Source organism: Nonomuraea sp. NPDC051941 (assembly GCF_044593615.1).
In genome coordinates, this window is the sequence record NZ_JBIUCF010000029.1 from 55,255 (window position 1) to 111,636 (window position 56,382).

The 56,382-nt window shown below is 70.8% G+C and carries 51 protein-coding genes (2 of these 51 cut by a window edge); 31 read left to right on the plus strand and 20 right to left on the minus strand.

Annotated elements, in window-relative coordinates; all coding sequences use genetic code 11:
* From ACIHFD_RS39210 to coaA, 3 genes are all read right to left on the minus strand, one after another.
* Positions 1-846 carry the 5' portion of an ABC transporter ATP-binding protein gene (locus ACIHFD_RS39210; protein WP_350731025.1) on the minus strand. 63 nt of this gene lie to the left of the window's left edge, so only the first 846 of its 909 coding nucleotides appear in the window; the start codon lies at positions 844-846; its stop codon lies beyond the left edge, outside the window.
* A gap of 40 nt (positions 847-886) precedes the next feature.
* Complete coding sequence (locus tag ACIHFD_RS39215) at positions 887-1,813, minus strand: DUF389 domain-containing protein (protein ID WP_397371264.1); 927 nt, start codon at positions 1,811-1,813, stop codon at positions 887-889.
* 170 nt (positions 1,814-1,983) lie between these two features.
* A complete protein-coding gene (gene coaA / locus ACIHFD_RS39220) occupies positions 1,984-2,886 on the minus strand; it encodes a type I pantothenate kinase (RefSeq protein ID WP_364243812.1) in 903 nt (300 codons plus the stop codon).
* Positions 2,887-3,080: 194 nt separating this feature from the next.
* On the opposite strand from coaA, the gene ACIHFD_RS39225 reads away from it, so the two are divergent.
* The 12 genes from ACIHFD_RS39225 to tsaD all read left to right on the plus strand — a co-directional run bounded on the left by ACIHFD_RS39225 (position 3,081) and on the right by tsaD (position 13,602).
* Complete coding sequence (locus ACIHFD_RS39225) at positions 3,081-4,487, plus strand: alkaline phosphatase PhoX (protein ID WP_363962212.1); 1,407 nt, start codon at positions 3,081-3,083, stop codon at positions 4,485-4,487.
* 13 nt (positions 4,488-4,500) lie between these two features.
* Positions 4,501-4,851 (plus strand): holo-ACP synthase, encoded by a 351-nt coding sequence (locus ACIHFD_RS39230; protein WP_350731030.1) that lies wholly within the window; start codon positions 4,501-4,503, stop codon positions 4,849-4,851.
* 9 nt (positions 4,852-4,860) lie between these two features.
* A complete protein-coding gene (locus tag ACIHFD_RS39235; RefSeq protein ID WP_397371265.1) occupies positions 4,861-6,318 on the plus strand; it encodes an NAD(P)H-hydrate dehydratase in 1,458 nt (485 codons plus the stop codon).
* A gap of 82 nt (positions 6,319-6,400) precedes the next feature.
* Positions 6,401-7,534, plus strand: coding sequence for an alanine racemase (gene alr / locus ACIHFD_RS39240; protein WP_397371266.1), 1,134 nt, complete (start codon positions 6,401-6,403; stop codon positions 7,532-7,534).
* A gap of 45 nt (positions 7,535-7,579) precedes the next feature.
* Positions 7,580-8,632: an alpha/beta fold hydrolase gene (locus ACIHFD_RS39245; RefSeq protein WP_397371267.1), complete on the plus strand. Its 1,053-nt coding sequence runs from the start codon at positions 7,580-7,582 to the stop codon at positions 8,630-8,632.
* Positions 8,629-9,087, plus strand: coding sequence for a tRNA (adenosine(37)-N6)-threonylcarbamoyltransferase complex ATPase subunit type 1 TsaE (gene tsaE, locus ACIHFD_RS39250; protein ID WP_355190272.1), 459 nt, complete (start codon positions 8,629-8,631; stop codon positions 9,085-9,087). The genes ACIHFD_RS39245 and tsaE overlap by 4 nt, the downstream gene beginning before the upstream one ends.
* Positions 9,088-9,255: 168 nt before the next feature.
* Positions 9,256-9,933, plus strand: a complete 678-nt coding sequence (locus ACIHFD_RS39255; protein WP_350731035.1) for a hypothetical protein — start codon at positions 9,256-9,258, stop codon at positions 9,931-9,933.
* 2 nt (positions 9,934-9,935) lie between these two features.
* Positions 9,936-10,472, plus strand: a complete 537-nt coding sequence (locus ACIHFD_RS39260; RefSeq protein WP_397371268.1) for a class F sortase — start codon at positions 9,936-9,938, stop codon at positions 10,470-10,472.
* Positions 10,473-10,517: 45 nt separating this feature from the next.
* Entirely contained in the window at positions 10,518-11,447 is a 930-nt protein-coding gene (locus ACIHFD_RS39265; protein ID WP_397371269.1) for an aminoglycoside phosphotransferase family protein, read from the plus strand.
* A 43-nt stretch (positions 11,448-11,490) separates the two neighbouring features.
* Entirely contained in the window at positions 11,491-12,135 is a 645-nt protein-coding gene (gene tsaB / locus ACIHFD_RS39270; protein WP_397371270.1) for a tRNA (adenosine(37)-N6)-threonylcarbamoyltransferase complex dimerization subunit type 1 TsaB, read from the plus strand.
* A gap of 11 nt (positions 12,136-12,146) precedes the next feature.
* Positions 12,147-12,578 (plus strand): ribosomal protein S18-alanine N-acetyltransferase, encoded by a 432-nt coding sequence (gene rimI, locus ACIHFD_RS39275; protein WP_363962217.1) that lies wholly within the window; start codon positions 12,147-12,149, stop codon positions 12,576-12,578.
* Entirely contained in the window at positions 12,571-13,602 is a 1,032-nt protein-coding gene (gene tsaD, locus ACIHFD_RS39280; protein ID WP_350731043.1) for a tRNA (adenosine(37)-N6)-threonylcarbamoyltransferase complex transferase subunit TsaD, read from the plus strand. Before rimI ends, tsaD begins: the two co-directional genes overlap by 8 nt.
* Positions 13,603-13,644: 42 nt before the next feature.
* On the opposite strand, the gene ACIHFD_RS39285 is transcribed toward tsaD, so the two are convergent.
* On the minus strand, positions 13,645-15,633 hold the full coding sequence (locus ACIHFD_RS39285; protein WP_397371271.1) for a hypothetical protein: 1,989 nt from the start codon (positions 15,631-15,633) through the stop codon (positions 13,645-13,647).
* A gap of 186 nt (positions 15,634-15,819) precedes the next feature.
* Positions 15,820-17,025, minus strand: coding sequence for a methyltransferase domain-containing protein (locus tag ACIHFD_RS39290; protein WP_397371272.1), 1,206 nt, complete (start codon positions 17,023-17,025; stop codon positions 15,820-15,822).
* Between the two features lie 249 nt (positions 17,026-17,274).
* On the opposite strand from ACIHFD_RS39290, the gene groES reads away from it, so the two are divergent.
* Both groES and groL read left to right on the plus strand, forming a co-directional pair.
* Positions 17,275-17,589, plus strand: a complete 315-nt coding sequence (gene groES / locus ACIHFD_RS39295; RefSeq protein ID WP_197093639.1) for a co-chaperone GroES — start codon at positions 17,275-17,277, stop codon at positions 17,587-17,589.
* A 73-nt stretch (positions 17,590-17,662) separates the two neighbouring features.
* Complete coding sequence (gene groL, locus ACIHFD_RS39300) at positions 17,663-19,285, plus strand: chaperonin GroEL (protein WP_363962220.1); 1,623 nt, start codon at positions 17,663-17,665, stop codon at positions 19,283-19,285.
* Between the two features lie 70 nt (positions 19,286-19,355).
* Here groL and ACIHFD_RS39305 read toward each other — a convergent pair whose 3' ends face one another.
* Positions 19,356-20,564 carry an exo-alpha-sialidase gene (locus ACIHFD_RS39305; protein ID WP_397371273.1) on the minus strand — a complete coding sequence of 403 codons (1,209 nt, stop codon included), beginning with the start codon at positions 20,562-20,564 and terminating at the stop codon, positions 19,356-19,358.
* Positions 20,565-21,656: 1,092 nt separating this feature from the next.
* Between ACIHFD_RS39305 and ACIHFD_RS39310 the strand changes: the two genes are divergently transcribed.
* Positions 21,657-22,292 carry a sigma-70 family RNA polymerase sigma factor gene (locus ACIHFD_RS39310; RefSeq protein ID WP_132334441.1) on the plus strand — a complete coding sequence of 212 codons (636 nt, stop codon included), beginning with the start codon at positions 21,657-21,659 and terminating at the stop codon, positions 22,290-22,292.
* A gap of 109 nt (positions 22,293-22,401) precedes the next feature.
* Here the strand turns inward: ACIHFD_RS39310 and ACIHFD_RS39315 are convergent, their stop codons facing one another.
* Together ACIHFD_RS39315 and ACIHFD_RS39320 are read right to left on the minus strand one after the other, a co-directional pair.
* Positions 22,402-22,779, minus strand: a complete 378-nt coding sequence (locus ACIHFD_RS39315) for a DUF5319 domain-containing protein (protein ID WP_090930411.1) — start codon at positions 22,777-22,779, stop codon at positions 22,402-22,404.
* A 39-nt stretch (positions 22,780-22,818) separates the two neighbouring features.
* Entirely contained in the window at positions 22,819-23,808 is a 990-nt protein-coding gene (locus ACIHFD_RS39320) for a LuxR C-terminal-related transcriptional regulator (RefSeq protein ID WP_350731053.1), read from the minus strand.
* A 623-nt stretch (positions 23,809-24,431) separates the two neighbouring features.
* Between ACIHFD_RS39320 and guaB the strand changes: the two genes are divergently transcribed.
* From guaB to ACIHFD_RS39335, 3 genes are read left to right on the plus strand one after another with little or no spacing between them, the layout of a single operon-like run.
* Positions 24,432-25,913 (plus strand): IMP dehydrogenase, encoded by a 1,482-nt coding sequence (gene guaB / locus ACIHFD_RS39325; protein WP_397371274.1) that lies wholly within the window; start codon positions 24,432-24,434, stop codon positions 25,911-25,913.
* 4 nt (positions 25,914-25,917) lie between these two features.
* Positions 25,918-27,039 carry a GuaB3 family IMP dehydrogenase-related protein gene (locus ACIHFD_RS39330; RefSeq protein WP_355190294.1) on the plus strand — a complete coding sequence of 374 codons (1,122 nt, stop codon included), beginning with the start codon at positions 25,918-25,920 and terminating at the stop codon, positions 27,037-27,039.
* A gap of 5 nt (positions 27,040-27,044) precedes the next feature.
* A complete protein-coding gene (locus ACIHFD_RS39335; protein WP_397371275.1) occupies positions 27,045-28,238 on the plus strand; it encodes an RNA polymerase sigma factor in 1,194 nt (397 codons plus the stop codon).
* Here ACIHFD_RS39335 and ACIHFD_RS39340 read toward each other — a convergent pair.
* A complete protein-coding gene (locus tag ACIHFD_RS39340; RefSeq protein ID WP_364243695.1) occupies positions 28,216-28,776 on the minus strand; it encodes a dihydrofolate reductase family protein in 561 nt (186 codons plus the stop codon). The two genes, ACIHFD_RS39335 and ACIHFD_RS39340, sit on opposite strands and share 23 nt — an antisense overlap.
* 69 nt (positions 28,777-28,845) lie before the next feature.
* On the opposite strand from ACIHFD_RS39340, the gene ACIHFD_RS39345 reads away from it, so the two are divergent.
* From ACIHFD_RS39345 to ACIHFD_RS39355, 3 genes are read left to right on the plus strand one after another with little or no spacing between them, the layout of a single operon-like run.
* Positions 28,846-29,418: a TetR family transcriptional regulator gene (locus tag ACIHFD_RS39345; protein ID WP_364243692.1), complete on the plus strand. Its 573-nt coding sequence runs from the start codon at positions 28,846-28,848 to the stop codon at positions 29,416-29,418.
* Between the two features lie 9 nt (positions 29,419-29,427).
* A complete protein-coding gene (locus ACIHFD_RS39350) occupies positions 29,428-30,204 on the plus strand; it encodes a phosphotransferase family protein (protein ID WP_397371276.1) in 777 nt (258 codons plus the stop codon).
* Positions 30,201-30,647 carry a GNAT family N-acetyltransferase gene (locus tag ACIHFD_RS39355; RefSeq protein WP_350731064.1) on the plus strand — a complete coding sequence of 149 codons (447 nt, stop codon included), beginning with the start codon at positions 30,201-30,203 and terminating at the stop codon, positions 30,645-30,647. Before ACIHFD_RS39350 ends, ACIHFD_RS39355 begins: the two co-directional genes overlap by 4 nt.
* On the opposite strand, the gene ACIHFD_RS39360 is transcribed toward ACIHFD_RS39355, so the two are convergent.
* From ACIHFD_RS39360 to ACIHFD_RS39375, 4 genes are read right to left on the minus strand one after another with little or no spacing between them, the layout of a single operon-like run.
* Positions 30,637-31,461: a ketose-bisphosphate aldolase gene (locus ACIHFD_RS39360; protein WP_397371277.1), complete on the minus strand. Its 825-nt coding sequence runs from the start codon at positions 31,459-31,461 to the stop codon at positions 30,637-30,639. The genes ACIHFD_RS39355 and ACIHFD_RS39360 overlap by 11 nt on opposite strands.
* A gap of 10 nt (positions 31,462-31,471) precedes the next feature.
* Positions 31,472-32,380 (minus strand): 1-phosphofructokinase family hexose kinase, encoded by a 909-nt coding sequence (locus ACIHFD_RS39365; protein ID WP_350731067.1) that lies wholly within the window; start codon positions 32,378-32,380, stop codon positions 31,472-31,474.
* Entirely contained in the window at positions 32,380-33,513 is a 1,134-nt protein-coding gene (gene nagA, locus ACIHFD_RS39370; RefSeq protein ID WP_363962228.1) for an N-acetylglucosamine-6-phosphate deacetylase, read from the minus strand. The genes ACIHFD_RS39365 and nagA overlap by 1 nt, the downstream gene beginning before the upstream one ends.
* A complete protein-coding gene (locus ACIHFD_RS39375; protein WP_397371278.1) occupies positions 33,510-34,382 on the minus strand; it encodes an SIS domain-containing protein in 873 nt (290 codons plus the stop codon). The genes nagA and ACIHFD_RS39375 overlap by 4 nt, the downstream gene beginning before the upstream one ends.
* Positions 34,383-34,511: 129 nt before the next feature.
* On the opposite strand from ACIHFD_RS39375, the gene ACIHFD_RS39380 reads away from it, so the two are divergent.
* From ACIHFD_RS39380 to ACIHFD_RS39390, 3 genes are all read left to right on the plus strand, one after another.
* Entirely contained in the window at positions 34,512-35,282 is a 771-nt protein-coding gene (locus ACIHFD_RS39380) for a DeoR/GlpR family DNA-binding transcription regulator (RefSeq protein ID WP_350731073.1), read from the plus strand.
* 154 nt (positions 35,283-35,436) lie between these two features.
* Positions 35,437-37,110, plus strand: a complete 1,674-nt coding sequence (locus ACIHFD_RS39385) for a glycerol-3-phosphate dehydrogenase/oxidase (protein WP_397371329.1) — start codon at positions 35,437-35,439, stop codon at positions 37,108-37,110.
* 67 nt (positions 37,111-37,177) lie between these two features.
* Positions 37,178-37,657 carry a DinB family protein gene (locus tag ACIHFD_RS39390; RefSeq protein ID WP_397371279.1) on the plus strand — a complete coding sequence of 160 codons (480 nt, stop codon included), beginning with the start codon at positions 37,178-37,180 and terminating at the stop codon, positions 37,655-37,657.
* A gap of 68 nt (positions 37,658-37,725) precedes the next feature.
* Here the strand turns inward: ACIHFD_RS39390 and ACIHFD_RS39395 are convergent, their stop codons facing one another.
* The 3 genes from ACIHFD_RS39395 to ACIHFD_RS39405 form a co-directional block, all read right to left on the minus strand.
* Positions 37,726-38,979: a S8 family serine peptidase gene (locus ACIHFD_RS39395; RefSeq protein WP_397371280.1), complete on the minus strand. Its 1,254-nt coding sequence runs from the start codon at positions 38,977-38,979 to the stop codon at positions 37,726-37,728.
* A 171-nt stretch (positions 38,980-39,150) separates the two neighbouring features.
* Positions 39,151-41,127, minus strand: coding sequence for a beta-propeller domain-containing protein (locus ACIHFD_RS39400; protein ID WP_397371281.1), 1,977 nt, complete (start codon positions 41,125-41,127; stop codon positions 39,151-39,153).
* Positions 41,128-41,158: 31 nt separating this feature from the next.
* The gene (locus tag ACIHFD_RS39405; protein ID WP_397371282.1) at positions 41,159-43,450 is read right to left on the minus strand and encodes a protein kinase; all 2,292 of its coding nucleotides are present in this window, start codon (positions 43,448-43,450) and stop codon (positions 41,159-41,161) included.
* Between the two features lie 73 nt (positions 43,451-43,523).
* Between ACIHFD_RS39405 and ACIHFD_RS39410 the strand changes: the two genes are divergently transcribed.
* From ACIHFD_RS39410 to ACIHFD_RS39425, 4 genes are all read left to right on the plus strand, one after another.
* The gene (locus ACIHFD_RS39410; RefSeq protein ID WP_397371283.1) at positions 43,524-45,029 is read left to right on the plus strand and encodes a succinic semialdehyde dehydrogenase; all 1,506 of its coding nucleotides are present in this window, start codon (positions 43,524-43,526) and stop codon (positions 45,027-45,029) included.
* A gap of 16 nt (positions 45,030-45,045) precedes the next feature.
* The gene (locus ACIHFD_RS39415) at positions 45,046-45,630 is read left to right on the plus strand and encodes a TetR/AcrR family transcriptional regulator (RefSeq protein WP_355190318.1); all 585 of its coding nucleotides are present in this window, start codon (positions 45,046-45,048) and stop codon (positions 45,628-45,630) included.
* A gap of 29 nt (positions 45,631-45,659) precedes the next feature.
* On the plus strand, positions 45,660-46,403 hold the full coding sequence (locus ACIHFD_RS39420; RefSeq protein WP_397371284.1) for an MBL fold metallo-hydrolase: 744 nt from the start codon (positions 45,660-45,662) through the stop codon (positions 46,401-46,403).
* A gap of 93 nt (positions 46,404-46,496) precedes the next feature.
* Entirely contained in the window at positions 46,497-47,489 is a 993-nt protein-coding gene (locus ACIHFD_RS39425) for a PLP-dependent cysteine synthase family protein (protein ID WP_397371285.1), read from the plus strand.
* Here the strand turns inward: ACIHFD_RS39425 and ACIHFD_RS39430 are convergent.
* A complete protein-coding gene (locus ACIHFD_RS39430) occupies positions 47,470-48,213 on the minus strand; it encodes an N-acetyltransferase (protein WP_397371286.1) in 744 nt (247 codons plus the stop codon). The two genes, ACIHFD_RS39425 and ACIHFD_RS39430, sit on opposite strands and share 20 nt — an antisense overlap.
* Positions 48,214-48,292: 79 nt before the next feature.
* Here ACIHFD_RS39430 and ACIHFD_RS39435 point away from each other — a divergent pair, with 79 nt between their 5' ends.
* Positions 48,293-49,786 (plus strand): DUF885 family protein, encoded by a 1,494-nt coding sequence (locus tag ACIHFD_RS39435; RefSeq protein ID WP_397371287.1) that lies wholly within the window; start codon positions 48,293-48,295, stop codon positions 49,784-49,786.
* A gap of 66 nt (positions 49,787-49,852) precedes the next feature.
* A complete protein-coding gene (locus ACIHFD_RS39440; RefSeq protein WP_397371288.1) occupies positions 49,853-50,674 on the plus strand; it encodes an SDR family NAD(P)-dependent oxidoreductase in 822 nt (273 codons plus the stop codon).
* Here the strand turns inward: ACIHFD_RS39440 and ACIHFD_RS39445 are convergent.
* Positions 50,665-51,615 carry a hypothetical protein gene (locus ACIHFD_RS39445; protein WP_397371289.1) on the minus strand — a complete coding sequence of 317 codons (951 nt, stop codon included), beginning with the start codon at positions 51,613-51,615 and terminating at the stop codon, positions 50,665-50,667. The genes ACIHFD_RS39440 and ACIHFD_RS39445 overlap by 10 nt on opposite strands.
* A gap of 97 nt (positions 51,616-51,712) precedes the next feature.
* Here ACIHFD_RS39445 and guaA point away from each other — a divergent pair, with 97 nt between their 5' ends.
* Positions 51,713-53,260 carry a glutamine-hydrolyzing GMP synthase gene (guaA, locus tag ACIHFD_RS39450; RefSeq protein WP_397371290.1) on the plus strand — a complete coding sequence of 516 codons (1,548 nt, stop codon included), beginning with the start codon at positions 51,713-51,715 and terminating at the stop codon, positions 53,258-53,260.
* Positions 53,261-53,348: 88 nt separating this feature from the next.
* Here guaA and ACIHFD_RS39455 read toward each other — a convergent pair whose 3' ends face one another.
* Both ACIHFD_RS39455 and ACIHFD_RS39460 read right to left on the minus strand, forming a co-directional pair.
* Positions 53,349-53,831 carry an ATP-binding protein gene (locus tag ACIHFD_RS39455; RefSeq protein WP_397371291.1) on the minus strand — a complete coding sequence of 161 codons (483 nt, stop codon included), beginning with the start codon at positions 53,829-53,831 and terminating at the stop codon, positions 53,349-53,351.
* A 183-nt stretch (positions 53,832-54,014) separates the two neighbouring features.
* Positions 54,015-56,382, minus strand: the 3' portion of a protein-coding gene (locus tag ACIHFD_RS39460) for a hypothetical protein (protein WP_397371293.1). It continues 335 nt past the right edge of the window; only the last 2,368 of its 2,703 coding nucleotides appear in the window; the start codon falls outside the window, past its right edge; its stop codon occupies positions 54,015-54,017.

The window sequence follows — 56,382 nt, forward strand, 5'->3', positions numbered from 1 at the left end:
GATGAGGCAGAGGTCCAGGTCGACGGCGGCGTCCCGGATCGCGTCGAACGTCTCGGGCCCGAGAACCTTGACCACCAGCAGGCGGCCCTGCTGCGAGACCGTCTGGCCGGCCTCGGTCAGCCGGGCGGCCAGCGGCTCCAGCCCCTCCTCGACCTCGACCGTGACGGTCTGCGTGGCCTGGGTGAACTCGCCGATCGCGGACGAGCGCAGCAGCCGCCCGGAGTCGATGACGATCACGTGGTCGCAGATGCGCTCCAGCTCGCCCAGCAGGTGGGAGGTGACCAGCACGCTGATGCCGAACTCGGTGCCGATGCGCCTGATCAGCGTCAGCATCTCGTCGCGGCCGCGCGGGTCGAGGCCGTTGGTGGGCTCGTCCAGGAAGACCAGCTTGGGGTCGTGCACCAGGGCCTGGGCCAGCTTGACGCGCTGCTTCATGCCCGTGGAGTAGCCCCCGACGGCACGGTAGCGCTCTTCGGCCAGGCCCACGTGGCGCAGCACGTCGGCGGCGCGCTCGCGGGCGGCGGTGCGCGGCAGGCCGGACATCTGTGCGAGGTGGACGACCAGCTCGGTGGCGGAGACGTCGGGCGGGAGGCATTCGTGCTCGGGCATGTAACCGACGAGCCGGCGGATCTCGGCGCCCTGCGCGGTCACGTCCAGATCGAGCACCTTGGCCGCGCCGCCGGTGGGCGGCAGCAGGCCGAGCAGGATCTTGAGCAGCGTCGACTTGCCCGCGCCGTTCGCCCCCACCAGACCGGTGACGCCGGGCCCCACGGTGACCGTGAGCTGGTCGACCGCGGTGACGGTGGGGAAGCGTTTGGTCAGCCCCTCGGTGGCGAGGATGTGCATGTGCCCGACCGTACCGGGCGGGCGAGGGCCGCCGCCTCGTTCAGACGGATGAACGCCGTCCTACTTGAGGCCAGAATTTCCGCTGGACCAGCAACGTGCCCGTGCCCGCGATGATCATGCCGAGGATGTTGACGGCGAGTTGCGAGACCGAGCCGTAGACTTCGTTCCAGTCGCCCAGCGCCAGCGCGACGGCCACGTAGCCGGCCGCGGGCACGGTGGTGACCGAGATGAAGACGCCGACCAGGGCCGACGACTTGCCCGCCGTGACCGACAGCACCCCGGCCGCGCCCGCGAGCAGCGCCACGATCAACGACCACCGGTCCGGTTTGACGATGAACTGGACCTCTTCGTTCCTGGTGAGGTTGCCGATGTCGATCCAGCCGAGCCAGTTCGAGACGAGCGCGCAGGCGAAGGTGATCGCGATCGCCAGCGTGAACCCGATGACCAGCGTCCTCAGCGACGTGATGATCAGGTGCCACCTGCCGCGCAGCAGGCCGAAGCAGATGGCCGCGACCGCGCCGAACTCCGGCCCGAGCACCATCGCGCCGACGATCAGGATGGGGGAGTTCTGCAGGATGCCGATGCCCGCGAGCTGCGTGGCGATGGCCAGGAAGGCCAGGTACGCCCACGTCATGCGGGAGTCGGCGTGCACCCGGTGCGCGAGCTCCTCCCACACCACGGCGTCGTCGGGATCGCCGGGCGCCTCCTCGACCGCGTCGGTCGCGACCCTGGACAGCGACAGATCGACCTGCTCGATGGCGATGGAGCCCTCGGTCTCCAGCCACTTGAGCCGGTTCAGCACCTCGTTGGCGGACTCGCGGGCCGCGTCGCAGAGGATCACGTCGCCCGCCGGCTCGCGGGCCGCGCCCGGCAGGACGACGATGTTGGTGACGCCTGGGCAGTCCTCCAACACCGTCGTCGCCTCGCCGGTCCGCGCGGCCGGGCTGATCAGTCGCAGATGTAGCACAGGGGCCATTGTCGTCTATCGGACGTTGATGGCGTTTTGACACATCTGCGTGAGGCTGACGTGCATGATCCGATACCGATGTCACGACCATGGTGAGGAGTGCTGGTTCGCCGCGGTGGACGACCAGGAGTGCGGGGGCAGGTTGGCCCTCTACCTGTTCGAGGAGGTGCTCAGGTCTGGCGGAGCCGTACCCGCCGTACCGAGTGGTCGGCGCCCTTCTTGAGCACGAGGTCGGCCCGGCCCCTTGTGGGGGCGATGTTCTCGACCAGGTTGCGCTCGTTGATGTCGCGCCAGACGTTGACCGCGAAGGCCGTGGCCTCCTCGTACGAGAGCTCCGCGATGTACCGGAAGTACGACTTCGGGTCCTCGAAGGCGGTGCGACGGAGTTTGTGGAAGCGGTCGACGTACCAGGTGCGGATGTCCTCGACCTTGGCGTCCACGTAGATGGAGAAGTCGAAGTAGTCGTTGACCGCGAGGGACGTGGGCGGGGCCGGCTGGAGGACGTTGAGCCCCTCGATGATCAAGATATCCGGACTTTTCACGACCTGGCTTGCCTTGGGCACGATGTCGTACTCCAGGTGGCTGTAGATCGGCGCGCGCACCTCCGCCGCCCCGGCCTTCACCTCCGCCACGAACCTGACCAGCGCCCTGCGGTCATAGCTCTCCGGGAAGCCCTTGCGGTGCATGATCCCCTTGGCCTCCAGCACCGCGTTCGGGTAGAGGAAGCTGTCGGTGGTGATCAGCTCCACGTGCGGGTGCTCGGGCCAGCGGGCCAGCAGGGTGTGCAGGAGCCGCGCCGTCGTCGACTTGCCGACCGCGACGCTGCCCGCGATGCCCAGGATGTACGGCACGCGCTGCTCGGGATGACCGAGGAACGCGCTCAGCACGCTGCTGCGCTCTTTGGACCCGGTGAAGTGCAGGTTCAGCAGCCGGGTCAGGGGGAGATAGATGTCCGTGACTTCAGTGAGGTCGATGGGGTCGTCGAGGCCGCGAAGCTCTTCCAGCTCGTCTGCGGTGAGAGTCAAGGGCGTGTTCTTGCGGAGCTCGCTCCACTGCTCCCTGCTCAGTTCCACGTAGCCGTTGTTCACCTTGGCAGCGTAGCGATGAGCGGTGAACCGGATCATGGCCGGGTGCGCGCAGCGGGATCCACAGCCTGTGGATAAACACGTGGGATTACCGAGACTCAGTTCGGGGAAGGAAGATCCGTCTTGCCGAATCACGCGTATGAACATGTGTCGGCGGCTACTGTGCAGGGCTGGGAGGTCTGATGGACCGTCGTCGCTTCATCACGAACGTGATCGCCGTCGCCGGCCCCTTCGCCGGAGTCGCGTGCGCGGGAGTGCAAGGGGGCGTCAAGCCGGTGCAGGGAGGTTACGGGCGGCTGAAGCCCGTGCCCGACCTGCGTGACGGGAAGGTGCGGCTGCATCTGCCCGAGGGGTTCAAATATCGCTCGTTCAGCGCCGCCGGCGAGAAGTTCAGCGACGGGTCGGCCGTGCCGGGCAGGCACGACGGCATGGCGGCGTTCTCCGGCCCCAAGGACAGCGCGATCCTGATCCGCAACCACGAGGTCAACGGCCCCGTCGGCGCGTTCGGCGACAAGGCGAGAGCGTACGACCCGATGGCCGGGGGCGGCACCTCCACGCTGCGCGTCACCCGCTACGGAGAGGTGATCCAGGCCGCCCCCTCGCTCAACGGCACCATGATGAACTGCTCGGGCGGCCCCATGGCGTGGCGGGCCTGGGTGAGCTGCGAGGAGACGGTCAACGGCCCCGACGTGGCCGACGACTTCTCCGGCGGCGACAACGCCAAGCTCACCCGCAAGCACGGCTACATCTTCGAGGTGCCGGTCAACCGCGCAGCCACCGCCAGGCCGATCAAGTCGGCCGGCCGGTTCCCGCACGAGTCGGTGGCGTTCGACCCCTCCACGGGCGCGCTCTACATGACCGAGGACAACTTCTCCTACCCTTCCGGCTTCTACCGCTACCTGCCGCCGAAGCACCCCGTCCAGGCGGGGCGGCTGCTCGACGGCGGGCGGCTGCAGATGCTGGCCGTCAAGGGCGCCAAGCGCAAGGACCTGTCCGTGGGGCAGCAGCCCGCGGCCACGTACGAGACCGCCTGGGTGGACATCGAGGACCCCGACCCGACCTTCACCGGCAGGCCCGCCTACGACCAGGCCGTCCAGGCCGTGGGCAGCCAAGGGCGGGAGCAGGGCGCGGCGATCTTCTCCCGGCTGGAGGGGGCCGTCTTCCACCAGGGGGTCGTGTACTTCGTCTCCACCCAGGGCGGGGCCACGGCGGCCGGCGACACGCCGCCCTCCGGGTTCGGCAAGGGGCGGGGGCAGGTGTGGGCGTACGAGACGTGGAGCGGGCGGCTCAGGCTCGCCTACGAGTCGCCGCGCTCGGCGGTGCTCGACCTGCCCGACAACGTGACGGCCAGTAGGCGCGGCACGCTCGTGCTGTGCGAGGACGGCGACGGCGACAACTACCTGCGCGGGCTCACGAAGGCGGGCCAGATCTTCGACTTCTGCCGCCTGGAGCCGATCCCCGACGACCCGGGGGCGGAGTTCGCCGGCTCGACGTTCGGGCCCGGCGGCCACACCCTCTACGTCAACGTCCAGGCGAAACAGGGCAGGTCATTCGCGATCTGGGGTCCGTGGGAGCGCGGGCTGTTCTGAGTACGCTGGGGTCATGATCCTTGGCATCGGCGTTGACGTCGTGGACATCGACCGCTTCGAGGCGGCGCTGGAGCGCACACCGCAGCTCAAGGAGCGGCTGTTCACCGAGGCAGAGATTGAGCTGCCGGTGCGGTCGCTGGCCGCCAGGTTCGCCGCCAAGGAGGCCGTGGCCAAGGCGCTCGGCGCGCCCAGGGGGATGGCCCACCTGGAGGCCGAGGTGCGCCGCGACGAGCACGGCAAGCCCGAGCTGCGGATCACCGGCAAGGCCGCGGAGGTCGCCTACGACCTCGGGGTCAAGCGCTGGCACGTCTCGCTCAGCCACGACGCGGGCGTGGCCGTGGCCTACGTGATCGCGGAGGGATAGCTTCGGATCGTGAAGACTGCCTACACCGCCGACCAGATCCGGGGCGCCGAGCACGAGCTGATGGCGCGGCTGCCCGAGGGCACGCTCATGCAACGGGCCGCCACCGGGCTCGCCGCCGTCTGCGCCGACCTCCTGGGCAGGGTCTACGGCAAACGCGTCGTGCTCCTCGTCGGCAGCGGCGACAACGGCGGTGACGCGCTCTACGCAGGCGAGCGGCTGGCCAGGCGCGGGGCGTGGGTGGGCGCGGTCCTTGCCGGGTCCAAGACGCACGAGGCCGGGCTCGCCGCGCTCAGGCAGGCCGGCGGGCGGGTCGTCGAGCGGGACGCTCTGGAGCGCGCGGACCTGATCATCGACGGGCTCGTCGGGATCGGGGCCTCAGGGGCGCTGCGGGAGCCGTACCGGGCGCTCGTCGAGGAGGCGAACGCGGCCCGCGGGCCGATCGTCGCGGTGGACGTGCCGAGCGGTGTGGACGCGAGCAGCGGCCGGGTGGAGGGCCTCGCGGTGCGGGCCCGGGTGACCGTGACCATGGGGGCGTACAAGACGGGCCTGCTCGTCGATCCCGGCGCCGAGCACGCGGGCACGGTCGAGCTGGTGGACATCGGGCTCGGGGCCCATCTGCCCGATCCCGACGTCGCGGCGCTGACCGGCGGCGACGTGGACGTCCTGCTGCCGCGGCCCGGCAACGAGTCCGACAAGTACCGCAGGGGCGTGCTGGGCGTTGCCGCGGGGAGCGACCTGTTCACCGGCGCGGCCGTGCTGGCCGTGGGCGGCGCGTTGCGGGCGGGGGCCGGCATGGTGCGGTACGCGGGCCCCGGCGCGCCGGTCGCCCAGGTGCGCGCGCACTGGCCGGAGGCCGTGGTCACCGAGCTGGACCGGCCCTCCCTCGAAGACGTGGGCCGGGTGCAGGCGTGGGTGCTCGGGCCGGGGCTGGGCACCGGGGAGTGGGCCCACGAGGTGGCCGCCCAGGTGCTGGCCTCCGACGTGCCCGTGCTGATCGACGCCGACGCACTGACGCTGGTGGCCCGGGACCGCGGGCTGCTGCGGCGGTCGGCGCCCGTCCTGATCACGCCGCACGCCGGAGAGCTGGCCCGGCTCATCCGCGCCGACCGGGACGCCATCGAGGCCGCCCGGCTGGAGCACGTCCGCCGGGCGGCGGCCGAGCTGGGTGTGACCGTGCTGCTCAAGGGCTCCACCACGGTGGTGGCCGAGGAGTCGCGGCCGGTCCGGGCGAACGTCACGGGCACCTCCTGGCTGGCCACCGGAGGGACCGGCGACGTGCTGGCGGGGGTGGCCGGGGCGCTGCTCGCCCAGGGGCTGAGCTGCTACGACGCGGCGTCCTGCGGGGCGTTCCTGCACGGGCTCGCCGGGTGGCGGGCCGCCGAGGGCGCGCCGCTGACCGCGGCCGACGTGGCCGCGGCGGTGCCGGCGGCCATCCGCGCGGTGACCGGCGGGGGCCGCTCGTCGTAGGGGTGGCGGGTCGTCGGGGCGGGGGCGGAAATCGCGCTCGACCACCCGCGTGAGCTGCCACACTAGAAGGATGTACTCCTCGATGGCCACACCGGCCCAGGCGCGGGTCGATCTGGCCGCGATCAGGCACAACGTGGCCCTGCTCAAGGAGCGGGTCCGCGGCGCGGAGCTGATGGGCGCCGTCAAGGCCGACGCGTACGGGCACGGGCTGGTGCCGGCGTCCGAGGCCGTCATCGAGGCAGGCGCGAGCCGGCTGGGCACCGCGTTCGTCCGGGAGGCGCTCGAGCTGCGCGCGGGCGGGGTGACCGCGCCGATCCTGTCGTGGCTCATCACCCCCGGCGAGCCGCTGGACGAGGCCCTCGACAAGGACATCGAGCTGTCGGCCTCCGACGCGGGGCTGCTCGGCGAGATCGAGGCCGCCGCCCGCCGCACGGGGCGCACGGCCAGGCTCCACCTGGAGGCCGACACCGGCATGAGCAGGGGCGGCTCGCCGCTGGCCGCCTGGCAGGGGCTCCTCGACGGGGCGCTGAAGCTCCAGGCCGAGGGCGTCGTCGAGATCGTCGGCCTCTGGTCCCACTTCGCCTGCGCCGACATCCCCGGCCACCCGTCGATCGAGCAGCAGCAGGAGGCGTTCAGAACGGCGCTGAAGCTGGCCGAGCGGGCCGGCGCGGCGGGCTCCCACGTGATCCGGCACCTCGCCAACTCCGCGGCCACCGTGACGCTTCCTGAGGCCCGCTACGACCTGGTCAGGCCCGGCATCGCGATGTACGGCCTGAGCCCCATCCCCGAGCTGGGCGACTTCGGGCTCAGGCCGGCGATGACGCTCGTGGCGCAGGCCGGGCTGGTCAAGCGGGTTCCGGAGGGCTCGGGCGTGTCATACGCTCACCTGTACGTCACCGACCGCGAGACCACCCTCGGCCTCGTGCCGCTCGGATACGCCGACGGGATCCTCAGGCACGCCACGGGGCGGGTCGAGGTGCTGGCCGGCGGGCGGCGCAGGTTGATCGCGGGCCGGGTGTGCATGGACCAGTTCATGATCGACATGGGCGACGACCCCCTGTCGGCAGGCGACGAGGTCGTGCTGTTCGGGCCCGGTGACGGGGGCGAGCCGACCGCTCAGGAGTGGGCGGATAATCTCGGCACGATCACGCATGAGATCGTGACCAGGATCGGGTCGCGCGTGCCGCGGGTCTACGAGCACAGGCGCTCGGAGTGACGACGGGCACTTCGCGGCGGGCATGAGCGGAGAAGGATCGGGGAGATGACGACGACAACACGGCGCAGGGTAGGCATCGCCGGCGCGCTCGTCGGTGCGGCTTCCGCCGGCGTCGCGGCGGCGGCGCTGGCCAAGCGGTACGCGGTCGGCAGGATCAGGCTGCGCCCCGACACCGAGGCCAGCGAGCCGTTCGGCGAGCTGCGGGGCAGGGAGCGCACGCTCGTCACCTCCGACGGCAAGGCGCTGCACCTTGAGATCGACGGACCTGAGGACGCCGAGCTGACCGTCGTCTTCTGCCACGGCTACTGCCTCAACCTGGAGTCCTGGCACTACCAGCGCAAGGACCTGCGCGAAAGCTACCGCATGGTGCTGTGGGACCAGCGCTCGCACGGGCGCTCGCAGCGCGCGGGCGCCGACGGCAGCACGATCGACCGGCTGGGCGCCGACCTGGCCGAGGTGATCGAGAAGTTCGTGCCGGGCCCGTGCGTGCTGGTGGGCCACTCCATGGGCGGCATGACGATCATGGCGCTGGCCGACAGCCACCCCGAGCTGTTCGCGGACAAGATCCGCGGCGTCGCGCTCATCGCGACCTCGGCGGGCAAGCTGGCCGAGCTCACGCTGGGCATGCCGGCGATGGTGTCCAAGGCGGTGCACAAGATCGCCCCGTCCACGATCTCGATCCTGGGCAAGGGCGGCGCCCTTGTCGACCGCACCCGCCACGCGGGCAGCGACATCGCGTTCCTGATGACCCGCTACATGGGCTTCGGCGACTCCAAGAACGTCAGCCCGACCGTGGTCGACTTCGCCGAGTCGATGATCAGGGCCACGCCGACCGAGGTGTTCGCCGACTTCTACCCGGCGCTGATGAACCACGACAAGCTCTCCGCGCTCGACGTCCTCGACCAGGTGCCCACCGCGATCATGGTGGGCGAGCGCGACTGGCTCACCCCGCCCGACCACAGCAAGGCCATCGCCGCGGCGCTGCCCAAGGCGCAGCTCACCGAGGTGCCCGACACGTCCCACCTCATCCAGCTGGAGCGGCCGGGCGCCGTCAACGACGCGCTGCGCGACCTGATCAAGAGGGTGGAGATGCAGTGAGGCTGGCGACCGCCGAGGACATGCGCGCGTACGGCGCCCGCCTGGCCGGGCAGCTGCGCGCCGGCGACCTGCTCGTCCTGTCGGGCGCGCTCGGTGCCGGCAAGACCACGCTCGTGCAGGGCATCGCCGAAGGGCTCAAAGTACGCGGCCCGATCACCTCGCCCACGTTCGTGATCGCCCGGGTGCATCCTTCGCTGCGCCAGGGGCCGCCGCTCGTGCACGCGGACGCCTACCGGCTCGGCGGCGACCTGGAGGTCGACGACCTCGACCTGGACGCCTCGCTGGAGGAGTCCGTCACCGTCGTGGAGTGGGGCGAGGGGCTGGTCGAGGGGCTGGCCGAAGACCGGCTGGAGATCCACATCGACCGCGAGGCGGGCGAGGAGGCCCGCATTGTCACCCTGCGCGGCGTGGGTCCGCGATGGGCCGACACGCCGTCTGAGCCGCTGGAAGACTAAAACCGCCGTCAATTTTCGGCAATACTGGCACCCTTGACGTACCAGGCCAATGACATAAATCATGATCGTTGGTCAGGGATTGGCCCAGATTTTCTGGGTATCAGGAGGGGCGACATCCATATTTCTGATGGATGCTGGGTGGTACGACGGCGGAGTGGGGTGCGGCCGGTGCTCAGGGTCAGGCGAGTCGCGTACGCGGGAGCCATCGTGATGGTCGGTCTGACCGGCTGCACGGCCTCCGCCGATGCAAATCCAACAGGCACAGCCACACCCAGCCCCACAGCCAGCGGCACCGCCGCCCCGGCCGCCACCGCCACGGGCAGCCCGCGGCCCTCGACCAACAGGCAGACCATCTCGGTCCAGCTCAACCCCGACCGCGTCACCGCGGGCGAGACCTCCAAGGTGTGGATCCTGGCCAACTGCCCCGTGCCGACCGGCGGCCCGGCGCACACCGGCACCGGGACCTCGCGCGCGTTCGTCAACGGCGTCGTGCTCAACCCGGTCGCCGGGGCCTCCGCGACCCCCACCGCGACCGCCACGTCCGCCAACGGCTCGCCCTGGGTGCGCGGCGAGGCGCAGGTCTCGGGAACGGTCCGGCGCGGCTCCTACCGGGTCGACGTCAAGTGCGACGGGACCAACGACCTGGGCCGGGCCACCCTCAGGGTGGCCGCGGCCGAGGCCGTGCCGTCCACCGTGCCGAGCAAGGCGCCCAAGGCGGGCGGCGGCGGCACGTACGGGATGGACGCGAGCGACGACTCCTCGATCCCGATCGGCCCTGCGGGCGTGCTGGTCGGCCTCGCCCTGGTCGCGGGCATCGGCTTCGCGGTCAAGCGCCGCAAGGCGTAGCGATGGCCCGACCTGGACGGGTGGTGCTCGCCGGCGCCGCCACGGGCCTGCTGCTGGTCGCGTTCGGCAAGAGCATGCAGACCGGCACCACGCCCACCGCGTCGATCGTGCCCGAGAGCATCGGCATCCCCTCGATCGACGTCGACGCACCGCTGATGAAGCTCGGTTTATCGAAGGACGGCGAGGTCGAGCTGCCCCCGTACGAGAAGCCGAAGGTGGCCGGCTGGTACTCCGGCAGCGCCGTGCCCGGCGAGAAGGGCGCCTCGGTGATCATCGGCCACGTCGACACCAAGACGGCCCCCGCCGTGTTCTACAAGCTCAGGCAGTTACGCAAGGGCGAGACCGTCAAGGTCGAGCGCAGTGACGGCAAGGTCGTGAGCTTCAAGGTCGACCACATCGAGCAGGTGCACAAGGACAGCTTCCCCACCAGGCGCGTGTACCTGGAGGACGGCCTCAAGCTGGTCACCTGCGGCGGCAAGTTCGACTACGCCAAGGGTGAATACCTGGACAACATCATCGTGTACGCCTCCCGCGCCTGAAAAACGGTTTGCGGTCCCCTTCCCCTCGTCCGGGATCATGGACACGTGAGTGTGAACACCAGCCCGCCCGCGTCCGGCGTACGCCTGCCCTGGGGCAGCGTGCACCCGCAGGTGCGCGCGGCGGTCGAGGGCTTCCTCGGGGCGCGCGTGGCCGAGGCCGTCACCCAGCCCGGCGGCTTCTCGCCGGCGGCCGCCGTCCGCCTGCGCGCGGAGAACGGCAGGCGCGCCTTCGTCAAGGCCGTCGGCCCCGAGCCGAACGCCGACAGCGTCCGCATCTACCGCGCCGAGCTGGAGATCGCCGCCGTGCTGCCGGACTCCGTGCCCGCGCCCAGGCTGCTGACCGGCTTCGAGCTGGAGGGCTGGGTCGCGCTGGTCTTCGAGGACGTCGAGGGCGCGCCTCCCGAGCTGCCCTGGCGGCGGGACCAGCTCGACCGGGTGCTCGACGCCGTCAGGCGGATGTCGGCCGAGCTCACCCCCGCCCCGATCGCCGCGCCGCCCATCGCCGAGGCCATCGGCTCGTCCTTCCACGGCTGGCGCGACCTGCTGGAGGAGGACACCGGCGGGCTCGACCCGTGGGCGCTGCGCCACCTCGGCGAGCTGGCCGAGCTCGAGTCCGGCTGGGCCGCGGCGGCGGCCGGCGACACCCTGGTCCACCGGGACCTGCGGGCCGACAACATCCTGCTCAGCGGCGAGCGCGTCTACGTCGTGGACTGGCCGTGGGCCTGCGTGGGCGCGCCCTGGGTCGATCTGGTGGCCATGCTGCCGTCGATCGGCATGCAGGGCGGGCCGATGCCGCACGAGCTGTTCACCGATCCCGACCCCGCGGTGACCGCGGTGGTCGCGGGGCTCACCGGCTATTTCATCCGTCACTCGCGTCTTCCGGACCCGCCGGGACTGCCCACGGTCAGGGCGTTCCAGCGGGCGCAGGGGGTGGTCGCGCTCGACTGGCTCAAGCGTCGTACGGGCTGGTCTTGACTTTTGGAGGCGGCGGGCCGTACGGCGGGTAGGCTAGACAGCCGTGCTGGTCCTGGCCTTTGATACTGCGACACCCGCCGTCACCGCCGCGCTCCACGACGGTGGACGGGTGCTCTCCGAGCACACGACGATCGACGCCCGGCGTCACGGCGAGCTGCTCGTCCCCACCATCGAACGCGTGCTGGACGAGGCGGGCGCGGCGCTGCGCGACGTGACCGCCATCGTGGCGGGCAGCGGCCCCGGCCCCTACACCGGGCTGCGCGTCGGGCTGATGACCGCGCAGGGGCTCGCCACCACGCTGGGCATCCCCGCGTACGGCATCTGCACGCTCGACGCCGTGGCCTACGGCAGCGGGTTCGCCGAGCCGTTCCTGGTGGCCACCGACGCGCGGCGCAAAGAGGTGTTCTGGGCGCGCTACGCCGACATGCGCACCCGGCTCGACGGGCCCTTCGTCGACCGCCCCGCCGACGTGCCCGTGGACGGGCTGCCGGTCGTGGGCGCCGGCGCCGGGCTCTACGCCGAGATCCTCGGCGAGAGCGACGCGCCCCCCTACCCCTACGCCGGCGCCCTGGCCGCGCTCGCGGCCGAGCGGCTCGCCCAGGGCACGCCGCTCGACCCGCCCCGCCCGATCTACCTGCGCAGACCCGACGCCGTCGTGCCCGGGGCGCCCAAGCGGGTGACGGCGTGAACCTCCGGCCGATGACCGCGACCGACCTGCCGGCGGTCATGTCGATCGAGCGGGCCACGTTCCCGCTCGACGCGTGGAGCGAGGGCATGATGCGCGGCGAGCTGGCCGACATGCCGCGCTCGCGCCACTACGTGGTGGCCCTCGTGGACGGTGAGATCATCGGCTACGCCGGGCTCGCCGCCGCGGCCGACCAGGCCGACGTGCAGACCATCGCGGTGCTGGAGAAGCACCAGGGCACCGGCATCGGCGGCGCCCTGCTGACCGAGTTGCTGGCCGAGGCGGGCCGCAGGGGAGCGCGGGAGATCTTCCTGGAAGTACGCGCCGACAACCCGCGCGCGCAGGCCGTCTACCGGCATTACGGGTTCGAGGAGATCGGCACCCGCCGCCGCTACTACGACGACGGCACCGACGCGATCATGATGAGAAGGAATCTTGATGACTGACGAACCACTGGTCCTGGGCATCGAGACCTCCTGCGACGAGACCGGCATCGGCATCGTCAGGGGCCACACCCTGCTGGCCAACACGATCGCCTCCAGCATGGAGGAGCACGCCCGCTACGGCGGCGTGGTGCCCGAGGTGGCCTCGCGCGCCCACCTGGAGGCCATGACGCCGACCGTGGAGGCCGCGCTGGCCGAGGCGGGCCTGAAGTTCTCCGACATCGACGCCATCGCCGTGACCGCGGGCCCGGGGCTGGCGGGGGCGCTGCTGGTGGGCGTGGCCGCCGCCAAGTCGTACGCGCTGGGCCTCGGCGTGCCCCTCTACGGCGTCAACCACCTGGCCGCCCACGTGGCCGTCGACCAGCTCGAACACGGGCCGCTGCCCAAGCCGTGCATCGCCCTGCTCGTGTCGGGCGGCCACTCTTCGCTGCTGCTCGTGCCCGACGTGGCTTCAGACGTGATCTCGCTCGGCTCGACGGTCGACGACGCGGCCGGCGAGGCGTTCGACAAGGTCGCGCGGGTGCTGGGGCTGCCGTTCCCCGGCGGGCCGCACATCGACCGGGCCGCGCGCGACGGCTCGGGCGCGGCGATCACGTTCCCGCGCGGCAAGATCGACGACGGGACGCTCGACTTCTCCTTCTCCGGGCTCAAGACGGCCGTGGCGCGCTGGGTCGAGGCCCGCGAGGCGTCCGGGCAGTCGATCCACGTGCCCGACGTGGCCGCCTCGTTCCAGGAGGCCGTGGTCGACGTGCTGACCCGCAAGGCGCTGCAGGCGTGCCGGAAGTACGACGTGCACGACCTGCTGATCGGGGGCGGCGTGGCGGCCAACTCGCGGCTGCGCGCGCTGGCCCAGGAGCGCTGCGACGCGGCCGGCGTACGGCTGCGCGTGCCCCGCCCCGGCCTGTGCACCGACAACGGCGCGATGGTCGCCGCCCTGGGCTCCAACCTGGTCGCGGCCGGGATCACGCCGTCGACGCTGGAGATCCCCGCCGACTCCTCGCTGCCGATCACGACCGTTCACGTGTGAGGGCCGTGCCGTCGATGACGGCACGGCCCCCCGAAGTCAGTCCTAGTCCTTGGCCCTGGTGGGGCGCAGGAGGGCCTCGGCCAGGGCCAGCATGGTCTCCTCCAGGGTGCCCAGGCGCTTGGTGAGGTCGTCGGTCGCGGGCTGGACGATGCCGGTGACCGTCTCCGTGAGCTGGTCGCGGTCGGGACGCGCCGTGACGAGCTCGGTGAGCGCGCTCGCTGCGGCGGTCAGGCGCTCGGCCTGGTCTCCGGCGTGCGCCTGGAGCAGCTCGCTCTGGCCCGCCAGGGCCTCGGGGAGGCGGCCCACGCGCTCGCTGACGGTCTCGATGCGGTCGTCGACGGACTCCAGGTGCGCGCTTGCCTGCTCGGCGCGGGTGGCCAGGCCGTTGAGGTGGGTGTCGAGGCCGTTGAAGCGGGTGTCGATGCCGTCGAACCGGCTGCTCAGGTGCTCCTCGGCCTCGACCAGGCGCTCGTCGACGGAGTCGATCTGGGTGTCGAGCTTGTTGAAGCGGCCCTCGTTGCGCGTGGACAGCTCGCCGAGGCGCTGGTCGGAGGTGGCCATGCGCTCGTCGAGGGCGCCGAAGCGGGCGTCGATGCGTACATCGAGCGCGTCGAACCTGTCGTCGTGGCGCCCGAGGTGGCCGTCCACGGTGCCCAGCCGCTTGTCCACGCCGCCAAGCTGGTTGTCCACGGACAGGAGCCGCTTGTCGACGCCGGCCATCCTGCCGTCGAGGCCGTCGAGCCTGGTATCGATGTCGGCCAGGCACTCGTCGGCCGACTCCAGGCGGCTGTCGAACCCGGTGAGCCGCGAGTCGAGCCCCGTGAGCCTGCCCTCGACCCGGTCGAGCCGGGCGTCCACGCCGCTGAGGCGGGCGCTCAGGCGCTGCTCGCTCTCGCCGAGCTGGATGGCGAGGTGCTGGTCGGTCTCGTCGAGCCTGGTGGCGAGGCGCAGCTCGACGTCGGACAGGCGGCTGCCGAGCTGCTCGTCGGACTCCTTGAGGCGGCTGGCCAGCCGCTCGTCCGCCTCGACGAGGCTGGTGGCCAGGCGCTGGTCGGTCTCGTCCATCCGGGCGCTCAGCCGCAGGCCGGTCTGGTCGATCCGGTCGGACAGCCGCTGGTCGGTCTCGTCGAGGCGGTCGGAGAGCCGCTCTTCGGTCTGGTCGAGGCGGTCGGACAGTCGCTGGTCGCTCTCGCCGAGGCGGACCGTCAGCCGCTGGTCGGTCTCGTCAAGCCGGCTCGTCAGTCGCTGGTCGGTCTGGTCGAGGCGGTCGGAGAGCCGCTGGTCGGTGTCGTCGAGGCGGGTCGTGAGGCGCTGGTCGGCCTCGACGAGCCGCGTGGTCAGCCGCTGGTCCGTCTCGTCCATCCGGACCGCGAGCTGCTTGTCCTGGGCGCTCAGCCGGGCGGTGAGGTGCTCCGACAGGTCGCCGACCGCGACCTCGACCCGGTCGGTGCGGGTGGTCAGGTCGGCCATCGACTTGTCGAGCCTGGTGAAGCGGCTCGCGGCGGCCTCCATGCTGCTGTTGAGCGTGGCCAGCGTCGCGGCGAAGTCGGACATCCCCTTCGTGAGGCCGTCCGTGCTGTCGAGCACCGTCTGCAGGCGGGTGAGCGCCTCGTCCACGCCCTCGCCCATGGTGCCCAGGTCGGCCCGCAGGCCGGGCAGGTCGGCCACCGGGGCGACGCGGGCGTCCACGTCTCCGATCCGTTCCCCGACGGCGTCCACGTGGTCGCGTACCGCCTCGACGTGCTGAGCCAGCCCCTCCGCCCACATCGGCGGCTTGGCGGTGATGTCGTCGAGCCGCCCGCTGACCGCCTGCAGCGTGCCGCTGAGGCCGCCGAGCTCGCGCTCGCGCACCTCGCGCAGCAGCCACTCCATGCCTTCGAGCCGCTGGCGGATCTCGTCCAGCACGGCCCCCTGCGTGCGCTGCTCGTACACATGATCCTGCGAGGCGCGCGCCAGCAGGTCCCGCATCCTCTCGGAGATGCCGGACTGGCCTCCTGCCTGGAGAAGGGTGGTGTGGTTGGAATGGTCCACCGAAAGCTCCTTTGGCTCGCCGACGGTCTGCCGCGCAGCGGTGGGATATAGGTCGATTTTCAGATGAACGAGCGGGAACGCGGAAAACCGCATCAGGGGAGAACTCCCGTCCGCCCACCTTAGCCTCTCGATCAAGGTCCGTCAGGGGCGAAGAGAAAGATCGAGGTTAACGGCAGAATGACCGGTTCAGGCAGGTGGAGAGGTGTCGCAGATGATGACCGATGGCTTATCGATGATTCGGGTAAGGATGATAGTTGCCGATTTTTCGCCATTTAGGCGGAGATCTGAGCGGAGGCGCTCGATGTCGACGGCGGAGCCGCGCTTCTTGATGGTGACATTTCCGACTTGTCGCTCACGGAGGGCGGCGCGCAGCTTTTTCCCTGAAAAGGGGAGAACGTCCTCTACCTCATATCTGGCCGCCCATGGGGTGTCGATCGGGTCGTCACCGGTGATGTAGGCGATCATCGGGTCGAGCAGGCGTCCGTTCACGATTTCCGACACCTCGCCCACGAGGTGTGCCCGGATGGCCGCGCCGTCCGGCTCGTAGACGTACCTGCCGACCGGGCCGACGGCGGCCTCGGCGCCCGTGGCGGTCAGCGCGTGGCCGCCGGGCAGCAGGGTGGCGCGGCGCCCCGCTGCTCCCTCCTGGCCGGTCCAGAGGGCGGCCTCCTTGACCTCGCCCTTGTACGAGACCCACTCGGCCTCGGCGCCTCCGGGGATGAACTCGTACGGGATGCCCGGGGCGACCTTGACGCACGCCCGGGAGGCTCTGGAGACCAGGTCGAGCACCACCGGCCAGGGCGGGGAGTAGGCCATGGGGCCGAACGTCCTGCCCCGGCTCGTCCGCCTGGCCGGGTCGGCGAAGAGCACGTCGTACTCCTCGGGCCGGACCTCGGCCGCGTCCCTCACCGACACCGTCACCCGGTCGGCCAGCCCGAGCGCGTCGGCGTTGGCCCTGGCCACGGCGACGGTCAGCGGGTCGGTGTCCACGGCGGCCACGGTGCAGCCGGCGCGGGCCAGCGCGAGGAAGTCGCCGCCGACGCCGCAGCAGGCGTCCACGACCCTCAGCCCGCGCCCGAGCCCGCGCGGGGGCGCGTCCGCTCGTGCCTCGGTGGTCAGGCGGTGGGCGCGGTGCTCGGCGACCTCCGTCCGCGTGGACTGCTCCAGGCCGTGCGGCGTGAAGTACATCCGCGCGGCGTCCTCGCCGAACTTGGCCTTGGCGCGCTCCCGCAGCCCAGCCTGGGTGAGCGCCGCGGAGGTCAGCGCGGCGTCGTACGTCTTGCGCAGCCTCGTGGCGGCGGCCACCGGATCCGTGCCCACCAGCTCCACGGCCTCCGCGAGCGCGCGCTGCCCGCGCGGTGTCAGCAGCTCGTCGAAGGCGTCAAGGTCCACATCACCCGACGTTAGTGCCACGTCCGACCCGGTCGGACCATGGGCGTACCGTATCCAGAGGGGGCGGATTCGGTCTGATCGCTCTCAGCAGACGCGTTCGTGTTGACTGTCAAGCCCCTCTTGCATATGTTTCCTGTTGGCACTCTCCCCTTGAGAGTGCCAACGTGCGACGAGGCAGGTCTGACACCCGCGACGGCAGGCCCAGCTGGTCGCCTCTTCTAGATCATTCAAATCTGAAGGGGAGGTCCGATCGTGACGACCGCCACCAAGGTTCCCGTTAAGCCGCTCGGCGACCGCATTGTGGTTCAGCCGCTTGAGGCCGAGCAGACCACCGCTTCCGGCCTGGTCATCCCGGACACCGCCAAGGAGAAGCCGCAAGAGGGCAAGGTCCTCGCGGTGGGCCCCGGCAACTGGGATGAGGACGGCGACAAGCGGATTCCGCTCGACGTCTCTGAGGGCGACATCGTCCTCTACAGCAAGTACGGCGGCACTGAGGTCAAGTACGGCGGCGAGGAGTACCTCGTGCTCTCCGCCCGCGACGTTCTCGCGATCATCGAGAAGTAAGCCGGATGTGTCGAGCCCCGGGCGCTCTTGAGGGCGGCCGGGGCTTTCGACGCTAGGAGAGGACTTTCAAACAATGGCGAAGATCCTGGAGTTCGACGAGGATGCCCGCCGCGCGCTCGAGCGCGGTGTGAACGCCCTCGCCGACGCCGTGAAGGTAACCCTCGGCCCGCGCGGCCGCAACGTCGTCATCGACAAGAAGTTCGGTGCGCCGACGATCACGAACGACGGTGTGACCATCGCTCGTGAGATCGAGCTGGAAGAGCGCTACGAAAACCTCGGCGCCCAGCTCGCCAAGGAAGTTGCCACCAAGACCAACGACATCGCGGGTGACGGCACCACCACCGCCACCGTGCTGGCCCAGGCCATGGTCCGCGAGGGCCTGCGCAACGTGGCCGCCGGCGCCTCGCCGCTGTCGCTCAAGCGCGGCATCGACAAGGCCGCCAAGGCGATCAGCGACAAGCTGCTCGACAGCGCCCGCGAGGTCGCCGACAAGAAGGAGATCGCCAACGTCGCGACGATCTCCGCCCAGGACGCGCAGATCGGCGACCTGATCGCCGAGGCGTTCGACAAGGTGGGCAAGGACGGTGTCCTCACCGTCGAAGAGTCCAACGCCATGGGCATGGAGCTCGAGTTCACCGAGGGCATGCAGTTCGACAAGGGCTACGTGTCGCAGTACATGGTGACCGACCCCGAGCGGATGGAGTCCGTCCTCGAGGACGCCTACATCCTGATCAACCAGGGCAAGATCGCCTCCATCGCGGACTTCCTGCCGCTGCTGGAGCAGATCGCCCAGACGAAGAAGCCGCTGCTCGTGATCGCCGAGGACGTCGAGGGCGAGGCCCTGGCCGTCCTGGTCACCAACAAGATCCGCGGCACCTTCACCTCCGTGGCCGTCAAGGCCCCGGGCTTCGGCGACCGCCGCAAGGCCATGCTGCAGGACATCGCCACCCTTACCGGTGGCCAGGTCGTCAGCGAGGAGGTCGGTCTCAAGCTGGAGCACGTCGGTCTCGAGGTGCTCGGCACGGCCCGCCGCGTCGTCGTCACGAAGGACAACACCACCATCGTCGACGGCGCCGGTGACCCGCAGGCCATCGAGGACCGCGTCAAGGAGATCAAGCTCGCCATCGAGCAGTCCGACTCCGACTGGGACCGCGAGAAGCTGCAGGAGCGCCTGGCCAAGCTCGCCGGCGGTGTGTGCGTGCTGCGCGTCGGCGCCGCCACCGAGGTGGAGCTGAAGGAGAAGAAGCACCGCCTCGAGGACGCGATCTCCGCGACGCGCGCCGCGATCGAGGAGGGCATCGTCTCCGGCGGTGGCTCCGCGCTGATCCACGTCTCCAAGACTCTCGACGACCTCGGCCTGACGGGCGACGAGGCCACGGGTGTCGGCGTCGTGCGCCGCGCCCTGGTCGAGCCGGCCCGCTGGATCGCCGAGAACGCCGGTCTCGAGGGCTACGTGGTGACGCACAAGGTCGCCGAACTGGAGGCCGGCCACGGCCTCAACGCCGCGACCGGCGAATACGGCGACCTGATCGCGCAGGGCGTCATCGACCCGGTGAAGGTCACGCGTTCGGCCGTCCAGAACGCCGCGTCGATCGCGGGCATGCTCCTCACGACCGAGGCGCTCGTGGTGGACAAGCCCGAGGAGGAGGCCCCCGCCGCCGGCGGCGCGGGCCACGGTCACGGCCACGGCCACTGACCCGGCTCTTCTCTCGCCACGGCCCGCACACCCGAAAGGGTTGCGGGCCGTTCGGCGTTCCGGGGACGGTTCAACGCAGGCCGATCGCGCTCTCCCAGAACCAGTTCCAGCGGATCTCGTCCCGGAAGCGGTTCACGCCCGCCTCATACAGGACGCCGATCGCGCCGTTGCCGAGGAGCGCCATGTCGGAATATCCGGCGTGGTCGCCGTCGATCCTCACCCCCGCGTTGTTGGTGGAGTTGTCATAGTTCCGCCAGGTCGCGCCCTCGTCGAAGGACGAGCGCACGTTCATGCCCACCGGGTTGTTGTCGGTCTTCGGCGTGGCGGGCGCGGAGAGCAGGATCCGGGTGTAGGGGGCCTTGTCCCGCTGGCGTAGCAGGGCTGGATGGGTGGGCGGAGCGGTGATGGCGCCGTCGGCCCGGAAGCCGCCGTCGAACGACTCGCCGCCGTCCGTGCTCACGCCCCGGGCCAGGCCGTGGACGGAGGTCTGGTCGTCGGGCACGGCGCCGTTGCGGGCGATCACGAGGATGCCGCCGTCGGTCCGCTCGACCAGGGTCTGCTCGCCCAGCTTCAGGACCGATTTGTCGTAGGTCGCGGTCGCGCCGATCTGCCAGGTCGCGCCGTGGTCGTCGCTGTAGATCAGCCGTACGCTCTGCGTGTCGCCCACACTGAAGTAGACGGGCACCACCAGGCGGCCGTTGTGGGCCGGTTGGGTCAGCTGGATGCCGTGCCCCGGCCCCGTGGCGAACCAGTCCCCGGCGCCCGCGGGCGCCTTGATGACGCCCGACAGGTCCTTCGGGCTCGACCAGGTGACGCCGTCGTCCATGCTGACCTGGACCTTCGGCGTACGCGGCGTCGTCTGGGGCGCGGTCGGCTCCGAGGTCGTGAACAGGAACACCGGCCCGCCGGAGTCGGCGACCACGGTCGCGTTCCCCTGCAGGGCCGCTCCGGCCGTACTGGGCAGGACGACCCTGCTCGCCTCCCAGGTGACGCCGTCGTCGGTCGAGCGCCGCATGACGACGTCGAACGCGCCGTGGTCGGCGCAGTTGTTCTTGTTGCGCCGCTCGGCGAAGGCGAGCAGCACGTCGTTCCTGGTCTTCACGACCGCCGGCAGCCGGTAGCAGGTGGCCCCCTGGGTTCCGCCGGCGGGGATCGACTTCCACAGGGTCTGCTTGTGGAAGACGTACGTGGGCGCCTGCGCGGCCGCTGCGGGTGATGCGCTGAGGGCGACGGCCATGAGCGCTCCGGCTGCCGCGGTGAACGTCCGAAATGTACGCATCAATGCCTCCATTTACGCGTTCGCGGCCATGATCGTCTCATCGGTCGGTCCCCTGATCCACTGCCTCCTGAAGATCGGCGCCGCATGCCTCCGCCAAAGGATCCAGGCATGCGGAAACCACCTCCCGCCGTTTTCCCGATCTTCCGCTCTCGGATCACCTGTGCGGTGCCGGCGTTTACCTACATCGGGGACCAGGAGCACGCGGTCGGCGATCTGGCGGCGATTGCCGGGACGGACAGTGGCACGATGGCCCGCGAGGTCGCCAAGCTCGAACAGGCGGGAGTCCTCAGTGCTCGGCACGTTGGGCGTACCAAACCGCTCGCATCTGATCAGCGCAGAGACCCTTGCCGTCGCGGATCCATATCTGGCGTAGGCGGCGTTGCATGATGCCGTCCGCAAGTCCCTGGCGGAGCTCTTGCAGATCCAGGGTCTGTGGGCGACGACGACCGGTGGCCACCTGGCGGTCCAGCACGCCGCTCGGGCGCAGTTCGGGGCGTCCATGGGAGCGATCCTTCGCCCGGTCGATCGCATCCGCACGACGCGGCGCGAAAGCGAGTACCCGACCAGCAGCACCTGGATCGATGGGGACAGCGTCCGCGATGACCTGCCGGCGGCGGCCGCGGTCGTGGATGCGGCGGAACGGGCGCTCCCCGTTCGTCCTTTGACGCGCATCGTGAAGGCCTTGTGGGCTGAGGGCTCGGTCGGCTGTGGGGCGAGCGGTTGCGCTTGTGACGGTGACGGCCCTCTGCCGGAACGGCTCTTGGTGGGCGGGGATCGGGGTTGCCCCCTCAGGACTGCCTGAGCTCTCCATCGCGCGAAGCGTGTCGCCGGTGTGAGGACCATCCCGGGACCCCTTGGGCGCGGGTGGTTGGGGAGAAGTGGGCGGAAAAGGTGGATTATTGGAGTAAACCGGCAGTGGGTGATAAGCGTCCGGGATCTGACAATTGTCGTGCATTCCAGGTTATGGGATGAAACATTATGTCACTAGTTAAGCCTTAGTGTGGTCATTTGATTACTGCCCGTTATCGTCGCTTCAATGTGACCAATCCGTAGCCGTTCCCCATGACGACAGGCCGGATCCGTGCGGGCATCATGCCTATCGTGAGCGAGGGAAGCGTCGCCGACGCCAAAATTGGGGTAAGGCTCGCGTCGAGACTTCCGGCACGGACGGATGACTCCGACCTTAGGGAACTGACGAGCCTCGCCGTGCAGGGAGATCGCAGTGCGATCGAATCCCTGCTCGGTGAGTTGCGTCCGATGGTGGTGCGGTATTGCCGCGCCCGGCTGGGCAGGGTTTCAGGGCAATATCACATTGCCGATGACGTAGCCCAGGAGGTGTGCATCGCGGTCCTGTCCGCGCTGCCGCGATACCGCGACATGGGGCGGCCGTTCGCCTCCTTCGTGTTCGGGATCGCCTCGCACAAAGTGGCCGACGCGCTACGGAGTTCGGTGCGCTCGGCCGTACCGACTCAGGATCTGCCCGATGGGCCGGACGACGGGCCGGGGCCCGAGGAGACCGTGGTCCGCTACATCGAGGTCGAGCACGCGCGTAGACTCCTGGCCAGATTGCCCGAGAATCAGCGCGAGTTGCTGCTGTTGCGGGTGGTGTCAGGGTTGTCGGCTGAGGAGACCGGTAATGTACTCGGTATGTCACCGGGTGCGGTTCGTGTCGCCCAGCATCGGGCGCTTGCCAGGTTGCGGCAGATGGCCGAGCTGGAGTCGGCTTGACGTCAGAGGAGGAGACCGACGCGCTGCTCGACGCGCTCGGTCGTGGAGAGAGCCCTGACTCAGGCGATCCAGCCGTGCGGTTGCTGGCCGTGCTGCTCGATGATGTCGGTCAGCGGCGTTCCTCCGTGTCGATGACGCCGTCGACGTAGCCTCTGGCGTACTCCCAGCTGACGTAGTCGGCGGGGTCCGGGTGAAAGGCCGGCTCGTGGACCTGCGGCTGGCCTTTCTCGATCATTTGTCGTAGGTTGCCGCGCAGCAGCTCCCAGTCGAAGAAGTGCTGCTCGCCGCATTCAGGGCAGTCGAGTACGAGGCCCAGGACCCCCTGCGGCTCGAGCAGGGAGCGGAAGACCTCGACGTCAGCGAGGTCCGTGATGGCCTCGTCGCGTTCGGCTGCGGTGAGGGGCTCGGCGTCGTCGAGGGCGCCCATCGCCGAGGAAGGGTCGTTCGGGTCGTCCGCGAACGGGTCGCGGGGGACGTCTTCCAGCACCTTCCCACCATATGACCGAAGCGGCCCGAGCGGTGGACATTACCTCAGCCATCCGCGCCTGGCCGCCTCCACGCCTGCGTGGAAACGCGACTGAGCGCCCAGTTCGGACATGGCGTCCGCGAACCTCGCCCGGACCGTTCGCACCGATACGCCCAGTTGGCGGGCTATGGAGTCGTCACACATGCCCTGGGCGGCCAGGCGGAGGACCTGGACCATGCCGTCGCCCCGGCGGCCCCACGGCAGGGGCACGGCCCTGGCCCACAGCTCCCTGAACAGCGTGCGGAGCATGCCCACGACGATCGGCGTGCGGATCAGATAGAAGTTGTACGCGTGGTCCGGCAGGTTGCCGCCCCAGTACGGGGGCAGGCCCGCGACCTCGGGCCCCGCGGTCATGAACCAGCTCGGCACCCGGTCCAGCGTGCGTACCTTGCCGCCCGTCTCCAGCACCCGGGTGAGCTGGTCGCGTACGCCCGGCAGAGCCAGAGTCGAAACCGGAATGATCACGTGAACCGTGAGAAGTTTTCGTTCTTGCGCGTCAATCCATAGTTCCGCAAATTTGCGCGCGAAATCGATCATTGTGCGTTCGTCGGGAACCGCGGTCAATAATTCCATCGGCGGAGACTGCACGGCTATACCGACCACGCTCTCGTACAGCACGTCGGCCCCGTTCACCATCTCCACAGTGAAGGTGCCGCTCTGGTAGTCCCGGCCGGCGTCGTAGTCGCGGATCAGCGACCGGATCGAGCCGAGCGCCGAGTCGATCCTGCGGCTCTCCTCCGCCAGCCGGTCGAGCCGATCGGCGATCACCCTGCCGAGGGCCGCGGCCGGGTGCCTGGCCAGGTATTCCCCCGATTGCTCGTCGATCACGCCCAGCTTGACGAGGTCGTCGAGCTGGCGGCCGACCTTCTCGACGGGACCGTCCATGGCCTGCGCGAGATCGGTGCGGGTCGCGCGGTGCAGGCGCAACACCGCGGTGTACAGCGCGGTCTGCGTCGGGTCGAGGCCCAGCGTCTCGAAAGGATCAGGCATCGTACGGGGCTCGTTGCGCATTATGGGCGGCTCCGTTGGGGGGACACGGGCGTGCCGTGAGGATAACCCCGCATTACGCTCGTGTCCCCCCGTTGCGGTGACTGGTCGGAGCGCGGTGTGCAACTTCGTGCAATTGCACGTTTTCACATTGCGTTGTTCCGTTCCGTAACGCAGGCTTTACCTAGCGTCGGCATCCTGTGAGGGCTGAAGCGACAGCGGGCCATCAGGACGCGGAGGGGGGTTCGGTGGCGCCAAGCGTCGCCTCGACCCGGATGCCGGTGGCCGAGACACGGGACGGATCACCGACCGTCCCGTGTCTCGGCACTTTTCGATGCCGGGAGTACGACGGGCCGTGGGGGTCATCGTGCTCCCGGCATCGCCGTTGTCGCCGCGGCCCGGGTGGCGCTCGTGTGGCGCAAGGGGATCCTGGTGCGATGCGGTGCAAGGTTGCGGTGGCTCGGGGTGGCGGCCGGGCAGTGCCGGCGGCGGTGGGGGTGATCGGTTGAAGGAGGTCCTGGGGGTGGAGAAGGCGGTGGGCGTGGCGGGTGTGGGTGCTGCGGCGCAGTTTGGAGGCAGGGCCTAGACTTGGCTCAATCAGAGCAACGGCAAGAGGGGGCCGCAGCATGTCCAAGTTCACCGAGACAGGTTTGACCTTCGATGACGTGCTGCTGGTGCCCGGTTATTCAGACCTGCAGCCAGGCGAGGCCGATACCAGGGCCCGGCTGTCCCGGGGCATCACGCTGTCCATCCCGCTGGTCTCCGCGGCCATGGACACCGTCACCGAGGCCCGCATGGCGGTCGCCATGGCCCGCCAGGGCGGCATCGGCATCCTGCACCGCAACCTGTCGGTCGAGGAGCAGGCCCAGCAGGTCGACCTGGTCAAGCGGTCCGAGGCCGGCATGGTCACCAACCCGGTCACCTGCAGCCCCGACAACACGCTGGCTGACGTGGAGAAGCTCTGCGCGACGTACCGGATCTCGGGTGTGCCCGTGACGGACGTGGACGGCACGCTGCTCGGCATCGTGACCAACCGCGACATGCGCTTCGAGACCGACCAGTCGCGTGCCGTGCGCGAGGTCATGACCAAGATGCCGCTGGTCACCGCCCCGGTCGGGGTGTCGCGTGACGAGGCGTTCGCCCTGCTCCGGCGGAACAAGATCGAGAAGCTGCCGCTGGTCGACGCCGACGGCAGGCTGCGCGGCCTGGTCACGGTCAAGGACTTCACCAAGAGCGAGCAGTATCCGCTGTCCACCAAGGACGCCGACGGCCGGCTGGTCGTGGGGGCCGCCGTCGGCGTCGGTGGCGACGCCGAGCTGCGGGCCAAGGCGCTGATCGAGGCCGGCGTCGACGTGGTGGTCGTCGACGTGGCACACGGTCACTCCAAGGGCCTGGCCGACATGGTCGGCAAGATCAAGGCCAACAGCAAGGTGCAGGTCGTCGCGGGCAACATCGCGACCAGGGCCGGGGCGCAGATGCTGGTCGACGCGGGCGCGGACGCGGTCAAGGTGGGCGTCGGGCCCGGCTCGATCTGCACCACGCGGGTGGTGGCCGGGGTCGGCGCGCCGCAGGTCACGGCCATCTACGAGGCGTCCAAGGCGTGCGCGCCCGCGGGCGTGCCGGTCATCGGCGACGGCGGCCTGCAGTACTCCGGCGACATCGTCAAGGCCATCGCGGCCGGCGCCGACACGGTCATGCTGGGCTCGCTGCTCGCCGGCTGCGAGGAGTCGCCCGGTGAGCTGATCTTCATCAACGGCAAGCAGTTCAAGTCGTACCGGGGCATGGGCTCGCTCGGCGCGGTGCGCAACCGCGAGCGCGGCGGCACCTCCTTCAGCAAGGACCGCTACGCCCAGGCCGACGTCGGCGGCGACGACAAGTACATCCCCGAGGGCATCGAGGGTCAGGTGCCCTACCGCGGCCCGGTCGCGGCCGTCGCGCACCAGCTCGTCGGTGGCCTGCGCCAGGGCATGTGGTACGCCGGCTGCCGCACGATCATGCAGATGCACACCGACTGCGAGCTCATGCCGATCACGGCGGCGGGCCTCAAGGAGAGCCACCCCCACGACATCCAGATGACCGTGGAAGCTCCGAACTATCACAGAAGGTAAGTTCATGACTCAGCAGGTGGAGATCGGCCGGGGCAAGGCCGGACGGCGGGCGTACTCGCTTGACGAGATCGGCCTTGTTCCCTCGCGGCGCACCCGGGACCCGGAGGAGGTCTCGATCGCCTGGCAGATCGACGCCTACCGGTTCGAGCTGCCGGTAGTGGTCGCGCCCATGGACAGCGTGGTGTCCCCGGCGACCGCGATCGAGATCGGCCGCCTCGGCGGCCTCGCGCCGCTGGACCTCGAAGGGCTCTGGACGCGTTACGAGGACCCGTCGTCGCTGCTGGAGGAGTGCGCCGCGCTCGACGCGGAGGCGGCCACCAAGCGGCTCCAGGAGATCTACGCGGCGCCGATCCAGGAGGACCTGATCGGCCGGCGGATCGAGGAGATCCGGGCCTCCGGCGTGACCACCGCCGTGCGGCTGTCGCCGCAGCGCACGGTCCAGTACCACAAGGCCGTGATCGACGCGGGTGTCGACATCTTCGTCATCCGCGGCACCACCGTGTCGGCCGAGCACGTCTCGGGCCGGGCCGAGCCGCTCAACCTCAAGCAGTTCATCTACGAGCTGGACGTGCCGGTCATCGTGGGCGGCTGCGCCACGTACACGGCGGCCCTGCACCTGATGCGCACCGGCGCGGCGGGCGTGCTGGTGGGCTTCGGCGGCGGCGCCTCGCACACGACGCGCAACGTGCTGGGCGTGGCCGTGCCGATGGCCACGGCGATCTCCGACGTGGCGGCGGCGCGGCGCGACTACATGGACGAGTCCGGCGGGCGCTACGTGCACGTGATCGCCGACGGCGGCATGGGCACCTCCGGTGACATCGCCAAGGCCATCGCCTGCGGGGCCGACGCCGTGATGGTGGGCTCGCCGCTGGCCAGGGCCGCCGAGGCGCCGGGTCACGGGTTCCACTGGGGTTCGGAGGCGCACCACCCCGACCTGCCGCGCGGCCGGCGGGTCGAGTTCGGGACGGTCGGCACGCTGGAGCAGATCCTGCACGGGCCGTCGAGCGTGGCCGACGGCTCGATGAACCTGATGGGCGCGCTCAAGCGGACGATGGCCTCCACCGGCTACTCGGACATCAAGGAATTCCAGCGCGTCGAGGTCGTGGTGGCCCCGATCCAGCGCTGACGCCCATGCCGGAGACCGCGGTCGAGCGGGTGTTCCGCGAGGAGTACGGCAGGTCCGTCGCCGTGCTCGTGCGGGTCTTCGGTGACATCGACATCGCCGAGGAGGCGGTGCAGGAGGCGTTCAGCGTGGCGGTGCGGCAGTGGCCGTCCGCCGGCGTGCCGCCGAGCCCGGCCGGGTGGATCATCACGACCGCCCGCAACCGGGCCGTCGACCGGTTGCGCAGGGAGTCGGCGCGGCCTGGCAAGTATGCGCAGGCCGCGCTCCTGCACGCCCAGGACGAGCCCGCGGACGTGGGGCCCGTCCAGGACGACCGGCTGCGGCTGATCTTCACGTGCTGCCATCCCGCGCTGGCCGTCCACGCGCGGGTGGCTCTCACGCTGCGGCTGCTCGGCGGGCTGACGACGGCGGAGATCGCCCGCGCGTTCCTGGTGCCCGAGGCGACGCTGGCGCAGCGGCTGGTGCGGGCGAAGAGCAAGATCCGGACCGCCGGGATCCCGTACCGGATCCCGGCGCAGGCCGATCTGCCCGAACGCCTGCGCGCGGTGCTGGCCGTGGTCTACCTGATCTTCAACGAGGGATATACGGCCGTCCGTGCGGACCTGTGCGCCGAGGCCGTCCGGCTCGGGCGGTTGCTGGTCGAGCTCATGCCGGACGAGCCCGAGGTCATGGGGCTGCTGGCGCTGATGCTGCTGATCGAGTCGCGCCGCGCCGCCCGTACCTCCGAGGAGGGCGAGCTGGTGCTGCTGGGGGAGCAGGACCGCGGGCTGTGGGACCGCGAGCTCATCGCGGAGGGCCAGGAGCACGTACGGCGGTGCCTGCGGCGTGACGAGCCCGGCCCGTACCAGATCCAGGCCGCGATCAACGCCGTGCACAGCGACGCGGCGAGCGCGAAGGACACCGACTGGGGGCAGATCGTGCGGCTGTACGACCTGCTGGTGCGGCTCGACCCGGGCCCGGTCGTGGCGGTGCACCGGGCGGTGGCGGTGGCCGAGGTGGAGGGACCCGAGGTGGCGTTGGGGCTGCTCAAGGGGCCCGACGACTACTACATGTTCCACGCGGTGCGGGCCGACCTGCTGCGGCGGCTCGGGCGCGAGGAGGAGGCCGCGGCGGCGTACGAGGCCGCGGCCGCGCGGGCGGGCAACGACGTGGAGCGGGACTTCCTGCGCAGGCGGTTGATCACTGGCGGGCGTACGTCATGACCACCGCCCCGTTGCTGTAGGTCTTCGAGCCGGTCAGCGTGAACACGGTCGGCCGGAACTCGCCGTCGAACGCCGGGATGCCCGCCCCGGCCACCACCGGGTAGCACTTGATGATCAACTCGTCGATCTCCGGCAGCAGGGCGCCGGCCAGCTTACCGCCCCCGCAGAGGTAGATGTCCAGGCCGTCCTCCTCCTTGAGCCGGCGCACCAGGCCGAGCGGGTCGCCGGTGACCAGCTCGACGGCCGGGTCCTCGACCTCCATGGTGCTGGACACGACGTACTGCCGCAGGTGGGCGTACGGGCTGGTCACGGCCTTGTCGATCTGGTACGTGGCGCGGCCCATGAGCACCGTGTCGAAGCGCTGGTTGGGCGCGTCGAGGCCGATCATGGCGCGGAGGTGGGTGGGGACGGTCTCGGGGTAACGGGCGTTGACGTCGGCCATCATGTCGTCGGCCCACGGGTAGAAGTCGAACTCGCCGTTCGGCCCCGCGATGTAGCCGTCGATGGAGGTGGCGATGTAGTACACGAGCTTCCGCAAAATGACTCCAGATAAAGTACTATGGTTGAAGTGGTTTGACCGTAGTACTACAGATGGAGTGATGTCAACGTGGTCAGGCAGAACGTCGCCAGGCGGACGGCGCTGGTCGATGCCGCGATCGAGGTGCTGGCCAGGGAAGGGGCCCGCGGACTGACGTTCAGGGCGGTGGACAAGCAGGCGGAGGTGCCGCCGGGCACCGCGTCCAACTACTTCCCCAGTCGCGACGAGCTGTTCACCCAGGCGGGCGGCCGGATCTACGAGCTCCTGCAGCCGGAGGCCGCCATGACCGCCGCCCACATGAGCGGGCCGCGTGACCGTGACCGGGTGGTCGCGCTGATGCACGAGGTGGTCGATCGCGTGGCGGCGTACAGGTCGGGCTACCTGGCGCTGCTGGAGCTGCGCCTGGAGGCCACCCGGCGGCCGGAGCTGCGGGCCGTGCTGACCGAGCGGATCCGCGCCGACGTGGACGCGAACGTGCGCAACCACCTCGAATCGGGCCTCCCCGGCGACACGACGAGCGTGGTGCTGCTCTACCTCGCCATGAACTGGTTGGTCGTCGAGCGGCTCACACTGCCCGACGTGTTCGGCGAGGAGGAGATCCACAAGCTCGTGACCAGCGCCGTTGAGCGGTTGGTGCCCTAGCATGCGGGCATGGCCGACCTACGCCACACGCACGAGCTGGCCTTCGCCGGCGACGTCGTCATCAAGCGCTACATGGACAGCAAGCCCGGCGCGGCCGAGCGCGAGTGGCGCGCGCTGAACCTGCTGGCCGAGCACGCCCCCGGCCTGGCCCCCGAGCCGATCGGCTACGAGGACGGCGTGGTGACGATGTCCCGGATCGACGGGGTGTCGCTGCGCGGGCTGCTCGCGACGGCCGTGCACGTGGCGGCCCTGGTCGAGGCGCTGACCGAGCTGCACACCGCGGTGCCGCCGCACGTGCTCAGGGCCGTTCCGCTGCGCCCGTGGCAGCTGGAGGCGCTCGCCGACTGGGCCGGGCGGCGCGGCGAGCACTGGCAGCCCAGGGACCCGCTGGCGGACCGGGCGGTCAAGGAGGGCACGCGGTGGCTGCGGAGCTGGTCGCCGGGTGAGTCGGGGGTCACGCCGGCGTTCGGGGCGGGAGACGGCAACCTGGCGAACTTCCTGTGGGACGGCACCCGCGTCCGTATCGTCGACTACGAGGACTCGGGGCGCAGCGACGTGGCGTTCGAGCTGGCCGAGATGGCCGAGCACGTGTCGATGTGGGTGGACGGCGAGGTGGAGATCGCGCACCGGTTCGAGCTGAGCCCGGCGGAGGAGCGGCGGATGCGCGACTGCCGCAGGCTGCACGCGCTCGTCTGGCTGTTCCTGCTCTCGCACGAGCACCCGCGCAATCCGCCGGGCACCTTCGAACGACAGGTCGAACGCGTGCTGGCAACATTGGCGGCATGAGACTGGCGGATCACACCGACAAGGCGGCCGTGGAGCGGCTGGTCCACGACGCGTACTCGCCCTGGATCGAGGTCGTCGGCATGCGGCCGCTGCCGATGGAGGCCGACTACGGTGCGCTCATCGCGGCCGGCCGGGTGCACGTCACCGACGCGCTCGACGGGCTCCTCGACGGGCTCATCGTGCTCGTCCCCGAGGACGGCGTCCTGCTGGTGGAGAACGTCGCCGTGCGGCCCGGCCGCCAGGGCAGGGGCCTCGGGCGGGCGCTGATGGCGTACGCCGAGGAGGAGGCGCGCCGGCTGGGGCTGCCCGCGCTGCGCCTCTACACCAACGTCAAGATGACCACCAACATCGCGCTGTACGAGTCGCTCGGCTACGTCGAGACCGGCCGCATGGGGGTAGAAGGCCGCTCCGCGGTCATGATGCGCAAACAGCTCACCCCGTGAGGACGCCCAGGAGGTGGCTGACCTCCCTGGCCACCGCGTCCCGCCCGGCCTTGAGATATTTGCGGGAGTCGACCACGCGCTCGTCGTGGGCCAGGTAGTCGCGCACCGCGCCGGTGAACGCCTTGTTGAGGTGGGTCGCGATGTTGATCTTCTTCATTCCGGTCCGCACGGCCTCGCGCAGCACGTCGTCCGGCACCCCCGACGAGCCGTGCAGCACCAGCGGCACCGGCACCGCGGCCCGCAGCTCGGCGATGAGCGCCAGGTCCAGCACCGCGTCCTTGGTCGTCATGGCGTGCGAGGTGCCCACGGCCACGGCCAGGGCGTCGACCCCGGTCTTGGCGACGTAGTCGACCGCTTCGTGCGGCTTGGTGCGCGCGCCGGGCGCGTGCACGCCGTCCTTGCCCCCGACCTCGCCCAGCTCGGCCTCCACCCACACGCCGCGCTCGTGGCACCACGCCACCACCTCGGCGGTCGTGCGGACGTTCTCGTCGTCGGGCAGCGCCGAGGCGTCGAACATCACCGAGCCCAGCCCCAGCTTCACCGCCTCCTCCACGAGCGCGCGGTCGGTGGCGTGGTCGAGGTGGACCGCGACCGGCACCTCGGCCTGCCTGGCCACCGCCAGCGAGGCCAGCGCGACGGGCTCCAGCGCGCCGTGGTAGCGCACGCAGTTTTCGCTGATCTGCAGCACGACCGGCAGGCCCAGGGCCTCGGCGCCGGCCACGATGGCGGTGGCGTGCTCGAGCTGGATCACGTTGAAGGCGCCCACCCCGGCGGGCGACTGGCGGACGATGTCGCCGATGGCAACAAGGGGCATGACATGCTCCTTACGTGATGATGATCTGGGGGTGTATGTCGGCGTAGACGTCGGGGTCGAAGTCGCCGGCCACGGGCGCGGCCACGGCGGCCGCGCCGAGCGCCGCGGCCCGCCTGAGGCTGTCGGGCCACGACGCCGACTCCACCAGGCCCAGCGCGAGCCCGGCGACCAGCGAGTCGCCCGCCCCCGTCGGATTACCCCGCACGGTGTACGGCATGCGCGCGGTGAAGGTGCCCTCCCCGGTGACCGCCAGCAGCCCGTCGGCGCCCATGGACACCACCACGGCCCCGGCGCCCTGGCTGCGCAGCGCCTGCGCGCCCTCGGCCGGGCTGCCGCCGGGGACGGCCCTGGCCAGCTCCTCCCGGTTGGGCTTGACCACGGAGGGACGGCCCTTGGGAGCGTGGCGGAGGGGATCGCCGTCGGCGTCCACGATGGCCGGGACCCCCTTGCCGGCGGCGACGGCCGCCAGCGTGGCGTAGGTGTCGGCGGGGACGCCACGCGGGAGGCTGCCCGAGATGACGACCGCGCCGGCGGCGTCGAGGAGCGATTCGAAACGCCGGACGAAGCCCGCCAGCTCGGCTGGGGTGACCTCCGGGCCGGGCTCGTTGAACAGCGCGGTACGCGTGCCCGCCTGCTCCGAGACGACCAGCGTCGTGCGGGAGTCGGCGGCGACGGGGTGCAGGGCGGCGGGCAGGCCGGCCGCCCGCAGGTCGTCCTCGATCGCCCGCCCGGTGGGGCCGCCCGCGAGCCCGGTGACCAGCACGTCCTGGCCCAGCGCGGCCAGGACGCGGGCGACGTTGACGCCCTTGCCGCCGGCGCGCCGGTGCACCGCGCTGACCCGGTTGACCCCGTCCCAGTCGACGTCGGGGACCTGGTAGGTCACGTCGAGGGCGGCGTTGAGCGTCACGGTGAGGATCATCAGGGCTCCGTGATCCAGACGCCGTCCTTCATCACCCCGGCCACCTCCAGCGAGTCGGACAGGACCACCAGGTCGGCCGCCTTGCCCACGGCGATCGAGCCGATCCGGTCGGCCAGGCCCAGCACCCGCGCGGGCGTCAGGGAGGCCACCTGGACCGCGTCGGGCAGCGACATCCCGACCTCCTGGACGCTGCGCCGGAACGCGACGTCCATGGTCAGCGTGGATCCCGCGATCGAGCCGCCCTCGACCAGCCTGGCCACGCCGTCCTCCACCCGCACCCGCATGGGGCCGAGCACGTAGTCGCCGTCGCCGAGCCCGGTGGCCGACATCGCGTCGGTGATCAGCGCCGTCCGGCCGGGACCCGCCACCTCGTACGCCAGGCGCAGCATGGCCGGATGCACGTGCACGCCGTCGTTGATCAGCTCGACCGTCACCCGCTCGTCGTCGAGCAGCGCGGCCACCGGGCCGGGCGCGCGGTGGCCCAGCGGCGGCATCGCGTTGTAGAGGTGGGTCGCCACGCTCGCGCCCGCCTCGATGCCCTCGATCGTCGTCTCGTAGTCGGCGTCGCTGTGCCCCACGGCCGCGATCACGCCCTCGGCGGCGGCCATGCGGATGAAGTCGAGCGCGCCGGGCAGCTCGGCCGCGATGGTCACCATGCGGACGTGCCCGCGCCCGGCCTTCAGCAGCTCCGAGAGCTCCTGCCGGGACGGCTCCCGCAGCAGCGTCGGGTCGTGCGCGCCGCAGCGGGCCTTGGCGATGTAGGGGCCTTCGAGGTGGATGCCGGTCAGCAGCCCTTCCTCGCACAGCTCGGCCAGCGCCGCCACGGCCCTGGTCAGCCCGTCGATCGAGTCGGTGACCAGGCTGGCCATGGTCGTGGTGGTGCCGTGGCGGCGGTGCAGCTCGACGGCCTCGCGCGCCTTGTCCTGCTCGCCGGTCGGGAACGAGCCGCCCGCGCCCCCGTGGTTGTGGATGTCCACGAACCCGGGGATGACGTGCCGCCCACCCACGCTCAGACCCTGACCTGGGGCGGATCCGCGGCCGACATGCGTGATGCGGCCGTCTTCGATGGTCAGCCACCCCTCGTGGACCCCCTCGGGGGTCACGATCCTGGCGTCGGCAAGAGTAAGGCTCATGAAGAAAGGATCACAGATCGCGTGAGGTGCATGGGCTCGTCCGGGTTCAGCCCTTGGGCGAAGGCCCGGGCGACGGCCACCCGCTGCGCGCGGACCAGCTCGGCCATGGGGTCGAGCGCGGTCTCGAAGAACGTCCCGCCGGTCTCCTCGACCTGCGCGCGCAGGCCCTCGGGGGCGGCGCCGAGCATCCACGTCACGCGTCCGGGAGCGGCGATGCTGATCGGGCCGTGCCGGTACTCCATCGCCGGGTACGCCTCCGTCCACGAGCGGGACGCCTCGCGCATCTTCAGCGCCGCCTCCTGCGCCAGGCCGACCGACCAGCCGGCGCCGAGGAAGCTGAACTGCTCGGCCCGCACCAGCTCGTCGGGCAGCGGCGCGGCCACGGCGGCCTCGGCGTCCTCGACGGCCTTGGTGAGGTCCTCGCCGAGGCTGGCGCGCAGCAGGGCCAGCTGCGTGGTCGCGAACCTGGTCTGCACGACCGACTGCTCGTCGGCGTAGTCGAGCACGACGACCTCGTCGGCAGCCGTCATGATCGGCGTGTCGGGGTCGGCGGTGATGGCCGTGGTCTTCGTGGTCGTCCTGGCCAGCAGCTCCAGCACCTCGGTCGTGGTGCCGGACCGGCTCAGCGCGAGCACGCGGTCGTACGAGCGCCCGATCGGGGCCTCGGAGGCGGCGAAGGCGTCGGTCTCGCCGTGCCCGGCCCGCTCGCGCAGGGCGGCGTACGCCATCGCGATGAACCACGACGTGCCGCACCCGACCACGGCGACCCGCTCGCCGTGGCGCGGCAGCGCGTCGGCGGGAACGCTCGCGATGGCGCGGCGCCAGCACGACGGCTGGGACGCGATCTCGGCCTCGGTGTGGGTGGTCACCACTTGCCTCCCCGGCGATTGATTGTTTCTGCTGGTTTTATACCAGGAAAGTGCATTAATGGACACTGTTGGCCCTGCCCTGGCTGGTTGTGCCACGCTTGCCCTTGTCCCCATCGCCTAGGAGGCCTTGTGTCCCGGTACGACCGCTGGAACGCCATCCTCGAGCTGGTGGCCCAGGAGGGCAGACTGTCGGTGGAGGAGGCCAGCCAGGCGCTCGGCGTCTCCACGGCGACGATCCGGCGGGACTTCGACCAGCTGGCCCAGCAGCAGATGCTCATGCGCACGCGGGGCGGGGCGGTCGCGCAGAGCGTGAGCTACGACCTGCCGCTGCGCTACAAGACGGCCAGGCACGCCGACGAGAAGCACCGCATCGCGACCGCGGCGGCCGAGCTGGTGACGCCCGGCGCCGTGGTGGGGCTCAACGGCGGCACGACCACCTCGGAGCTGGCGCGCACGCTCGCCACGCTGTCCACGCTGGAGAGCGGGTTCACGATCGTCACGAACGCGCTGAACATCGCGGCCGAGCTGACCGTCCGCCAGCACGTCAAGATCGTGGTGACCGGCGGGGTGGCCAGGCAGCAGTCGTACGAGCTCATCGGGCCGCTGGCCACCGGGGTGCTGGAGCAGGTGACGCTGGACGTGGCGTTCCTCGGGGTGGACGCGCTCGACGTCGAGCTCGGCGCGTCGGCCCACCACGAGGGGGAGGCGAGCGTCAACCACCTGCTGATCAGCCGGGCCGCGCACGTGGTCGTGGTGGCCGACTCCTCCAAGATCGGGAAGCGGGCCTTCTCCCGGATCTGCCCGATCGGGCAGATCGACACGCTGGTCACCGACGCCCAGCTCTCCGACGCGCTGGCCGCGGAGCTGACGGAGGCGGGCGTGAAGGTCATCCGCGCCTGATCCCCCGGCGTCGTCGCCCGCCGCGTTACAGCGTGACCGCCCTGAGGGTAGGTATCGAGGCGCAGGCGACAAAGCCGTATCAGGGGGAGATATGACGCCGGGAAGGTGCGTGGCTCAGCTCGGGCCGGCGGAGCGGACCGCGGCCTTGGAGCGCATGGCCGGGGAGAACTTCGACGTGGTCGTGGTCGGCGGCGGCATCGTGGGCGCCGGGATCGCGCTCGACGCCGCGACCAGAGGGCTCGACGTGGCCCTGGTGGAGGCCAGGGACTTCGCCTCCGGCACTTCCTCGCGCTCCTCGAAGCTCATCCACGGGGGCCTGCGATACCTGGAGCAGCTCAACTTCGAGCTGGTGCGCGAGGCCCTGCGGGAGCGGGCGCTGCTGCTCCAGCGGATCGCCCCGCACCTGGTCAAGCCGGTGCCGTTCCTCTTCCCGCTGACCCACTACGTGTGGGAGCGGGTCTACGTCGGCGCGGGCGTGGCGCTCTACGACACGCTCGGCGCCGCCGGCGGGACCACCCGCGGCGTGCCGGGCCACCGGCATCTGTCCAGGTCGCGGGCGCTGCGCCTGGCCCCGGCGCTCAAGAAGTCCGCCCTCACGGGCGCCGTCCAGTACTGGGACGCGCAGATGGACGACGCCCGCTACGTGGTGAGCCTGCTGCGCACCGCCGCCACCTACGGCGCGCAGATCGCGCCGCGGGCGCAGGTGCTGGGGTTCCTGCGGGAGGGCGAGCGGGTCACCGGCGTACGCGTGCGCGACCTGGAGCTGGGTGACGAGCTGGATGTACGCGCCCAGCAGGTGGTGAACGCCACCGGCGTCTGGACCGACGACATCCAGGAGCTGGTCGGAGGCCGGGGCCAGATCCACGTACGCGCGTCCAAGGGCATCCACCTCGTGGTCCCGCGGGACCGGATCCACTCGCTGACCGGGATCATCCTGCGCACGGAGAAGTCCGTGCTCTTCGTGATCCCCTGGGGCCGCCACTGGATCATCGGCACCACCGACACCGAGTGGACGCTCGACAAGAGCCACCCCGCCGCCTCCCGCGCGGACATCGACTACCTGCTCGACCACGTCAACTCCGTCCTGTCCGTGCCCCTGAACCACGACGACGTCGAAGGCGTCTACGCGGGGCTGCGCCCGCTGCTGTCGGGCGAGTCGGAGGAGACCTCCAAGCTGTCCAGGGAGCACGTGGTGGCGCACCCGGTGCCGGGCCTGGTCATGATCGCGGGCGGGAAGTACACGACCTACCGGGTCATGGCCAAGGACGCGGTGGACGCCGTGGCGCACGGGCTCGACCAGCGGGTGCCGCGTTCGTGCACCGACCGCATCCCGCTCGCGGGCGCCGAGGGCTTCCAGGCGCTGTGGAACTCCAGGCACCGCATCGCCCTCACCTCCGGGCTGCACGTGGCCAGGATCGAGCACCTGCTGCAGCGCTACGGCTCGATGATCGACGAGGTGCTGGAGCTGATCGAGCACGAGCCGTCGCTGGGCAGGCCGCTGTCGGGAGCCGACGACTATCTGCGCGCCGAGATCGTCTACGCCGCCACCCACGAGGGGGCCAGGCATCTCAACGACGTGCTGACCCGGCGTACGCGCATCTCGATCGAGACCTTCCACCGTGGCCTGGCCGTGGCGCAGGAGGCCGCCGAGCTGATGGCGGGGCCGCTCGGCTGGGACAGCGAGCAGGTGAAAAGGGAGGTGGAATACTACACAAAGCGTGTCGAGGCGGAGCGCCGCTCGCAGGAGCAGGTCTCCGACCAGGAGGCCGACGCGATCAGGCTCGGCGCGCCGGAGATCGTCCCCGTCGTCGCCCCGGAGCAGTCATGAGCGAGCGTAGCGAGCGAACAATTGGACACGCGAGCGACTCGCTCGTGCGACCGACGAAGGAGGGCGCATGAGCGAGCCGTCCAACCAGCTTTCCGACCCCCGCGCGCTGCTGGAGGGCTACCTCGACCACTATCGCGAGGAGATCCTGCGCAAGCTGGACGGGTTCCCCGAACCCGAGGTGAGCCGGGTGCCGTCGGGGTGGACGCCCGTGTCGATGCTCAAGCACCTGGCGTACATGGAGCGGCGCTGGTTCGTCTGGGACTTCGCGGGCGAGCAGGTCGAGGACCCGTGGAGCGACCGCGACGAGGACGACAGGTTCGTCGCGGCCGAGTCGTTCGAGGAGATCAAGGACTTCTACCTGGCGCAGTGCGAGCGGTCCAGGCAGGCGGTGGCGGGGGCGGGCCTGTCCGACGTGGCCTCGCGGATCGGCCGGTTCCAGCCGCCCAAGGAGCCGCCGACGCTGGCGTGGATCATGTTCCACGTCCTGGAGGAGTACATGCGCCACGCCGGCCACCTGGACATCGCCCGCGAGCTGGCCGAGTCGTAAGGGGGAGGGGGAGGGGGCGGCACGCGGCGCTGCGGGATCCGCGCACCGCCCCTATCCGGGATGGTCTATCAGTACTGCGTGGCGTCGTGCACGTCGAGCAGGGGCTCCTTGACGCCGTCGCCGGAGTCGTCGGTCCAGTTGGAGTTACCGGTGGAGATCAGCTTGGTCCGTACGGCCAGCGAGCCCGCCCTGGTCGTCGGCTTGCGGGCGCCCGCGGTGAGGATGCCGGCCGCGCCCGCCACGTGGGGGCTGGCCATCGAGGTGCCGCTGATCGTGTTGTAGCCGCCGTTCATCCACGTCGAGTAGATGCAGGTGCCGGGTGCGGTGATCTCGACGGTGGCGCCGAAGTTGGAGTAGAACGCCGAGGTGTCGTCCTGGTCGGTCTCGCTGCGGCACGAGAGCGTGCTGCCGCCCGCGCCGCCGGCCAGGCCGTCGTTGTCGGTCAGCGCCGAGACGGTGACCACGTCGGGGTGGTTGGCGGGGAAGAACGAGGACGTGTTCGCGTGGTTGTTGCCCGCGGCCACCACGACCACGATGCCGGCGTTGACGGCCCTGGTGATCGCGTTGGTGATCGCGCTGCTCGTGCAGCCGTTGCAGCCCAGGCTCAGGTTGATGACCTCGATGGTGGAGGCGCGGGCCACCACCCAGTCGATTCCGGCGGCGATCCCGGCCAGGGTGCCGGAGCCGGCGGAGTTGAGCACCTTCACGGCGTGGATGCGGGCGCCGGGGGCGACGCCGACCGAGCCGATGGAGTTGTCGATCGCGCCGACGATGCCCGCGACGTGCGAGCCGTGGCCGTTGTCGTCGACGCCGGCGTTGTTCGTGCAGACGCCGGACACGCAGTTGGCGCGGGCGACCACGTTCAGGTCGGGGTGGGTGTAGTCGACGCCGGTGTCGATGACGGCGACGTCCGTGTCGATGCGCACGTCATCGGTGCCGTCGATGTCGAGGTTCGGGTTGCTGGGGCCGAAGATGCGCCGTACGCCGGTGGGCGTGGTCTGCGCGAAGGCGGTCACCTCGGCGTCGGGCTCGACGCTGAGGACGTTCGGGTTCCGCTTGAGCTGCTCGGCCGCGCTCGCGCTCAGGCGGGCGGTGTAGCCCTTGAACGCGTGCTCGTAGACGCCGACGAGCTGGCCGCCGGCCTGGGACACCTGGTCCTGGGCCGCGCTGCGGGGCGCCGCCCGCATGGTCGGCTTGAGTTCGACGATGTACGTCCCTTCCGCGGCCTGCGCGTCCTGCGTGGCGGCGGAGGCAGGCGGCGGCGCCATGGCTAACGCCACGGCGCTGACGAGCAATGCGAGCAGGGGGGTGCGTGTTCGCATCGGCGTGAGCCCTTCCTGTGTCGCGGACCCAGGAGACCCATGTCATGACAAATCCACTGAGTCCGACATTACATGGTTAGTAAAGTTTTCATCAGTTGTCGGGTTCTGTCCATCGAAAAAGGTGCCAATTTCATACGAAATCAGCACCTTTTCTTGAGTGGATTTTTGTGCTCAGCGGAGCGGGATCCAGGCCTGTTGTGCCAGCGTGGCGGCGTCGTTGACCTGCATGCCGTCGTACGAGAGCGTCCAGATCGAGTCGCCGATGACCAGCGCCCGCTCGATCCCGGCCTGGTACTCGTCCTTGGCCGGGTGCTTGATCATGCCCAGCTTCGTCACGCCCGAGTCGTCGATCTTCAGCACGAGTCCGCCCGACTCGTTCTGCTGGGTCAGCGGGATCACCGCCAGACCGGTCTTGGGCCAGTACAGGAACGCGTGCGGGTCCCACTCGGCCGCCGAGCCCGAGTCCTTCTGGAACAGCTGCGACAGCCTGCGCGGGCCCGCCGGATCGCTCACGTCGAACAGCGACACCTGCGTGCCCAGCGTCCTGCCCTTCTCGCTGGCCTCCTGGCCGATGCCGATCAGCCGGCCCTCGGCGCCGGGGTGCAGGTACGCGGAGTAGCCGGTGATCTTCAGCTCGCCCGTCACCTTGGGCGCCGCCGCGTCGCGCAGGTCGAGCGTGTAGAGCGGGTCGACCTGCTTGAACGTGACGCAGTAGCCGACCGGGCCGATGAACCTGACCGAGTAGATCCGCTCGCCCTCGCCGAGGCCGCCGACCTCGCCGGTCTTGGCCATGGTGTCGGCCTTGAGCACGTACACGGCGCTGGAGCTGGTCTTGCCGTCCGGGGAGGTGAGCGTGGTGGCGACGCGCAGGTGACCGTCGTACTCCGACAGCGAGTACTGGTTCAGCAGCCGGCCCGGGACCTTGCCCGAGGCCACGTAGGAGGGCGCGCCGGGCGAGCCGATGTCGAACCGGTGGACCTCGGTCTCCTCGGGCGGGATCGTCGGCGTCGGGCTGGGCGTCGGGGTGTCCGGCACCGGAGGGCTCGTGGGCGTGGGCTCCACGGCCGGGGCGGCGTCCCCGGAGGACGGTGCGGTCGTCGGGGTCTCCACCGCCGGTTCGCTGATCACCACCGGCATCCACCAGCGCGGGTTGCTGGCCACGTAGAGGCTGCTGCCGGTGCCGTACACGATGTCGCCGTCGGCCGCCAGGCTGATCGGGTCGGTGCCCGCGGCGGTCACGCCCTGCGCCAGGTCGATGGTGTGCACGGTCAGCAGCGAGGTGCCGGTGTAGTCGGCCGGGTGGCTGATCCGCTCGCACTTCACCGAGTCCTTCTTGACGGTGCCGGACGCGTCGGTGATCTCGATCTTGGGGAGCCAGGCGTCCGCCGGGGCCTGCCGGACCGCGGCCTGGTTGCGCTTGACACGCTCGGCCTCGGAGACGTCGTCCTTGAACTCGGGGAAGGCGATGTCCGGCTGGCTGCGGGTGACCAGCCTGACCGTGGAGCCGACCATCCTGGCGTCCACGTACGAGCCCTGCGGCTTGATCGTGCTCAGCACCTTGGGCTTGCCCGACAGGTCGACCAGCACGTACCTGGTGTCGCCCGGCGGGGCGAAGCCGGCCATCCGCTTGTACATGATGTCGCCGCCGCGCATCAGCACCAGCGCGCGGTCGCCCGAGACGAGCAGGTCGGCGGGCACGCCGGGCCCGTTCTCGCCCTCCGTCAGCTTGAGCGAGCCGGTGACCTTCCTGGTGGCGGTGTCGATGATCCGCAGGACGCCGTCCTTGACGGTGATGACCCGGTCGCCGTCCGTCTTGACCACGTCGGGCTCGTCCACGCCGGTCTCGTGCACGTTCGTCGTGGAGTGCTCGGGGGTGCTCGTCTTGGCGTTCGCGGTGACCGAGCGGGCGGAGTCCTCCATGGCGGCGAAGGGCAGCACGTTGTCGAACCCCCACGGGGTGACGCGCTGGGCGGCGTGCTCGCGCAGCCCCGACAGCAGGTCGTCGCAGCCGGTGTAGGCCACCAGGCGGATCGCGCCGAGCGAGCTCACCCTGGGCTTCGGCGGCGCGCCCGCGGTCGTGGAGGTGCAGGCGACCGCGGCGGTCGCCAGCGCCGCGACGGTCGCGGCCGTGCGGATCAGCGTCTTCATGCCCTCATGACGGCTGCCCCGGGCGGATGGTTCAGGAGCCCTTGTTCGGGTTGGCGGTGAAGACCGGGCTGAAGTCGATGTCGTCCGGCACCTCGAGCAGCTTGCGCACGAGTTTCCCGGTGAAGTCGACCACCTGGACCTCGTCGTCGGCGCCGTTGTCCTGCTCCCAGCAGTAGAGGTGGCTCTCGTCGTAGAAGCCGAGGACCTTGTCGCACTGGGAGGAGAACTTACGCAGGCGCTCGCCCGACCTGGTGTCCCAGATGCAGTGGTCGCCGTCTCCGCCGTTGGGGCAGTTCGTGACGAACGTCTTGCCCGAGGGCGAGAAGAGGTCCTGCGTGCCGGCGGACAGCGTGCCGATCTCGCTCGCCGAGTTCGTGGCCTTGCCCAGGGCGTTGAAGAAGCGCAGGCTGCGGTTCTTCTCGTCGCCGTAGACGTTCACCGCGCCGTCCTCGGTGCCGTCGAAGCCGAAGGCCGTCTGGCGCACGGAGGTGTCGCTGACGTCGATCTGGGTGGCCTTCTTGGCGGCCACGTCCACGATGACGAAGCCCAGGTAGAGCCACTTGCTCCCGACCTTGCGCTCGGTGTTGAGCAGGATCTTCGAGCCGTCCCTCGACCACGCCCTGATGCTGCTGATCAGCGGCTCCTTGACGGTCTTGATCGTCGAACGGTCGCCGCTCTGCCGGTCGGTGAGGACGATGAAGTCGAAGTCGTCGGAGCTGTAGCTCCTGCCCCTTTCCGCGAGGTAGCGGCCGTCAGGGGAGGTCCTCGACTCCCAGTTGGCGGCGTACTTCGTGAACGAGCCGCGCAGCGACCCCCTGGCGTAGTCGATCCAGTCGTCCTTCTTCTTGTCGTAGATCTCGTAGGAGGTCAGCACGATCGCGTCGCCCGGGTCCTCGTAGAGGGAGATGTTCGCGCCGGGGAGCGTCTTCTTGATGCCCGGCCTCGGCACGGCCTGCTCGGTGGGGGCCGGGCTGGTGGTCGTCCTGCTCCTCGTCGAGGTCGTCGCCGGGGTCTTGGCCGGGCCGGCCAGCGTCGACGACTTGTCGACCTGGATGTAGACGACCACGCCGGCGAGGATCAGCAGCGCGACCGCCACCGTGATGCCGGCGACCAGGGGCGCCCTGCTCTTCCTCGGCCGCTGCTCGCCCCAGCTCGGGTGCGTGGGCTGGCCGTAGCCTCCGGGAGGCTGCCACGGCGGCTGGGGGGACGGGGCGACGGAGCCGGTGTGCGGGATCGGGCCGGAGTGCCCGCCGGGCCCGTACGGGACGGGGCCCGACGGCGGGACCGGGTGCGGGGCCGGGTGCGGACCCGACGCGGGCCCTGACGGCGGACCTGGCCGAGGACCGGACATAGGCCCCGACGGCGGGCCGGAGTGCGGGCCGGAGTGCGGGCCCAGTGGCCCTGACGGCGACGCGAAGGGCGACGGCGGTGCGGGGGCTGCCTCGGCGGCGGCCTGCGCGAGGAAGCCGGAGCCGGGCGCGGGCTGCGGCCCGGAGACGGGCGTGGCACCCGGCGCCGGGTGCCGCAGCAGCTGCATGATGACCTGCTCGGCCGTCGGCCGCTGCGCCGGGTCCTTGGACAGGCAAGCGGCCACCACGTCACGCAGCTGCCCGTCGAGCATGCCCAGGTCGGGATGCTGGTTGAGGACGCGGTTGATCACCGCGGGCATCGTGTCGCTGCCGAACGGCGCCTGCCCGGAGGCGGCGAAGACCATCGCGCTCGCCCACGAGAACATGTCGGCCGCCGGGCCGACCGTGTGCCCCATGATCTGCTCGGGCGACATGTACGCCGGTGTGCCCACGACCATGCTGCTGATCGTCGACGTGGCGTTCAGCGCCCTGGCGATGCCGAAGTCGATCACCCGGGGCCCGTCGGCGCCGATGATCACGTTGGCCGGCTTGAAGTCACGGTGGACGATGCCGGCCTGGTGGATGGCGGCCAGCGCGGTGGCGGTGCCGATGGCCAGGCGGTGCAGCACGGTGCCCGTGCGCGGCCCGTCCTCCTGCACGACCCGGTGCAAGGAGGGCCCCTCGATGAACTCGCTGACGATGTACGGCCGATCCTCCTCCATCCCGGTGCCGAGGACGGCGGCGGTGCAGAACGGCGCCACCTGCTGGGCCACCTGGACCTCGCGCATGAACCTCTCGGCGCTCACCTGGTCGCCCGACAGGTCGGGGCGCAGCCATTTGACGGCCACGCGGGAGTCATTGTGGCCTTGGGCGAGGTAGACGACGCCCTGACCGCCCTCACCGAGCCGGCCGAGGAGATCCAGGCCCCCCAGCCGCTGTGGATCTCCGGGGCGTAGCGGAGCGAAGGTTGCCATGTAGGGATTCTGTCGCTACGGCGCGAATCCGCAAAAACTACCCGTGGGTAGCCGCGCGGAATATCCTTCTGGCATGCACGTGACGTCCAGCGGTAGGACACGGCACATCATCGCCCCCTTCACCGGCGAAACCCTCGCTGAGCTGCCCGTCTCGGACGTCGACGACGTCCGCAGGGCGTACGAGAAGGCCAGGGCCGCCCAGGAGGAGTGGGCGCGCAGGCCCGTGGCGGAGCGGGCGAGACCGTTCCTGCGGCTGCACGACGCGATCCTCGACCGGCGCGCCGAGATCCTCGACATCGTCCAGGACGAGACGGGCAAGGCCCGCAAGCACGCCTTCGAGGAGGTGCTCGACGTCGCGGGCTGCGCTCTCCACTACGCCCGCCGGGCGCCCGGCCTGCTCGCGCCGCGCGCCCGCAAGGGCGTCTTCCCCGGCGCCACCCGCGTCGTGGAGCTGCGCCGGCCCAAGGGCGTGGTCGCGCTGATCTCCCCGTGGAACTACCCGCTCGCGCTGGGCGTCACCGACGCGGTGCCCGCGCTGCTGGCCGGCAACGCGATCGTGCACAAGCCGGACACGCAGACCGCCCAGTCCACGCTGTGGACCATCGACCTGCTGGCCGAGCTGGGCATGCCGCGCGAGATCTGGCAGGTCGTGCTCGGCGAGCCGGCCGAGATCGGCGACGCGCTGCTGGACGACGCCGACTACGTGGCGTTCACGGGATCGACGCGCGGTGGCAGGAAGATCGCCGAGGAGGCGGCCAAGCGGCTCATCGGCTGCTCGCTGGAGCTCGGCGGCAAGAACCCGATGGTGGTGCTCGACGACGCCGACCTCGACGTGGCCGTCCAGGGGGCCATCCGGGCCTGCTTCACGAACGCCGGGCAGCTCTGCCTGTCGATCGAGCGCCTGTACGTGCACGCGTCCGTGTTCGACGCCTTCGCCGAGCGCTTCGTCGAGCAGGTCCGGGGCATGAAGCTGGGCGCGGGCCACGACTGGTCGGTCCAGATGGGCTCGCTCACCTCGCGGCGCCAGCTCGACACGGTCAGCGCGCACGTGGACGACGCCCTGGCCAAGGGCGCGAGGCTGCTGACCGGCGGCAGGGCCAGGCCCGACCTGGGCCCGCTGTTCTACGAGCCGACCGTGCTCACCGGCGTCGCCGAGGACATGGAGCTGTGCCGCAACGAGACGTTCGGGCCGGTGGTCGCGCTCTACCCGTTCACCTCCGAGGACGAGGTGGTCGAGCTGGCCAACGACACCATCTACGGCCTGAACGCCTCCATCTGGACCTCCAGCCTCCCGCGCGGCCGCGCGCTCGCCGCCCGAGTCAAGGCCGGCACGGTCAACATCAACGAGGGGTACGCCTCGGCCTACGCCTCCTACGACGCCCCCATGGGCGGTATGAAGGCGTCCGGGCTGGGCCGCCGGCACGGTTCCGAGGGCCTGCTGCGCTACACCGAGTCCAAGACCGTGGCCTCGCAGGCGGGCTGGCTGGGGTTCGAGCCGCCGCTCGGGCTGCCGTACGAGAAGTGGGCCGCCACCCTGGCCACCACGCTCAAGACGATGCGGCGGCTGCGCTTGAAGTGACGTCTACGCTGTAAACGTGAACGATCAGGGCACGGCCGGGCGCATCGTGGCCGTCGCGCGGCGGATCCTCCTGGAGGACGGCGCCGACGCGGTCAGCATGCGGCGCGTGGGCGACGCCGTGGGCATCACCGCCATGGCCATCTACCGCCACTACCCCAACCGGGACGCCCTGCTGCGCGCGGTCGCCGACCGCAGCGCCCGCGAGCTGGCCGAGTCATGGCGGCAGCGCTCTCCTTCGGGGACGTGGGACGAGCGGTGCATGGCCGCGCTGGACGACTTCCTCGACTTCGCGCTCGGGAGTCCGCATTTGTACCGGTTCCTGATCCTGGACGCCTGGGCGGGGGCGCGGCGCTTCCCGGAGGACTTCCGCGACGGGCAGGGGCCGCCGTTCAGCGTCGTCGCCGAGCTCGTGGAGGAGGGCATGCGCACGGGGCGGCTGCGCGAGGACGATCCCCTGGAGACGGCGATGACGATCACGTCGAGCGCGCAGGGGCTGGTCCAGCAGTACCTGAGCGGGCGGATCGGGATGGCCGAGGCCGACTTCCGCGCGCTCTGCCACCGGTCGACCGTGCGGATCATCAACGGGCTCGTTGTGGAATAAGCCGTCCCGGGCCGGTGTCGTTGACGTCCATGGAGATTCGTTACCTCGGAGGGCCGACGGCGGTCCTGGAGATCGGCGGGGTGCGCCTGCTGACCGACCCCACGTTCGACGCGCCCGGCGACTACCCGATCGGGAACAGGACGCTCACGAAGACCGCGGGGCCCGCCTCCGGCGCGGCCGAGCTCGGGGCCGTGGACGCGGTGCTGCTCTCCCACGACCAGCACCCGGACAACCTCGACAGGGCCGGGCGGGACTACCTGGCGTCCGTTCCGCTGGTGCTCTCCACCGGGTCGGCGGCCGGGCGGCTGGGATCCTCCGTGCGGGCGCTGCCCAACTGGACCTCCGTCACGGTGGGCGACGGGCTGCGGGTGACCGGCGTCCCCGCCCAGCACGGGCCCGACGGGACCGAGCACCTGGTGGGCGAGGTGACCGGGTTCGTGCTCAGCGGTGACGGGCTGCCGACCGTCTACGTGAGCGGCGACAACGCCTCGCTGGACGTCGTACGGGAGATCGCCGGGCGGTTCGGCCCCGTGGACGTGGCGCTGCTGTTCGCGGGCGGGGCGCGCACGCCGCTGGTCGACGGCTACCTGACGCTGACCAGCGACGACGCCGTGACGGCGGCCGAGATCCTGGGGGCCAGGCACGTGGTGCCGCTGCACTTCGAGCACTGGGCGCATTTCACGCAGGGGCGGGACACCGTGGAGAAGGCGTTCGCCGGGTTCGGCGAACGGCTCCGGCTGCTCGCTCCGGGCGAAACCACCGAGATCCCCTGATCACGGCACCCGGATTCGCCGGCCGCCCGCCCGATCGGTCGGCTCGTGGCGAACGGCGCCGCCCGGCCCGCCCCGGCCTGGCAGGGTGGAGCCGTGAGCTGGAACGCGCAGGCCCTCGACGTGCTGGCGGCGGGGGAGCCCACCCCGCTGATCGACTTCCCGGTCCAGGCGCCCGGGATCAGGCTGCTGCTGAAGGACGAGTCCGCGCAGCCGACCGGGAGCCTGCGGCACCGGCACGCCAGGGCGCTGTTCCGGCGGGCCGTCCTCGACGGGCTGGCCGGCGAGGGCACGACCGTGGTGGAGGCCACGGGCGGCAACGCGGCCGTCGCGCAGGCCTGGTTCGCCCGGCGGCTCGGGCTGCCGTACGTCGTGGTCATGCCGGGCGAGCGCAGCCAGGCGCGGGCCCAGGCGGTGGAGGCGCTGGGCGGGGAGTGCAGGTTCGTGACGCCGCCACTGGCGATCTACGACGCGGCGCGCGGGATCCCGGGCCATTTCCTCGACCAGTTCGGCCGGGCGGCCGAGCACGACCTGGGGGAGGAGCTGTTCGCCCAGGTGCGGCCCGACTGGGTGGTGACGGGCGCGGGCACGGGTGCCACCTCCGCCACGCTCGGCCGGTGGGTACGCGAGCACGACGTGCCCTGCCGGGTCGCGGTGGCCGATCCCGATAATTCGGCATATTTCCCGGGATGGACGCTCGACGTGTCCGACTACGCGACCGGGATGCCGTCGCGGATCGAAGGCATCGGGCGGCCCCGCGTCGAGCCGGGGTTCCGGCCCGATCTCGTCGACCTCGTCATCCCGGTGCCCGACGCCGCGAGCGTGGCGGCGGCCCGGCACCTCAGGGCGGTCACGGGGCTCGCGGTGGGCGGCTCGTCGGGCACGGCGCTCTGGGCGGCGCTGGAGCTGGTCGAGCGCATGCGGGCCAGGGGCGAGACCGGCACCGTGGTGTCGCTGGTCGGAGATGCCGCCGACCGGCATCTGACGACATATCACGATGACGCGTGGGCCACCGCGAAGGGGCTGGACGCCGGGCAGTTCGCCGATGAGCTGCGGCGCCGGGTCGCGCTCAGGCCAGGGGGTGGCTGACCCAGACGTTCGGCTCGACGTACACGGCGTGGTCCTGCTCCACGTCGCAGTGCACCGGGGTGAGCGCGCCGGGCACCTCCACCGGGCCAGGCCGGTCGAACGGCAGGTCCGTCCACCGCCGCCACTCCGCCAGCGTGCCCGAGACGACCATCGAGCGCGGCGCCACCTTGACGATCTTCCCGCCTACCCGCACGTGCACCCGTAACCAGGCGTCATGGGGCAGGCCGTCGGCGCGGGTCCTGAAGGCGTACTCGGCCATGGGGGTGCGCGGTTCGAGGTGCTTCCTGTTGGGCCTGACCGGCGCCACCAGCTCGCGGTAGCCGAGCCCGGCGGCGCGCTCGCGCATGGCCCCGAGCATCAGGTAGGAGAGCCCCGTCCCCTGGAGGTCGCGGCGCACGGAGATCTCCAGGGCGGAGATGCTGTCGGGCCGCTCGCCGCGCTCGCGGGCCAGCCAGCCGTACCTGATCACGCCGTCCCACCCGTCGTCCGGCAGTTCGGAGCCCCCGGAGAGGAACGGGATCATGCACGCCCGCGCCGCCAGCCGTCCCGGCTCCTCGTCGGAGTCGGCCACCAGCACGTAGTCGGCGTAGGTCGTGGTGGCGAACGGATAGAACAGGTCCGCCATCGGATCCTCGAGCACGAAATCGTGCCACGTATGGTCCATCTCGAACAGCGACGGCGCGAACTCGGGACGCTCCGCGAGCGTCGTGATCTTGAGGGCCATGGGAAACATTCTCACATTACGGCCGACCGGTACGCGCTTGTATAAAACAGGGCGAAAGGTGTGCGCTAGCGTCGGCCGCATGACAGAACTTGACGCCAGGCTGCGAGCCATCACCGACCTGTTCGTGGCCGAGGCGCGCGAGGGCGGCGGCAGGCACGAGTACGACGGCCGGATCCAGGACCTCTCGCCCGCGGGCGTGCGGTCCGGTCTGGCGCGGCTCGGCGAGGGGCCGCTGCCCGCGGACGCGCATGACGCCGAGCACCTACAGGTGTTCGAGGAGAGCCTGCGCACTCAGTTCGGCGAACTGGAGCTGCACCGCAAGAACCCGCTGGTCCACCTCTCGAACCTCGACCTCGCCTGCTACGACCGCGACTACGCCCCCGAGGAGGAGCGCGAGGCGGCCAAGGCGGCCCACCTCGCGCTCTGGCCCGAGGCGGTGGACCAGGCGATCGCCTCGCTCGACCAGGTCCCGGCCCCCGTCGCGCAGTCCCTGCTCGCCGCGACCAGGGGACTGTCCGCCGGGGTCACCGACGAGTCCGCGCTCAAGGCGCACAGCCTGCTCGTGGCCCACGTCGAGCGGGCCGCGGCCGAGGGCGACCCCGACGCGGCGCTCGGCGGCGAGGCGCTGGCCAGGCTCATGGGCACGGCCGAAGGGCTGCCCGTCGACCTGGGCACGCTCGCCGAGCGCGCCGACGCCGAGCGGGACCGGCTGATGGGCCTGCTCGCCGAGTCCTGCGCCAAGCTGGGGGAGCGGGACCGGGCGCCGCTGGACGTCGTACGGGAGCTGGTCAAGGACCACCCCGACCCCGACGGGGTCATCGAGGCGGCGCGGATCGGCACCGAGAGGGCCATCGCGTTCACCCGCGAGAAGGACCTCGTGCCCTACCACGACGGCGAGTGCCTGGTGGGGCTGGCGCCCGAGTCGCGGCGCTGGGCGATGGCCATGATGGCGTGGAACTCGCCCGGCGAGCCCGAGGGCCCGTCCTGGTACTACATCACGCCGCCGGACCCGTCCTGGCCGGAGCAGGACCAGGAGGAGTGGCTGGAGGTCTTCAGCCACGCGACGCTGCCGGCGATCAACGTGCACGAGGTCGCGCCCGGGCACTTCTCGCACGCCCGCGCGCTGCGGCGGGCCAAGTCGGACGTGCGCCGGCTCCTGCAGTCCCTCGCGTTCATCGAAGGGTGGGCGCACTACGCCGAGGAACTGTGCGTGGAGGAGGGCTTCGAGCCGGACGACCCGCGGTTCGAGATCGGCGTCTGGGTGGAGGCGCTGCTCCGCGTCACCCGGCTGGCCTGCGCGATTGGCGTGCACACCGGGCAGATGACGGTCGAGGAGGGCGCCAGGCGCTTCGAGTCCGACACGCACCTGGCCGGGCCGGCCGCGCTGTCGGAGGCCAGGCGGGCGACGTTCGACCCGACGTACGGGCGTTACACCTGGGGCAAGCTGCTCATCCTCGACCTGCGGGAGCGGGCGCGGGCGGAGTGGGGCGCGGGCTTCAGCCTGCAGCGCTACCACAAGGCCCTGTTCGACCTCGGCTCGCCGCCCCTGGGCCTGATCGACCGCATCCTCTAGATCGCCCTCTCCCTTCTCAAGAAGGGAGAGGGTAGCGTCGGTCGCGAGCGAGGGGAGGATGATCCTGTGCGGGAGCTCTCCGGCAAGGTCGCCGTGGTGACCGGCGCGGCCAGCGGCATCGGGCGGGCGCTGGCGCTCAGGTTCGCGGCCGAGGGCATGGCGCTGATGCTCGCCGACGTCGATCCCGGCGGCCTCGCCGAGACGGCCTACCAGGCAGGCGACGGCAAGGTGCTCACGCAGGTCACCGACGTCTCCGACGCGGCGGCCGTACGGCACCTGGCCAACCGCTGCTTCGGCGAGTTCGGCGCCGTGCACGTCCTCTGCAACAACGCCGGCGTCTTCCAGGGCGGCCGCATGTGGACCCGCGGCGAGGAGGACTTCGCCTGGCTGCTGGGCGTGAACCTGTGGGGAGTGCTCCACGGCATCCACGAGTTCGTCCCGCGCATGATCGAGCAGGACACCGAGGGGCACATCGTCAACACGGTGTCGGTGGCCGGGCTGTTCACCACGCCGGGATCGGGCGGGTACGCGGTCACCAAGTACGCCGCCATGGCCGCGTCCCAGGCCCTCGCCGAAGACCTGGCCGCCACGGGCGCCAAACTCCGGGTGACCGCGCTCTGCCCCGGCGCGGTCAGGACCCGCATCGCCGACTCCGAGCGCGTACGCCCGGCCGCTCTGGTCACCACCCCCACCCAGGACGAGTCGGACGCGCAGGAATGGGTCGGCCGGGCGGCCGAGCGCGGCATCGAGCCGGCCGAGGTGGCCGGCCTGGTCGTGGCGGCCATCCGCGAGGAGCGGTTCCTGGTGCTGACCGATCCCCGGTACGCCGCCCGGCTGCGCCTGCAGACCGAGACCCTGCTCACCGGGAACCTGCCGCCCTACCAGTGACGTTCGTGGTCCAGCACCCGCACCACCGTGCCGCTGTGCGGCCTGACCAGCAGCCGGACGTGGTCGCCGGGCAGCACGTCCTGGTAGAGGCCCTGTGTGACCAGGAACGACCTGGCCTTCTCCGAGCTGCCGTCGTGCACGGCCACGTAGTAGGCGCACCTGCCGCTCGTCGTCTCGTGGTCCGGGTCGGCGACGGCCCAGTGCTTGACGATGTAACCGGAGATCTCCTGCCGTTTGGGGCCGGACGCGGCTGACCCGGGCGGCTCGATCTCGTCGCCGTGCCAGCCGCTGCCCGTGAAGATCCACTCCTGCCCGGGATCCGTCGGCTCGGCGTCCGGCCCGGCGATCTCCCGCCCGGCGGGGGTCAGCAGGAACCCCCGGCCCGCCATGAGCAGCCCCACCCCGGCCACGAACGACACCATCGTCGCGATCATCCCCGGCCACGACAGCCCGGCCGCGGAGATGGTGGCGTACCAGGGGATGAACAGCCCGGCGGCCAGGAGCACCGGAACGATCATGGTCGGCCAGCGCCGCCGCGCCAGGCCCAGGTCGATCGCGGCCTGCCGGGCCAGCGGGACCAGGCCGCCGTCCAGCTCGGCCCCTTCGGGCATGACCGCCATCACGGGCGCGTACGGCCGGCCCGCCAGGCGGGCGACCACCCGTTCCAGGACCCATCGCTCGTACGGGAGGAGCGGCTCCTGCCTCAGGGGCGCCAGCGAGAGACGATCGTCCTCGATCGTCAGCCACCCGCGCCCGGCCAGCTCGAACAGCGCCGAGTGGAACACCTCCTGGGCCCGCATGCCGCGTAACAGCTCGACCACGGCCGGTGGCGTCTCGTGTCGCGGCGCCCGTCGCGGGCGGTCGCGGCTGGACACCTTGAAGGCGGCGGCCAGCGTGGCGGCCCACAGGGCCCACGCGGTCACCGGCCAGACAAGATCCATTGTTCTGTGTTAGCACGAGTGCCGGTGGCAGGCCAGGCGTAATGCACAAGGCCGATAGACTGTAGTCACCGCATTTCGCCTTTGGGGGGTTCTCACGGTGTCTGAATTCGACACAGTGCTGGTGGTCGACTTCGGCGCACAGTACGCGCAGCTCATCGCCAGGCGTGTGCGCGAGTGCCACGTCTACTCCGAGATCGTGCCTTCGACCATGCCGGTCGAGGAGATGATGGCCAAGAACCCCAAGGCGATCATCCTGTCCGGCGGCCCGTCCTCGGTCTATGCCGAAGGCGCCCCGCCGGTGCCGCACGGGCTGTTCGAGACGGGTGTGCCCACGTTCGGCATCTGCTACGGCTTCCAGGCCATGGCGCAGGCGCTGGGCGGCGAGGTGGCCCGCACGGGCGTGGCCGAGTACGGCGGCACCGCGCTGGACGTGCTCAACGAGGGCGTGATCTTCGCCGGGCTGCCGGACGCCCAGACGGTCTGGATGTCACACGGTGACAGCGTCGCCGCCGCCCCCGAGGGCTTCACGGTGACGGCCTCGACGAGCGAGACCCCGGTCGCCGCCTTCGAGCACCCTGAGCGCGGCCTCTACGGCGTGCAGTTCCACCCGGAGGTGCTCCACTCCGAGCACGGCCAGGTGGTCCTCAAGCACTTCCTCGACGCCGCCGGCTGCCGCCCGTCGTGGACCATGCTCAACATCGTCGAAGACTCCATCGACGCCGTGCGCCGCCAGGTCGGCGACGGCCGCGCGATCTGCGCCCTGTCCGGCGGCGTCGACTCCGCGGTGGCCGCCGCGATCGTCCAGCGCGCCATCGGCGACCGGTTGACCTGCGTCTTCGTCGACCACGGCCTGCTGCGCAAGGGCGAGGCCGAGCAGGTGGAGCGCGACTTCGTGGCCGTCACGGGCGTGAAGCTGCGCGTGGTGGACGCCGCCGACCGCTTCCTGAAGGCGCTGGAGGGCGTCTCCGACCCGGAGGAGAAGCGGAAGATCATCGGCCGCGAGTTCATCCGCGTCTTCGAGGACGAGCAGCGCGCCATCATGGCCGACGGGCCGGTGGAGTTCCTGGTCCAGGGCACGCTCTACCCCGACGTGGTGGAGTCGGGCGGCGGCACCGGCACCGCCAACATCAAGTCCCACCACAATGTCGGCGGCCTGCCTGACGACCTCCAGTTCAAGCTGGTCGAGCCGCTGCGCGCGCTCTTCAAGGACGAGGTGCGCCGGGCCGGCGAGGAGCTGGGGCTCCCGTCCGCCATGGTCTGGCGCCAGCCCTTCCCGGGCCCCGGCCTCGGGATCCGCATCGTGGGCGAGGTCACCCGCGAGCGCCTGGACCTGCTGCGCGAGGCCGACGCGATCGCCCGCGAAGAGCTGTCCCGGGCCGGCCTCGACCGGCAGATCTGGCAGTGCCCGGTGGTGCTGCTGGCCGACGTGCGGTCGGTGGGGGTGCAGGGGGACGGGCGCACGTACGGGCACCCGGTGGTGCTGCGGCCGGTGACGTCCGAGGACGCGATGACGGCCGACTGGTCGCGGGTGCCTTACGACGTGCTCTCGCGCATCTCGACCCGGATCACCAACGAGGTTCGGGAGGTCAACCGGGTGGTGCTCGACGTGACGAGCAAGCCTCCGGGCACCATCGAGTGGGAGTAGTCCGCTAGCCGGGGCGGGCTCGGGGCTCAGGGGGCGATCGGGGCTTTTCGGGGCTCAGGGGCGGCCGGGGCTCGGGTGGTTTCCGGGCTCAGGCGGCGACCGGGGCGAGGGCGCCGACAGGGGCGTCGGTCTCGGCGCGGGCGAACACCGGCAGCTCGAACCAGATGGCCTTGCCGCGCGCCGTACGCTCGCCGCCCCAGCAGCAGGACAGCATGTCGACGAGGAACAGCCCGCGTCCGCTCTCCGCGTCCGCGTCGACGACCCGCATGTGCGGCAGGTCGGGGTTCTCGTCCTCGACCTCGCAGCGCAGCAGGCCGTCCTCGGCGGAGAAGCTGAGGCGGACCGGCCCGTACGCGTGCTCCAGCGCGTTGCCGACCAGCTCGCTGACGAGCAGCTCCGCGGCCTCCACCTGGTCGTCGAGGCCCCACTCGGCGAGCTTCTCACGGGTCAGCCGGCGGGCATCGCACACCGAGCGGAGGTCAGGCGAGAGCAACCACGAGGCCGTGCGGCACGTGGTCTGGCGGCGGCCGGTGGCCGCGGTCAGGATGCTGCTCATCAGAAGCCTGTTCATGTCCTACCCCGAGTGGGTCCTCTTCCTTGTCTCTCGTTCAGTGAGCCTGGGTTGCTCACACCATCGAGAATGCCTCAGTGAGGTGCCGCAAGAAGAGGTGAAAACTCCCCGTATAGGTACCTATTCCACGTACGTAGGCAGCCCACGGCAGGGACTGGGGATGCTTTCTGATACGAGGGTGCCCTATGGGGTGGTCTGGGGCACGACGCAGTTGTTGTTCGGGGGCTTCCCCTCAGGCCAGGCGACGCCCTTGAACGTCAGCTTTCCCGAGGCCGGGTCCAGGCGGACGACCGGGAGGGCCTTGTCGTACGGGTTGCCCGCGCCGGTCAGGCAGATCAAGCCGCTCGCGCCCTGGATCCGGTAGGCGGCGTGCAGGTCGGCGAGAACGTCCTTGACGTCCTGCCGGGAAGGGACCTCCGTAGGACTGATCGCGACGGCTTTCGCCAGGGCCCGGTGGGCGGTCAGGACCACGTCGTGGGTGATGATCGTACGCCCGTCCTCGAGTGCCACAGGGCCGATCTTGGTGGTGGCGATGAGGTGCTGGAGCCGGGCCAGGGACTCCTGTGGCTCGGCGAGATAGCGCGGGAGGTCTTCCCGCTTCGGCTTGGAGCCTTTGCGGGTGTTCTCCCGCCACCACTTCTCCACCTCGACGTTCCAGGCGGCGGGGTGGGCCGGGGCGGCGTACTCGACGGACACGGACGGTCTGCCGCCGCCCGGGTCGCCCCGGATGAGTTCGAGATCCTCGGCGTCCAGGCGGCTGTCGAGTGTCGTCGCGTCGGAGCCGGTGATCACGGTGTAGGACTTCTTGCCGGCGCAGTAGGTGTTCGCCAGCGTCTTGACGAAGAGCTTCAGATGGAAGGCCCGGCCGGCGAAATAGATGAAACGGGCGTTCGACTGACAGATGTTCAAGGCGAAGTCCTGGAACCGGTTCGGCGTGCGGCCGGGCTCCTCAAGGCCGGGTGACTCGTACGTCATGTCCTGGACCCCGGTGCCCTTCTTGCCCTTCCTGGCCTCGGTGAAGGCGTCGCGCAGCGACTTGTCGTAGTTGTCCAGGGGCCGGGTGTCCGCGACGAGCGCGCTCTCGGCGCCCGCCAGCTTCGGGTCGGACTTGAGCAGCGCCTCGGCCTGCTCTTTCGTGGTCGAGACCACGCGGGCCAGGCCGGGGAACGGATCCCGGCTCCGGTCCTGGGTCTCCGGATTGGCGAAATCGGATGAGGTGACCAGGCTTGCGACGACGGGGATCCCCAGGTCCTTCGTCAGGTGGTGCATCGCGTTCCACGTGTTGGTCAGGCTGAGGTTGAACCCGGCGACGACGCGGAGCTGCGGTTCCCTCTCGGTGAGGTAATCCACGGTCTTCTGCCAGTACCCGTAGTCGCGGCCGGGGTTGGCGAGGACGAGGCGGATCGGGGGCTTCGCGGCGTCGGGGGTGTTGGCCTGCAGCTGGGCCAGATAGGCGCCCTGCACCTCGCTCAGGATCTGCTTGCGCACGGCCGGGATGTCCGACTGCATGGGGATCATCAACGCCACGGTGGCGTACGGTTTCGCCGCGATCCGATTGTTCTCCGCCTCGATGCGCGCGAAGGCCTCCGGCATGCCGTCGAGATCCGGCATGAGCACGCCTGTGCCGTCCGACACGCCGATGCAGTCACGGCCCATCACGACGAGCCCTTCCCCGCAGCTCGCCGGCTCCGGCGGCGGGAGGATCACCGCGTACGCGACGAAACCCAGGACGCCCGCGAGAGCGAACATCTCGGTGGTGAGGGTCAGCGGTCCCGGCCCCCTGCGGGGCGGTTTCGGCGTCGGACCCGATCCCAGGGTGACCGGCAGCAGTCGGCTGGGCACCGGCTCGGCGCCGCCGGCGATGATGTTCTCGATGGCCTCTTTCCGCCGTGCGAACAGCGCCGGAATCTCCTTGGCGAGTTCGCCAGGAGAGACGGGCGGATTGGCCCCTCTCGCGACCGGTGCTTCACCCCGCGCCGAGGTCGTCACGACGACGGGATAGGCGCGCAGGCCGCGGGATCCGTGATCGTACGCGGCGAGGAGCGTGTCTCTGATCTTCCGCCGCGCCGGGACGAGGTCGACGTCGGGCAGGAGAATGACGGGACGGCGCGCCCGGTTGAGCCGGCGGAAAAGCCCGTGGTGCGCGTTGATATCCGCCAGCAGGGCTTTGACGAGCAGGAGCTCTTTTTCGTCGATGTTGTTCTTGGACGGCTCGATCAGCAGCCGGCGTAGTTCCCTGACGAGCTCCTCGGTGGTCCCCAGCGGCCGTCTGAACGCCTTCTTCCGGTACCAGCGCAGGGTCCAGTGGGCACGGACCTGGAAAGCGCCGAATATGCCGATCACCAGGCCGACAATGCCGCTCGCCAGGTTTCCGAGGTAGGAGTTGGTGACGACCTTCTTGATCGCCTTGCGGACCTCCTTCAGGATCTTCTGCCGGGCCTTTTCGATCGCCTCCTTGACCTTCTCCTCCAGCTCGGCGTCCAGTTCGCCCAGCTCAGCGAGGCGCTTCTGCTCCGGGTCGCGGAGATTCCAGTTCGCGAGCGCGTACGCG

Excerpts from the sequence above, each read along its gene's own strand:
- ACIHFD_RS39390 (WP_397371279.1), top strand. The coding sequence starts at position 37,178 with ATGAGCGAGCCGTCCAACCAGCTTTCCGACCCCCGCGCGCTGCTGGAG.
- guaB (WP_397371274.1), top strand. The coding sequence starts at position 24,432 with ATGTCCAAGTTCACCGAGACAGGTTTGACCTTCGATGACGTGCTGCTG.
- ACIHFD_RS39455 (WP_397371291.1), bottom strand. The coding sequence starts at position 53,831 with ATGAACAGGCTTCTGATGAGCAGCATCCTGACCGCGGCCACCGGCCGC.
- ACIHFD_RS39230 (WP_350731030.1), top strand. The coding sequence starts at position 4,501 with ATGATCCTTGGCATCGGCGTTGACGTCGTGGACATCGACCGCTTCGAG.
- ACIHFD_RS39320 (WP_350731053.1), bottom strand. The coding sequence starts at position 23,808 with ATGCCTGATCCTTTCGAGACGCTGGGCCTCGACCCGACGCAGACCGCG.
- ACIHFD_RS39400 (WP_397371281.1), bottom strand. The coding sequence starts at position 41,127 with ATGAAGACGCTGATCCGCACGGCCGCGACCGTCGCGGCGCTGGCGACC.
- ACIHFD_RS39410 (WP_397371283.1), top strand. The coding sequence starts at position 43,524 with ATGCACGTGACGTCCAGCGGTAGGACACGGCACATCATCGCCCCCTTC.
- alr (WP_397371266.1), top strand. The coding sequence starts at position 6,401 with ATGGCCACACCGGCCCAGGCGCGGGTCGATCTGGCCGCGATCAGGCAC.
- ACIHFD_RS39330 (WP_355190294.1), top strand. The coding sequence starts at position 25,918 with ATGACTCAGCAGGTGGAGATCGGCCGGGGCAAGGCCGGACGGCGGGCG.
- ACIHFD_RS39335 (WP_397371275.1), top strand. The coding sequence starts at position 27,045 with ATGCCGGAGACCGCGGTCGAGCGGGTGTTCCGCGAGGAGTACGGCAGG.
- tsaD (WP_350731043.1), top strand. The coding sequence starts at position 12,571 with ATGACTGACGAACCACTGGTCCTGGGCATCGAGACCTCCTGCGACGAG.
- groL (WP_363962220.1), top strand. The coding sequence starts at position 17,663 with ATGGCGAAGATCCTGGAGTTCGACGAGGATGCCCGCCGCGCGCTCGAG.
- ACIHFD_RS39405 (WP_397371282.1), bottom strand. The coding sequence starts at position 43,450 with ATGGCAACCTTCGCTCCGCTACGCCCCGGAGATCCACAGCGGCTGGGG.
- ACIHFD_RS39305 (WP_397371273.1), bottom strand. The coding sequence starts at position 20,564 with ATGCGTACATTTCGGACGTTCACCGCGGCAGCCGGAGCGCTCATGGCC.
- ACIHFD_RS39385 (WP_397371329.1), top strand. The coding sequence starts at position 35,437 with ATGGCCGGGGAGAACTTCGACGTGGTCGTGGTCGGCGGCGGCATCGTG.
- nagA (WP_363962228.1), bottom strand. The coding sequence starts at position 33,513 with ATGAGCCTTACTCTTGCCGACGCCAGGATCGTGACCCCCGAGGGGGTC.
- ACIHFD_RS39445 (WP_397371289.1), bottom strand. The coding sequence starts at position 51,615 with ATGGATCTTGTCTGGCCGGTGACCGCGTGGGCCCTGTGGGCCGCCACG.
- ACIHFD_RS39395 (WP_397371280.1), bottom strand. The coding sequence starts at position 38,979 with ATGCGAACACGCACCCCCCTGCTCGCATTGCTCGTCAGCGCCGTGGCG.
- ACIHFD_RS39365 (WP_350731067.1), bottom strand. The coding sequence starts at position 32,380 with ATGATCCTCACCGTGACGCTCAACGCCGCCCTCGACGTGACCTACCAG.
- ACIHFD_RS39260 (WP_397371268.1), top strand. The coding sequence starts at position 9,936 with ATGGCCCGACCTGGACGGGTGGTGCTCGCCGGCGCCGCCACGGGCCTG.
- ACIHFD_RS39430 (WP_397371286.1), bottom strand. The coding sequence starts at position 48,213 with ATGGCCCTCAAGATCACGACGCTCGCGGAGCGTCCCGAGTTCGCGCCG.
- ACIHFD_RS39420 (WP_397371284.1), top strand. The coding sequence starts at position 45,660 with ATGGAGATTCGTTACCTCGGAGGGCCGACGGCGGTCCTGGAGATCGGC.
- ACIHFD_RS39360 (WP_397371277.1), bottom strand. The coding sequence starts at position 31,461 with ATGCCCCTTGTTGCCATCGGCGACATCGTCCGCCAGTCGCCCGCCGGG.
- ACIHFD_RS39435 (WP_397371287.1), top strand. The coding sequence starts at position 48,293 with ATGACAGAACTTGACGCCAGGCTGCGAGCCATCACCGACCTGTTCGTG.
- ACIHFD_RS39350 (WP_397371276.1), top strand. The coding sequence starts at position 29,428 with ATGGCCGACCTACGCCACACGCACGAGCTGGCCTTCGCCGGCGACGTC.
- ACIHFD_RS39310 (WP_132334441.1), top strand. The coding sequence starts at position 21,657 with ATGCCTATCGTGAGCGAGGGAAGCGTCGCCGACGCCAAAATTGGGGTA.
- rimI (WP_363962217.1), top strand. The coding sequence starts at position 12,147 with ATGACCGCGACCGACCTGCCGGCGGTCATGTCGATCGAGCGGGCCACG.
- ACIHFD_RS39355 (WP_350731064.1), top strand. The coding sequence starts at position 30,201 with ATGAGACTGGCGGATCACACCGACAAGGCGGCCGTGGAGCGGCTGGTC.
- ACIHFD_RS39225 (WP_363962212.1), top strand. The coding sequence starts at position 3,081 with ATGGACCGTCGTCGCTTCATCACGAACGTGATCGCCGTCGCCGGCCCC.
- ACIHFD_RS39245 (WP_397371267.1), top strand. The coding sequence starts at position 7,580 with ATGACGACGACAACACGGCGCAGGGTAGGCATCGCCGGCGCGCTCGTC.